Origin of the sequence: Gracilibacillus timonensis (assembly GCF_900086715.1) — a bacterium.
Classification (GTDB): domain Bacteria; phylum Bacillota; class Bacilli; order Bacillales; family Amphibacillaceae; genus Gracilibacillus; species Gracilibacillus timonensis.
Genome location: NZ_FLKH01000010.1, coordinates 115,343 through 173,013, shown reverse-complemented (window position 1 = coordinate 173,013; position 57,671 = coordinate 115,343). Strand labels below are relative to the sequence as shown.

The window sequence follows — 57,671 nt, the reverse complement described above, 5'->3', positions numbered from 1 at the left end:
AAATCATAATTTTCTTAAACATGAAAATGTCAGGTTGGTTCTAAAGCTGATTTCCGATCATGGACCAATTTCTCGGGCAGAAATCTCTAAGTATATGAAAATGAGTGCCACATCTGCTTCGCGTATCGTAGCATTGCTGAGTGAAAAACATTTGATTGAAGAAGTGGCACTGGATCGACAACAAGTTGGTCGAAAAGCAAATTACTTTACCTTAAATAAGAATGGTATCTACTTCATTGGGGTTGAATTAGATGTTTTTGGTTTGCGAATTGGTTTAATGAACTTTGATGAGGAGATGATCTTCAAAAAAACTGTAGCGTTAAAAGAACCACTGCCAGAATTGGTGATTCAGCAGATCAAAGAAGAAATTATGATGATCAAGAAGCAATTCCAGCTAGCAGATAATCATATTTTAGGATTATGTGTTGGGTTGCCGGGCATTATAGAACCTGAGGAAGGGATAGTGGAGTTTTCGGTTCAATTACAATGGAAGAACTATCCTCTGAAAGAAAAAATCCAAGAGCAGTTAGGTATTCCGGTACAAGTCGATAATGAATTAAAAATGAAGGCGATATCCGAATATAAACTAGCAGATGATGGTGTGGAGCATTTGGCAGTTATCGGTTTTGGCAGTGGTGTTGGTTCTGCCTTGATCAGTCATAATGAGATTAATCGTGGTAAATCTAATTTTGCCGGAGAAATTGGTCATACGATTGTAGATCCTAATGGTACATACTGCCCATGCGGTAACTTCGGTTGTTTGCAAACCTATATCGCAGAACCATTCCTGTTAAATGAAGCGGCAAAGGTAAAAAATGTAGCAACAATTACCGAACTGATCAATGAAATAGAAAAGGGAGAGGTTTGGGCGAAGAATTTAGTGGATAAGGCAATTAAGTATGCTGCGATTGCCATTAATAATACGGTTTGTTCTTATAATCCAGATGTAGTTATTTTATCGGGATCTCTTATTGAGAATCACCCCTATATTCAAAAGGAATTACTGAAAGAATACCCTTCCACGATTTGGAATCTTGCGCACGGCACTTTTGATGTACAGATAACCAACAGTAAAGATGAGGGAATTATACTAGGGGCGGCTATACATATGAAGAACTATTTTATCGATCATATTATTTTATAGAAGGTGAAACGAAATGAGTACAATAATTGCAGAAGAATATCGTGGAGGAACGCTAGAGAATAAGCATGAAGGTGCTATTTGTATTTTAAATCAGAATAAAGAGGTTATGTATGCCAAAGGAGAGGTCGAGCATACCCCTATTTTCTATCGCTCGGCAATGAAGCCGATTCAGGCAATCCCAGCGTTCGAGCTAGATATTGGCGACAAGTATCAATTAACAAGTGACGAAATGGCTCTCTTTTGTGCTTCACAACGAGGAGAGACTTACCATCAAAAAAGCTTGCAATCACTGATCCAAAAAGTAGGACTTAGCGAAGAGGCACTTATTTGTGGAGCGAGTTATCCTTTAAATGAAGAACCAAAAATCGATTACATTTGTAAAGGGAATGAAAAGCGTCGGTTACTGCACAACTGTGCAGGGAAGCATCTGGGATTCTTGGCTTATGCAAAGGAAAAAGGGCTTCCTTTAGAAGGATACGGGGAATTTGACCACCCACTGCAAGTTGCGATTAGGGCAGAAGTTGAGACACTCAGTGAATATCCACAGGAAAAAATGAGCGTCGGTAAAGATGGCTGTGGTGTTCCAGTATATGGCGTTCCGTTAAAAAACATGGCCTTATCCTATTTAAAATTTGTGCATCCTGCCTTGGTTGCAGATAAACAGAAAGAGCAAACCCTAGAAAAGATTCTTCTCACCATGCAGGCGAACCCAGAGATCATAGCGTCACATGATTTCATCTGTACTGCATTGTTACAAGATAAAAACATTATCGCGAAAGGGGGAGCACAAGGGGTCTACTGCTTGGCTTTGAAAGAGGAGAAAATCAGCATTGCCTTAAAGGTATTGAGTGGGACCGAGTTGCTTTGGCCTTTGCTTGTCGCTGAAATTTTGGAAAAGCTTGATTACCAAAACAAGCAAACGATCGATCGGCTTTATCAATTACGTTCCCCACAAGTACTTAGTGATGCTGGGGAAGTGGTAGGAGAGACGAAAATAACTTTATAAGAGGGGGACACTATGAAAAAGATAAAATGGATGTTTGGAATGCTGCTTTTAACTGTTGTATTAGGATTAGCAGCATGTAGTTCTAGTGAAGATGATGCAGAGTCAAGTAACGGAGAAAGTGGCGATATCAGCTCTGATCCAAGTAATATTAATATTGCGATCGAACAGGATTTCATTTCACTCGATCCGCACGATGTAGGAGATACTGTATCTATATTTGGTACAAGGTCAATGTATGAAGGTTTGTTAGGTTTTGATGAGAACATGGAACTTGAACCTGTTCTAGCCGAAGATTATCAAGTAAATGATGAATCTTCTAAATTTACCTTTCAACTGCGTGAAGATGTTACCTTTCATGATGGAGAGCCATTTAATGCGGAAGCAGTAAAGGCGAATTTTGACCGGATTATGAATGAGGATTTAAGAGCAGCTAATAATGCTCGTTATGTAGAGAATGTAGAAGTTTTAGGTGAATATGAAATCCAATTTACCTTATCAGAGCCATATAGTCCAATGTTAAATAAGTTTGCAATGATCTTAATGGCAAGCCCAAAAGCTTTTCAGGATGATCCAGATAATTTTCCTATGAATCCTGTTGGAACTGGAGCATTTCAATTTGAAGAATGGAATCAGGGTAGTTCTATGGTAGTTAGTAAATATGAAGATTACTGGGGAGAAACAGATTCTAATGTTGAGCAAGTAACCTTCCAACCTGTACCTGAAAATGGTTCCCGTGTGGCAATGCTGCAGACAGGTGAAGCCGATTTTATTTATCCTGTTCCACATAATAATGTGGAGGAACTAAAAAATAATAGCGAGCTAGTAATTGAAGAAACACCTTCTACCATTGCTAGATATGTATCTATTAATACGCAAAAAGAACCGTTTAATGATCCACAAGTGCGTGAAGCGATGAATCTTGCGGTGGATCAAGAGGCATTTCTTGCGGTAGTCAAAGACGGATATGGAGAACCATTAAGCTCTACGATGTCTTCACAAACACAATTTTACCAAGAACAAGAACTGTTTGAAACAGATATCGAAAAAGCGAAAGATTTATTAGCTGATGCGGGTTATCCAGATGGTTTTTCTGCTGAAATCTGGGGAAATACTGCTTCTGAGACCAGTACAGGAATGCAATTTGTTCAACAACAGTTAGAACAAGTAGGAATTGATTTAGAAATACGTTCCATGGAAGAAGCAACCTTATCGGATGCGATCTATACACCAGAAACAGCTGAGGATACTGACTTGCAAATGTGGTATGTCAGTTGGTCTCCTTCTTCTGGTGATGCAGATGGAGCAACTCGTTCCTTATTCCATAATGAATTTTTCCCACCAAACGGGGCTAACACTGCATACTATGATAATCAACAAGTGTCTGAGTGGATAGATGAGGCCGTACAGGAAAGTGATCCTGACGCTCAAGCAGATATCTATGCAGACATTCAAGAAACCATCTATAGTGAAGTACCTTGGATTTATTTAGGGACAGATACAATTCTCTCAGGCCATACTTCTTCACTTGAAGGTGTTTATGTATTGCCAGATGGTTCAGTTAGTATTAGAAATGCAAATGTAAATTAATCTGTTGTGGGGCTGGAGACGGCCTCACTCCTTTATAGGTAGGTGTTCAACATGCTGCAATATACCATAAAACGACTATTGACGATGATCCCTTTGTTGTTAGTGGTTTCTTTTGTTGTTTTTATGTTTATTCACTTTATTCCCGGTGATCCGGCTAGACTGATGGCTGGTCAGGATGCCAGTATAGAAGAGATTGAAAATGCACGAGACGCATTAGGCTTAAATGATCCCATCCTTGTCCAATACACTACATATTTATCTTCTTTATTGCAATTGGATTTAGGAGAGTCTTATCGCTCAGGTATACCAGTAATCGATCTGATTTCGGACAGGCTTGGACCGACATTAATATTAACCTTATTAAGTATTTTATGGGCGCTAGTAATCGGGATAGCCTTAGGGATTATTTCTGCCGTGTTCAGAGATCGTTTCCCTGATCGTCTAGGTATGCTGACGGCCGTTTCAGGAATCTCATTACCAAATTTTTGGTTGGGTCTCGTATGTATTCAATTGTTTTCGGTTCAATTGGGGTGGTTACCCACAGGAGGCGTTAATGATGGCTTGAAAAGTTATATCCTTCCTTCTTTTGCGCTAGGTGCTGGAATTATGGCGATGATAGCTAGGTTTACCCGCTCCTCGCTAGTTAATACATTGAAGCAGGATTATATCAGAACAGCTAGATCAAAAGGTTTAAAAAATGATAGTATCATCTATGGCCATGCCTTGAAGAATTCACTAATCCCTGTTATTACGGTGGCAGGTTTACAGTTTGGCTTTTTGTTGGGAGGATCCGTTGTGGTAGAAACCGTTTTTAGCTTTCCTGGTCTGGGACAGCTGTTAATCGATTCTATTAACTACCGGGATTATCCAGTGATACAATCACTTATTTTGTTTTTTTCGGTTCAATTCATTATGGTGAATCTGCTTGTAGACCTTTTGTATGGCTTGTTTAACCCGAAAATTCGATATGAATAATGCTTGCTAATAAGGAGGTAAGGGCATTGCAACATAATGAAGTGGAAATAGAAGAAAAAGATTTAGGAAAGATAGAGCAGGGCGAAAATCGATATAAAGAGTTTTGGAAGCTATTGAGGAAAAAGAAACCTGCACTTTTTTCGTTATGTTTCATTTTAATACTCCTAATATTGGTGGTGATAGGTCCGTATATTACACCTTTTGATCATACAGAGCCCGATTATAATAATCTATTAAGTGCACCATCTTGGTCCCATTTATTTGGTACAGATGAGTATGGCAGGGATGTATTATCAAGGATTATTGCTGGTACGAGGATTGCGTTGACAGTTAGTGTTTCAGCTGTTTTAATAGGTGCGGTTGTAGGTACTGTGCTTGGTCTAGCCAGTGGTTTCTTTGGTAAATGGGTAGATAAACTGATTATGAGATTTTGTGATATTTTATTTGCCTTTCCTGATTTAATTCTTGCGATTGGCATTGTAGCTATCTTGGGTCCTGGTTTACAAAATGTGATTATTGCGATTGCCTTTTTTAGTGTGCCTTCTTTTGCACGAATTGTAAGAAGTTCAACGCTTGAGGTAAAGGAAATGTTATTTGTAGAATCGGCGAAATCGATGGGATCTAGTAAAATTAGAATGATTTTCAAGCACATTTTCCCTGAAACAATCCCTGTTATTATCGTATATTTTACGATGACAGTAGGGACTGCTATTCTTTCTGCCGCCAGTTTAAGCTTCCTTGGATTGGGTGCAGAATTGTCTTCGCCTGACTGGGGAGCGATGCTTAGTATGGGGAGAGATTATATTGGAACTTCATTTCATATTGTTTTCTTTCCTGGATTGATGATTTTCTTAACGGTTCTTGCCTTTAATATTTTGGGAGACGGACTTAGAGATATAATGGATCCAAAAACGAGAGACTAGAAGGAAGGTATCGAAATGGAACAATTATTAAAGGTATCTAATCTACAGACAGGGTTTAGTAAAGATGGACAAGTGCAAAAGATCCTGCATGGCATAGATTTGCAAGTGAATAAAGGTGAGATAGTGGGGCTTGTGGGAGAATCGGGTAGTGGTAAGAGTGTGACATCTTTGTCTATTATGCAACTCTTACAAGGGACTTCTGGGAAAATAATCGACGGTGATGTGAATTATAAAGGTGTAGACTTACTTTCCTTGAAAGAGTCTGCAATGCGTAAGTATCGTGGAAAGGAATTATCCATGATATTTCAAGAGCCGATGACCTCATTGAACCCAGTGGTTAAGGTGGGTAAGCAAATGAGGGAGATTATTATGCTACATTTGAATTATTCGAAGGATCAAGCGCATAAACATGCGATATCGATGTTAGAGTCTGTTGGTATTCCGCGTGCTGCAGATATTATGAAAGGATACCCACATGAACTATCTGGTGGAATGTTACAACGGGTGATGATTGCTATGCAAATCTCTTGCCATCCTTCTTTATTAATCGCGGATGAACCGACTACCGCACTTGATGTAACAATTCAAGCACAAATTTTGCAATTACTGAAAGATATTCAGCAATCAACAGATATGGGTGTGCTGTTTATCACCCATGATTTAGGGGTAGTTTCCGAGATTTGTGATCGAGTGGTCGTTATGTATGCTGGTAGAGTGGTTGAAGAGCTGCCAGTGGACAGGCTGTTTGAAGATGCAAGACATCCTTATACCAAAGGATTGATTCAATCAATTCCAAAAATAGGAGCAAATAAGCGAAAACTATTCTCCATTGCTGGAACAGTACCGAGCCCTCGCAATATGCCAACAGGCTGTAAATTTGCCCCGCGTTGTGAATATGCCATGGATATTTGTCGACAGAAGGAACCAGACCTTCTTCCATCTAAGTATGGAAAATCAAGATGCTGGCTCGAGTCAACAGGAGAGGAGGAGGCTTATGAGCGAGAACTCTCTTATAGAGATTAAACAATTAACCAAGCAATTCCCAATCGGAAAAAAGTGGTTCAAGCCGACAGGATTTGTCCGTGCAGTAGATGGCTTAGACTTCTCGATTAATAAGGGGGAAACTTTTGGTCTGGTAGGTGAATCTGGTTGTGGAAAGTCTACCACAGGAAGATTGATCAATGGTTTAATCAAGGCCAATCAAGGGGAGATTATTTTTGACGGGCAAGATCTGACGGAATTGTCAGAGAAACAATGGAAATCCTATCGTAAACGCATGCAGATGATTTTTCAAGATCCATTTGCTTCTCTAAGCCCAAGAATGAAAGTGAAGGATATTGTTATGGAACCATTAGATGTGCACTATCCACAGATGCCTAAGGCCGAGAAACAGGAAAAAGCCAAAAGGTTATTAGAAATCTGTGGACTGAGTCCTTACCATTTGAACAAATATCCCCACGAGTTTAGCGGTGGCCAACGTCAACGTATTAGTATTGCACGGGCATTGATATTAAATCCGGAGTTAATTATCGCTGATGAAGCCGTATCTGCCTTGGATGTGTCGATTCAATCACAGGTGCTTAATTTGTTAGTCGATCTCCAGGAGGAATTCCAGTTAACATATTTATTTATTTCACATGACTTAAGTGTAGTAGAACATATCAGTGATCGAATAGGGGTTATGTACTTAGGGAATCTAGTGGAGGTAGCAACCAAAGAACAATTATTCAAAAATCCGAAGCACCCATATACGCAGTCGTTGCTTTCTTCTGTACCACAATTAGGAGAATCAAAAAAAGAAAGGATTACGATTAAAGGAGAAATACCAAGTGCTTCGAATCCGCCTAAAGGTTGTAAATTCCATACGCGTTGTCCGTTTGCAATGGACATATGCAAAGAAAAAGTACCACAAAATACAAGTATAGAAGATGGGCATAAGGTTGCTTGTCATCTATATTAAATAGGAGGATGACATGAAAGCCAAATTACTATTTTATCAAAACAAGCAGGAATTACCAAATAAACTTCAGAAACGTGATATTGACGAGTTTGGTACATTATTTCATTGTTACCATGAAGCCATCGATGAACTATTTGTCCGTATTACGTCTTCACACGAGATATCTAATCAAGATTGGGTAGGGCTTGGCGAGTCTTGTTATGCATTTTGTGAAAAACAGCAAGTCGAGCTACTTCAATTAGATCAGGAGAACAGTGAAAAAATGAATGTTACCCCTTTTCTAGAGGGTTTTTATAAAGCAGATTACCACTTTGATCGCTATCTTTCTGATAAACGCCAAGAAACGGTCGTAATGGAGTTACCGGACCAGTACAAGGAGCATGCTTCCGAGGCGAAGAGGATTGCCAACGCGGTTCATGTGGCACGTGATATTTGTAATGAACCAGCCAATATGCTTTATCCGGAAAGCTATGCTGATTACCTAAAAAAATTGTTTGCTGATACAAATGTCGAAGTGAACATTGTTTCACAACAAGAATTGGGACAAGCAGGATTTTATGCCGTGGAGACGGTAGGTAAGGGAAGTGTGTATCAACCTTGTGTTGCCATTCTCACCTTGAAAAATGCGGAACAGGATGCCATGGCATTAGTAGGTAAGGGCGTCACCTTTGACTCTGGTGGAGTGAATGTAAAAACAGGCAGTGCCATAGGGGAAATGAAAATGGATCTAGGTGGTGCTGCGGCAGTGACTGGAGCGATGAAATTATTGGCCGATAGTCAGGTGCCGTGTCATGTTCAAGCTATTTTACCACTGGTTACCAATGTTAGCGGTGCGAATGCTTATCTGCCATCAGATGTAATTCAATATAAAGACGGACCAAGTGTGGAAGTAGGTAATACTGATGCAGAAGGGAGGCTGATTCTTGCGGATGGCATTTTATATGCGCAGCGTCAAGGAATTCGGCAAATTGTTGATATTGCTACCTTGACTGGGAATGTGGGTCAGGCACTAGGGTTAAAGATGGCTGGTATTTATAGTAATGATCTAAAGATTGTAACCAAGTTGTATCAATATGGCCAGATTAGTGGAGATTTTGTATGGCCGCTTCCACTTGAAAAGGATTATAAGCGTTATTTGGCCAGTCAAGTTGCGGACATTTCCAATATGAGCAGCACTCCTTTTGGTGGTTCTATTACAGCTGCCTTATTCATTGAACACTTTGTCGAAGCCGCGACCAATTGGATTCATATTGATATGGCCAACACCTCCAAGTTCTTTCCTGACGGGAATAAAGGTGCCTCTGGGTTTGGAACGAAACTGCTTTATGAACTAGTGAGGAACAGTGAGGAGCTTTGGGGAGAATAGGGAATGACATGGGACTGCAGAATGATAGAATTCTGTGGTCTTTTTTATAAATGGAAGCAATCATTAGTAAAATGTATTTGACAATAAATTGATGGCATTTTATCATGGATATGTAAAAAGTTTTTTACTTTAAGGGTGAACCTATTTTATGAAAAATTCGATACGAACGATAAGAAAAGAAATGAAAATATCTCAAGAAGAACTTGCCGATCGATGTGGCGTTACAAGGCAAACGATTAACGCTATTGAGAATAATAAGTATGATCCCACTCTTAGTCTGGCGTTTAAATTATCAAAGAATCTTCATACTACAGTAGATCATTTATTTGTTTTTGTGGAGGAGGACGTCAAATGAAATTAAGTAAACCGGACGAAATGGAATACAGTCATCATTTGAAATCTTCAAGGAATGGATTTATGGTTTATACTGTAGCACTAGCTATATGGGTGATCTATGATATCATTGCCGCTAATGAATTTGGTCTGGCATTTATCATTCTCATCCTTGGGAATCTTGTCTTTTTGTGGTCAAAGGTCTTTCTAAATGCACAAACGAAAACAAAGGAAGATAAAATAAAAATACCAACGAAAACAATCTTATGGACAATTATTATTGCTCTCCTATTTCTTGCTATCATTTTCATTATTGATTATTATTTCTAGGCTAACGGAGGTTTTACTACGTTTGTTGCAAAACTTAGGTTCTATATTTTAAATCGAATATAAAAGTTGCTGGGTACTTATGTGTCCAGCAACTTTTTATTGGAAACCATGTAGCAGGTTACAACAGACAAGCTGACCCCGCCTATCATCATAAATTCGTTAGGGAAAACAGATGATCATTTAGTATCCCTTTTTGTAATCCACCACATTTTTTTGAGGTATGCCATTAAGAAGGTAATACCGCAAGTTAGGAATGAATATTTCTTTTACTACACGTTCGGTGTAATGTTCAGTGGCTCCTGCTGTGTGTGGAGTGACGATCACATTATCCATCTCCCAAAGTGGATTGTCAGCCGGTAAGGGTTCCGTTTCAAAGACGTCCAGTCCTGCACCAGCTAGTTCCTTATTTCGGAGTGCCTGAATTAATGCCTCTTCATCTACGATTTCCCCTCTGCCAATATTAATCAAAAAAGCCGTATCCTTCATTTGTCGAAATTGCTCCTTGCCAAACAGATGGGTAGTTTCCTTGGTAAGTGGAAGTGTAATCACGACAAAGTCTGATTGGCTGAGAACCTGTTCCAATTGCTCCGTTTGATACATGCCGTCAAAATCGTTGACCAGCTTGCCGGAGTGTCTGACTCCTAATGTTTTCATGCCAAACGCCTTGGCGATTTTGGCGGTTTCCTGTCCGATTGCACCTGTTCCGATAATACCGATTGTTTTTTGATGAATTTCTAATTCAAGTCCGCCGTTATGCCAGTTTTTCTCTTGTTGTTGACGCACATATGTATGAATTTTTCTCGTCAATCCCAGTATCATTGCAAAGATGGTCTCCGAGATAGGAAAGGCATGAACGCCATTAGCGCTTGTAAGCATGACATCTTTTTGCTGCAATCCGGAAAGTGGCAAACTATCGACACCGGCACTCCATGCTTGCACCCATTTAAGTTGGTTATTATTTTGAAGGAGCGTATTTGCTGCCGCGCTTTTCCAATGCAATACGATTTCTGCCTGTTCCAGATCTTCCTGGATACTCTTGCTGTCTTTACTTGCGACAACCTTCCAATCAGGTGCCGCTGACCGGATTGCGGATAAAAGGTGGTGCGATAAATCAGTATTGACAACTAATGTTTTGCTGGTCATAGGATATCCCCTCTCATTTCATTACTGGTTTGTCTTCATTTTATCATCTTTTGGATGGAATGCTGTAGCAAGATGACTTTTGATTATGAAGAACCCCTTCTAACAGAAAAAACTTGGAATTATGTCCGTAAGAATGAATCTAACAGACAAAAAAACGCCGGATCGCAAAACTTTGTCCGTAAGAATGAATCTAATAGACAAAAAATCGCCGAATCGCAAAACTTTGTCCGTAAGAATGAATCTAACAGACAAAAAAACGCCGGATCGCAAAACTTTGTCCGTAAGAATGAATCTAACAGACAAAAAATCGCCGAATCGCAAAACTATGTCCGTGAGAATGAATCTAACAGACAAAAAATCGCCGGATCGCAAAATTATGTCCGTAAGAATGAATCTAACAGACAAAAAACCGCCGGATCGCAAAATTATGTCCGTAAAAATGAATCTAATAGACAAATTACTAAACTTTGTCCGTAAGAACACTTCTAGTCGATGAAAGCCAGAGGCATAATGAAAGGGTGCGAATAAAACAGCTAAACAGAATGAAGATTTCTCCTATTTAGCTGTTGACAATTGGCCATTTTCATTATATGATTGTCGTAACAGAAAAATAGTTTCTTAAAGGAAAAAGGATGAATTTTATGAACGATGATTTGCTTTAAATTCGGCCTCTAATATCTCTGGCTCTCCATAAGATGGACTTCCAGCTGTTTGCTACAAAAGCTTAAAAAGCGCCGATGATGTAGTTCGTGGGGATAGAATCTCCTCTGTTAACATGGGAGGCAGGAATTTTAAGCAGATGAAACACAGAAGCGAATAGTTAAATGAGCCTGCTGATTCGTGGTGGCATCAGCAAGTCGTTTAACATGTATCATATATTCGTGATAAACAGGTAAAGTAAAGTGAAAAAAGAGGTAACAACAGCTACAGTGGTGTGTGGCATGTTGTTACCTCTTTTGTGATTAAGCTTTGTTTCTAGTCGAACTTCGCGGAAATCCTGTTAATATCGCTACGATACCGCATACCCCAAGCAATATAGGATAAAAAGAATAAGGAATCACCTGTAAGGGTGAGATAGAGGCCAGGCTGGCGATGGCAAGCATTTGGCCTCCATATGGTACAATTCCCTGCCAGCAGGCGGCGAATATATCCAGTAAACTGGCTGCCCTTCTTGGCTGAATGCGATATTCTTGTGCAATATTTTTGGCAAGTGGTCCGGTCATAATAATCGAAATCGTGTTATTGGCTGTGCTAATATCGGCAACACTTACCAGGCTGGCAATGCCGAACTCGGCTCCTTTTTTGGAATGTATTCTGTTGGAAACGAAATTCAGCAGGAAGGTAATCCCGCCATTGTGTTGAATAATTCCAATCATTCCGCCGATTAATAAGGCAACGATCGCAATGTCTTCCATATTGATGATTCCCTGCGAAGCGGCTTGGATCAGGGTTGTTCCCGTATAGGAGCCGTCAATTAAGCCAATCACCCCGGCAAAAATAATTCCGCCTATCAGGACAATCAATACATTGACACCGAGTATAGCAACAATCAATACGGTGAGATAAGGAAGCACTTTAACAAAATTATACGAGTAATCCTCCAGGTTATTGACATGACTTCCAGAAGTAATTACCCATAAAATAACGGCGGTGACGATTGCACCAGGCAATACAATAAAAAAATTGGTTTTAAATTTGTCGCTCATAGCCGAATTTTGTGTTCGCGAAGCAGCAATGGTTGTGTCTGAGATCATCGACAGGTTATCACCAAACATCGCCCCGCCCAGAACGGTAGCCATTGCTAGTGCCATCGGAATATCGGTCTGTTCGGCAATTCCGATACCAATTGGTACAAGCGCCACAACGGTTCCCATCGAAGTTCCCATCGTAACGGAGATAAAACAACCGATGATGAACAAACCAATCATTAATAGGTTAGCTGGCAGTAAAGATAATCCAAGATTTACTGTGGCATCAACGGCTCCCATGCCGCTTGCCACTTCTGAGAATGCTCCGGCAAGCACGAAGATAATGACCATTAAGACAATGTTCTCGTGTCCGGCTCCTTTTGTAAATACTTCTATTTTCTTGCTTAATTTTTCCTTGCGGTTCATGGCCAGTGCTACCGCTGAAGCAATGATGATCGCGACATTAATCGGCATACTGGAAAAGTCTCTAGTAACGATACCTGTCCCAATAAATAACATGATAAAGATAAGTAACGGTAATAGTGCATATGCGTTCCCTTTTGCTTGCTGTGTCATTTGAATGACCTCCTGTGCTGTTAATTCATCGTCATGCCGCCTGTAATGTTGAGTGCCTGCCCTGTCATATAATCGGAAAATGGGGAGGCAAGAAACATCACGACATAAGCGACATCTTCGGGAGTTCCGGTTCGTCCGAGTGGTACTTGTGAAGCGTCTTCTTGACGAATTGCTTCCTCATCTAATCCTCGAAGCTTTCCACCAAGGACACGTTCCCGGTGTTTCATGCTGGTTTCAATGATCCCGGGACAGACAGCATTTACGTTGATTTGATCCTGAGCAAGTTCTAAGGCCATCACCTTTGTCAAGCCAATTACAGCATGTTTGGAAGCGACGTAAGAGCCCATTAAGCGATAGCCGTTCTTACCTGCTTGTGAGGCAATATGTATCATTTTGCCGCTGGTTCCTTGTTTTTTCATTTGCTGGGCAATGACCTGACTGCATAACTGGACTCCTTTTGCATTGACGTCCATCGTTTTGTCCCAATCTTCTTCTTTGATATCGACCAGATAATCCATCGTTGAGATGCCAGCATTATTAACAAGAATATCTACTTTACCAAAACGGTTGATGACCTGTTCCATCATTTTTTCTACATTCTCTTTATTGGAGACATCTGCTTGGATATAAAATAAGTCTCTTTCTGTATTTCTGCCGCTGGGGTGTAGATCGACAACGGCCACCTTTGCATGAGAATGACGCAGGGCGTCGACGATGGCTTTTCCAATTCCATTTGCTCCGCCTGTGACAACGGCCACTTTATCTGTAAGGTCTATCGTGAACATAAAAAATCCTCCCTTGCATTAGAAAAGGGCCTTTTCTGCATAAGAAGAGGCCCTTAAGTGTTTATTCACTGCTCCTCTTATCTGTTAGCATAATCGCTACTGGAATTGGCACATTACTCCTTGGAGCTGTTGCCGAGGCTTCCAAGGGCCAGTCCCTCCACCTCTCTAGATAAGAATTGTCTATTAATGATGTTTCTAAATATAACGTTTTTGCTAGGTAAAATCAAGTGTTTTGTTTTGCTAATAGAGCCTCTTGAACAAAAGTTTGCACTGAAACCTTTCTATATAAGTTGAAGGTATAAATGTGACAAAACGTGTGATAAGCAAGTCTCTGCTCGCTTTATTGCCTAATAATATCTAGGTTGATCCAGGAGAAATTACTTCATTCCACTTATATAGTGCAATTCTCCTGTTATACGACACACCCCATTGCTTTTATTATATTTTATATTATAATAGTAAACACAATGTAATGGATTACATTGTTAATAGAAAGGCAATAAAGCAAACAAAATTCAGAAAAAAATGAAAGGAGGTAACAAAATGCCAACGATTCAAGATGTAGCCAAGAAGGCAGGAGTATCCGTGGCTACGGTGTCCCGAGTACTAAATAAACCATCATCCGTAGCAGAAAAAACCCGAGAGAAAGTGAATAAGGCGATGAAGGTGTTAGATTATTCACCCAGTATCTTAGGGAGAAATTTGCGAAATTCGGAAAGTCGCATGTTGTTAGTTTTATTGCCAAAGATATCGAATCCTTTCTATTTGAGAATAGTTGAGGGAATTGAAGAAACCGCTTTAAATTATGGTTATCATATATTAGTATGTCAAACGCACACCACTTCAGAGCGAGAAGATGTTTATTTCAATTTGTTGAAAAACCAGCAGGCGGCTGGGGCCATTACTATGGATCCGCTGATTAATCGTCAGACCATTTCTAGTTTGGCAGAGCAATTTCCGATTGTGCAATGCAGTGAATATGATAAGGAACAAAGCCTGTCTTATGTCACCATCGATAGTGAATTAGCGGCTTATCAAATGACAAAATTTTTATTGAAGCAAGGGCATCAGCGTATTGCATTTGTAAATGTTGGAGAGCATTACTTATATGCAAGGGATCGAAAAAAAGGATTTATTCGTGCATTAGAAGAATTTCACATAACAGTTGAGGAAGATTGGTTCTACTACGCAGATAGTGTGACCTTTGAAGCTGGGCAACAAGCGATGCGTTCTCTATTGAATAGAGAGAAAGCGTTTTCTGCTGTGTTTGCCGTATCCGATATTTTGGCGATTGGTGCTTTAAAAGAATTAAATATGCAAGAGATTAGTGTGCCGGATGAGGTAGCGATTGCAGGATTTGATAAGATTGATTTTACCAACATGACATATCCAACATTGACAACTGTTTCACAGCCAATGTACAAAATGGGGTGTGCCTCCGTAGATATGTTAATCAAGAAGATTCAAGGAAAACAAGTGGAAGATATTATTTTAGAACATGAGTTGATTATACGTGAGTCCACATGACAGAGAGTGACAGTAGCTCACATCATCCGTTCCTTCCAAACCGACTTCATTAATTAAATTTATTTTTTAGGAAATGGGTGAAGGTACTGCGTGTTTCTGTTATAATTTTAATGAAATCGTTTACAAATGGTGGCGATTATCTAAACAAAAGGGGTGTGTAACGATGTTATCAACTAAAAAAGGCTTGTTATCCGTTTTACTTATTTTGTTAGCACTATTTATTGCTGCTTGTAGCGGAGACAGTGGTTCGGAAAATGGCGCAAGTGGCGATGATGAAGGAAATAATGCTGCAGAAAATGAAGGCGCTTCAGAAGAAAATGAAGAGGAAGTTACCATCGTTTATGCAACCGGTGTGGATACGACAGGTGCTACCCAAAGACAGATTGAGGTATTTGAGGAGGAGCACCCTCACATTAACGTGGAGTATCGCGAAATGCCTGCCGATACGGGACAACAGCATGATCAATATGTCACCATGTTTAGTTCACAAAGTGATGAAGTGGATGTGTTCAATGGTGATGTCATTTGGTCGGCAGAATTTGCCCAAGCCAATTATGCGATGGAGCTAGATCGTTTTATTGAAGCTGATGGCATAGATTTGGAGGCTCATTTTAATGGTCCGATTCAAGCGGGGAATTATGATGGTAAACAATGGTCATTGCCGGTGTATGTCAATGCCTCTTTCCTTTATTACCGAACGGATATCACCGATACACCGCCAGAGACCTGGGATGAATTAATAGAACAATCGGAGCAGCTGCAAGGAGAAGGAGGTACAGAATTTGGTTATTTAATGCAGGGTTCACAATATGAAGGTCTTGTCACCAATTTTGTTGAAATAATTGCTTCTTATGGTGGTAATGTGATCGATGAAAATAACAATGTCGTGGTCAATAGTCCGGAGACAATCAAAGGTATTGAAAAATTAGCGGAGATTGTCCAATCGGATTTTGTTCCTGGGAATATATTGAATTTTAAAGAAATCGAAACGGAAAATGCTTGGATTGCTGGCGATTCGGTGTTTGCCCGTAACTGGACATATATGCAATCCTCTTCTAATGATGAGGAACGTTCTGATGTGGCAGGTAATGTAGAAATTGCACCAATTCCTGCTGGTGATGAAGGTACTGCCTCTGCGTTAGGTGGATGGATGGCGATGATTAATCGTTATTCTGAGCATCCAGAGGAATCATGGGAGTTAGTTAAATTTTTAAGTAGTGCAGAAGGTCAAAAAATTGGCGCTGTCGAAGGGGCGAGGGCACCGACTGTGGAATCAATATATGATGATCCAGAGGTTCAAGAGGCTGGCCCATTGTTTTCAAATCCAAGTTTTATTGAGGGACTAAGAACAGCTGTACCTCGCCCGGTATCACCGATCTATCCAGAAATCTCTGAAATTATTCAAATTGAAGTTTCACGGGTTTTTACAGATGAACAGACAGCCGAGGAAGCAGCAGAGAATATGCAGTCGAAAATTGAAGAAGCTATGATGGAGTAAGATAGATGGAGGCAGAGGGCTACCTATGTGCCTCCATTTTTCTGCAAAAACGGTTCATTACAGACAAATTTCAAAAAATGTTTGACTTATAAAGGAAGTTTGATATAATAAATGTAATCGATTACAAAAACAAGACAATCGATTGCATTATAACAAGTTATAGGAGGGTCTGTTATGATACAGATGAAAAGGTTGCTTTTATTAGGTTTATTAGTATTGTTTGCTGTATTCGTTGTTGCGTGTGGCGGAGACAGCGGTTCGGAATCAGACAATGCCGGTTCTGATGAAAATGAAAGCGGTTCAGAAGAAGGTGGAGATGCTGAAGAAGGGGAAGAAGTAACCATTGTTTATGCAACAGGGGTGGATACAACAGGTAAAGTAGAAGCTCAAATTGAAGAATTTGAGGAATTAAACCCAAACATCACGGTTGATTATCGCGAAATGCCATCAGACACAGGGCAACAACATGATCAATATGTAACGATGTTTAGCTCACAAAGTTCGGAGATAGACGTGTTTAATGGCGATTCAATTTGGCCAGCAGAATTTGCTCAAGCAAACTATGCGTTAGAATTAGATCGTTTTATTGAAGCAGACGGCTATGACTTAGACGCTCACTTTGATGGTCCGATACAAGCAGGTAATTTTGATGGGAAACAATGGGCGTTACCGTTATTCATTGACGCTTCCTTCCTTTACTATCGTACAGATGTAACCGATACACCACCAACGACTTGGGATGAATTAATTGAACAAGCTGGTGAGTTACAAGGAGAAGGTGGAACAGAATTTGGTTATATCACACAAGCCAATCAATATGAAGGTTTAGTAACGAATTTCGTCGAAATCATTGCTTCGTATGGTGGAGCTGTACTTGATGAAAATGATGAGGTAGTAGTAGATAGTCCAGAGACTGTGAAGGGCTTAGAGAAATTAGCAGAGATTGTTCAATCCGATTTTGTTCCAGGAAATATTCTTAACTTCCAAGAAATCGAAACAGAGAATGCTTGGATTGCTGGTGATTCCGTATTTGCTCGTAACTGGCCATATATGCAATCTTCTTCTAGTGATGAAGAGCGTTCGGAAGTAGTTGATAATGTAGATATTGCACCTCTTCCTGCGGGAGATGAAGGAAGCGCTTCCGCTTTAGGTGGTTGGATGGCCATGATTAATCGTTATACAGAACATCCAGAAGAGTCTTGGGAATTAGTAAAATATTTAGCTGGTGAACCAGGTCAGAAAACAGGTGCTATCGTCGGTAACCATGCACCAACGATTGAATCACTGTATGATGATCCAGAAGTACAAGAGGCGGCTCCATTATTCCAAAACCCTGAGTTCGTGGAAGGGCTAAGTCAAGCTGTACCACGTCCGGTATCACCAATTTATCCAGAGATTTCTGATATTATTCAGATTGAAGTTTCTCTCGTGTTAACAGGCGAACAAACAGCCGAGCAAGCAGCACAGAATATGCAGACAAAAATAGAAGACGCTATGGCAGAATAACGCTTGATACCGGAGACGAGCAAGATGAGTACGTTCGGTCTCATCTTGCTTTTTCTTTTAAGTATACATTGGATGGTGTACTTAGCAGAAAGGGAGGGAAAGAAACGTGAAAAATTTTCAGCTGAACGAAAAGCAGCTAGGTTATATGATGATATTACCATCAATTATTTTGGTGGTGCTCGTTACCTTATGGCCTGTTGCTCAGTCCTTTTATAATAGTTTATTCGATTATCGATTGAATGATCCCAGCAGATCACAACGTATGCTGGATGCCAACATGGATTTAGAGAGTTATGTGGATAATTATTTTTATATTGATGGTCAACTGAGTGATCTGGAAGGTAGTGTAGATGGTGAGGCTTTGGCGACGATCCAAGAGGCGAGAGAAACCATTGAAAGTTATCACGGAGAATTAGCTTCAGATGACGAAATCAATACTAAAATGGAAGAAATTGATGAGAAATTAATGAATTACGAACCGATTTCAGATCAGGATTTGAAATATGCTGAGATCGATAGTGATTTTGCCACCGATTATCGAACCGCTTTAGAAGGTATTTCAGAAGACTTGCAAGCGATGTCAGAAAATGCAAGTGATGAAGAATCGGCGCAAAGTTTAGAACAGGCGAGTTCTTTGATATCGGCTACTAGTGGCGATATTTTAGAGTCCAACTTTATTGGTGTGTCGAATTACATTAAGTATTTCAAAGATGCACGAATGTGGCAATCTCTCTGGAACACAGTACTATTTACGGTTGTTTCCGTTGGGTTTGAGCTTGTCTTAGGCTTGGGAATTGCTTTGTTAATCAATCGTGCCTTTACAGGGCGAGGGATTGTCAGGGCGTCTGTACTTATACCTTGGGCGATTCCAACGGCGGTTGCAGCCATGATGTGGGGCTTTCTCTATGATGGACAAACAGGTATCGTTGCCCATTACTTTGAACAGCTCCATTTGATACCAAATACGTCCTGGCTGTTATCGACTTCAAGTGGTGGAATGTTCTCGATCATCTTTGCCGATGTGTGGAAAACCACTCCGTATATGGCGCTGCTCTTGTTAGCAGGTTTACAGACGATTCCGAAGTCACTATATGAAGCAAGTGATGTAGATGGTGCGAATAAACTGCAACAATTTTTTAAGATTACGTTACCTTTATTAAAATCATCTATTTTGGTTGCGTTGTTGTTTAGAACATTAGATGCCTTCCGTGTGTTCGACCTTATCTACGTACTGACTGGTGGTGGACCAGCAAATGCTACCGAATCCATTTCGATATACGCATATGTTACCTTGTTCTCCCAACAAAACTTTGGTGAAGGTTCCGTATTATCGGTTATTGTGTTCTTGTCTGTAGCATTAATTAGCTTTATTTATGTCCGCTTAATCGGTTCAGATCTATTCGCAGGACGTACGAAATAAGGAGGAGAAAGCATATGAATAAACGTGCAGGTATAGGATTTTATATATTCCTTGTCATATTTGTATTTCTGGTAATGTTCCCTTTTATCTGGGTATTCTTAACGTCGATAAAACCAGTTGGCGAAATATTCACATCATTTAAATGGTTTACAAGCAATCCGACGTTAGATTCTTATCAGGCGGCGTTAACCAATCGGCCGTTATTACGCTACATGTTAAACAGTTTTGTTGTATCCAGTTTAACCACGCTTTTGGCAGTGTGTTTTGCGGCATTTGCTGCGTATGCGGTGACTAGATTGCCGATTAAAGGAAAGGGAATCTTTTTAGGGGTTGTATTAGCTGCCTCTATGTTTCCGCAAGTTGCGATTATTTCACCAATCTTTAATTTGGTGACGGATTTGGGACTTCGTAACAGTTATATCGGTTTGATTATCCCATATTTAACGATCAGTTTACCGTTATCGATTTGGATTTTATCCACTTTCTTTCAGAAGATTCCTTTCGAATTGGAAGAATCGGCAAAACTGGATGGGGCAAGCCCGTTTCAAACGTTTCGCAAAATCATTTTTCCATTGGCAACACCAGGTATTTTCACAACGGCGATTCTGGTATTTATCGCGGCTTGGAATGAGTATCTATTTGCCTTAACTATCAATAGTGATGATAATTGGAGAACGATTCCAGTTGGGATTTCCATGTATCAAAGTGAATACTCGGTACCGTGGGGAGACATTTCCGCAGCAACGGTTATTGTAACCATCCCAATTGTCATCTTAGTATTAATGTTCCAGAAACGAATTGTATCTGGTTTAACATCAGGTTCAGTAAAAGAATAATTTGATAAAAAAAGTGCGGCAGTAGGTTTTTATAAGCTTTCTGTCGTACTTTTTGTGTGATGATGGACAGTGTTTTTAGAGGTGGATGGTCGTTGTTTTCTATGAATTGTGCGGACTGAGGAACGGGAAGTGCGTTCTCCAATCCGTAAGAATGCCACTGGAGAGTCACTACTGATTTTTTTCTCTGGTAATAGCAAGTGCAGTCCTTGCTTCATTCCATCTCACAGCAGCGAATCTTCGCTATGATTATTCCGAGACAATCTAGTAAAATAGGTTTAAGGTTACCATTTTTAGATAATAAATAATAATAAGAGAGGTGGATCAAATGCAAAATTATATAGATAAGATCAACGAAATGACGTTAGAGGAGAAGGCAAGCCTTTGTTCAGGGTTTGACTTTTGGCACTTGCAGGAAATTGAACGTTTGGGAATTCCATCTGTGATGGTCACGGATGGACCTCATGGTTTGCGGAAACAAGCGCAAGGATCCGATCATTTGGGATTACATAATAGTGTGCCTGCTACTTGTTTCCCCTCTGCTGCAGGGCTCGCTAGTACGTGGGATAAAGAGCTAATCTATCAAGTAGGAGAGGCGCTTGGAAAAGAGGCACAAGCAGAAGATGTAGCAGTGTTATTAGGACCTGGTGCGAATATTAAAAGATCCCCATTATGCGGACGGAATTTTGAATATTTTTCAGAAGATCCGTATCTTTCTTCTGCGATGGCAACATTCCACATTAAAGGTGTGCAAAGTCAAGGTGTGGGCACTTCGCTCAAGCATTTTGCCGTCAATAACCAAGAGCATCGTCGGATGTCTGTGGATGCTATCGTTGATGAACGAACACTACGAGAAATCTATCTAGCCAGTTTTGAACGAGCGGTAAAAGAAGCTGAGCCGTGGACGGTAATGTGTGCTTATAACAAAGTGAATGGCGAATACGCAGGAGAAAACAAGCGGTTGTTAACCGATATATTGCGTGAAGAGTGGGGTTATCAAGGATATGTTGTTTCCGATTGGGGAGCAGTCAATGAACGGGTACAGGCATTGGAAGCAGGTCTGGATTTAGAAATGCCTGCCAATAATGGAGTGAATGATCGCCAAATAGTAACAGCCGTTCAAGAGGGCAGATTGGCAGAACAAACATTGGATATGGCACTTGAGCGTATGTTGCATATACTAGATCAAGCGGTCAGCAATCGAAAAGAAAGTGCCAGTTATGATAAGGAACGGCATCATCAATTAGCACGACAGGTAGCTGCCGAGGCGGCAATTTTATTGAAAAATGAAGGAAGTATCTTACCTTTAGTGGGAAATACGAAGGTAGCTGTTATCGGTAATTTCGCTGAAGAACCACGTATCCAAGGGGGCGGAAGTTCCCATATCAATCCAACTCAGGTAGATAGGGCGATCGACGAACTGCAAGCATACACCTCCGATATCACCTATACAGCAGGTTATCCATTAGCAACGGATCGAGTAGATGAAGAAGAAGTAATCAAGGCACAGCAGCAAGCACAAGAAGCAGAAGTAGCTATCTTGTTTGTGGGACTTCCAGATCGTTATGAATCAGAAGGTTATGACCGAAAGCACCTGCAGATTCCAGAGAATCACCGTTTGCTGATTGAAGCCGTTGCAGAAGTACAACCCAATACCGTGATTGTGTTGAGTAATGGTGCACCGATCGAGATGCCTTGGCTGGATCGTGTGAAGGCTGTGGTGGAAGGATATTTAGGTGGACAAGCATCAGGTGGTGCGATTGCTGATGTCTTATTTGGTAAAACCAATCCAAGTGGTCGATTGGCAGAAACTTTTCCAGCAAAATTGAGTGATAATCCGTCATTTCTTAATTTTCCAGGTGAAGGAGATAGAGTGGAGTATCGAGAAGGCATTTTCGTTGGTTATCGTTATTATGATACCAAAGAAGTAGAGCCGTTATTTCCTTTTGGTTATGGTTTAAGCTACACGAATTTTTCCTATCGAGATCTTCAGGTAGATGTGAAGGAGATCACCGATCAAGAATCATTACAAGTATCGGTCAAGGTGAAAAATACAGGTGCGTTAGCGGGGAAGGAAGTGGTTCAGTTATATGTAAAAGATGAAGAAAGTTTCGTGCAACGACCGGAAAAGGAATTAAAAGGGTTTGAAAAGGTATGCCTCGAGCCTAATGAAGAAACAACCGTGACGTTTATGTTGGATAAACGAGCTTTTGCTTATTACGATGTGGAGTTAGCCGATTGGCATGTGGAAACAGGTGATTTTCAATTGTTCATCGGCAGGTCATCGCAAGAAATGGTGCTTTCCGATCGTATTCATGTTACGAGCACGGTTGAGCGGCCATTTGTTGTGCATCCGAATACACTAATGGGTGATCTATTTGTCCAGCCAAGGTTAGCCCCTGTCGCCAAGCAATTATTAGTAGAAAACAGTCCTTTTGCCGGCAGTGATGATGACAATGAGATGATGGAGGCAATGGTTCAGAATATGCCATTACGCGCTTTGGTTAATTTTGGTGGCGGGGCCTTTACTCATGAGAAACTAGCGGAAATGATCAATGAATTGAATAAGCTATAGATAGGTCATTCATTGCTAAGCGCAGCCCTTGTAACTGACTTGCAGTGACCCAAAACAAAGCCCCCGAACGCCTCATCTGTTCGGGGGCTTTGGATATAAGGATTTGTAATTCTAATTTCTTAAAACATCATATAAGAAACGATAAAATAAATAATGATCGTCATTAGAGATGGAAAGGTATAAACAACCAACCTTTTAACGGAAGGACGGAGTAATGTGTATACCGTCAAGGCAATCATGATCATTCCTAACAATGCTGTCATGATGCTGGAAGGACTCACCATATTCAAGATAGCCCCTTTTCGATAGAAGACGTCTGTCACGACAAGTAGCTGTAAATTAAACAGATTACTGCCTAAAATAGCACCTACAGCAACAGAATATTTCGCCATTTGAAAGGCGGCCAGTACGGTAACAAGCTCCGGTAAGGACGTGGTGGCTGCAATCAGAAAGCTTCCGACAAAACTGGAATTCATTCCCGTCTGTTGTGCAATCTCATCCCCGGATATGGTTAATATACTCCCTGCTAGAAAGACAGTCAGTGCTGCCAAAATAAAGCGAATGATTCCCTGTTTTAATGTAAATGAAGAGGTGACCTCAATGTCTTCTTCGACATTATCCAATTTTCGCATGACAATAAGATAGATAAACACTAACAAATACATCTCTATACCAATATGAAGAAAACTAGGAGAGCTGTCCCAAAACATAGAAACTAGTAATATGGCTGTCATGACAAACCCGGTAATTGCGATGGGGAGATGTGGCTGCAGATCCAAGTTATTAAAGACGCGTCTTCGTCGATAAATCAAATCGAACGCCATGAGAATCAGAATATTAAATACATTGCTTCCCAGCATATTTCCTACTGCAATATCTGCGTTATCAATATAAACGGCCGTTAGACTGGTTGTCAGCTCCGGTAGACTGGTAGCTCCGCCTATTAGCAACGTTCCTATTACAGCTCCGCTTAATGAACTCTTTTGATTAATCACATCTCCATATTTGTTTAACTGGATAGCTGCGAGTACAACGATCAAGGCAGCAATGATAAAGATAATAAATGTCATGGTTGTCCCCCTATTTTTTCTATCACTCTATATCATTAAATAAAATAGATAGAAAGTCAATTAAATAAATGTTTAAAACGTATGTTCTTTTTGCTGGATTGATGTTATGCTAAGAAAGCGAATCTCATAATAAAGGAGTCAACAAACGATGACAGGAAAAACACATATCATGGCAGGCATTGCCGCTTCAACCGCAGTTGCTGCCATCAATAATGATTATGAAGCGTCATGGTTGATTGCAGCAGGTGCATTGGGAGGAATTATACCGGATATCTGTCATGGCGGGAGCAAGATTGGCCGGAGGTTTCCTGTGCTTTCTAAAGTGGTAAATACGGTATTTGGCCATCGAACATTTACCCATAGTCTGTTATTTCTAGCGCTGATGGCTTTCATTTTAACCAGATTCGTGGATAATAGCTCGATCATAACCGGCATATTAATTGGTATGGGAACACATTTGGTCTTGGATGCCTCGACGAAAAATGGGATTAAACTGTTGTACCCAGCCTCTATCACCATTCGACTGCCAATCACAACGAAGACAGGAGGAACTGTAGAAAATATCGTTTTACTTGTTTTAACAGTGGTTACGATTTATTATGCCAATCATCTATTAAACTTTTTCTAAATCGATATTTTTCGGGCAACGGCTTCCAATATATAGACAACCGGCACTTGTGTGGTAATATTGGCGAACTGAAACCATTCTTCGGTTACATAATATGCTAGATTCACATCAGACAGCTTGGCAATGGTGGATAATTTATTGTTGGTAATGCTAATAATATAGCTGCCATCCTGTTTTAATTGATGAACTTGAGTAATGGTAAAAGGAGTTTCCCCTGATACCGATAAAATGATGGCAACGCTGTTGTTGCGGAATTTCGCATGAATAGGGTAGTGTGGGTCTTTTACATACATCGAAAATTTCCCAATACTAGAGAAGTATCGAGCCCCGTATTCTGCCAAAATTCCTGAACTACCCATCCCGGCGAACAGAACATTCTCTGCTTCACTGATGAGATCAGCTGCTTCATTCATACGTTCTTCTAAGTCTCCGGTAAGGGTGCGCTCAAAGAATTCGGTAATCGAATGCTGCGGGCTTTTGATGATGGTTTTGGTTGGCTTGTCCAAGCTCATTTTTAATTTTACTTTAAACTCCGAGAATCCTTCACAGTCAATTTTTCGACAAAAGCGCAAGATGGTTGCCGTAGAAACATGGGTGGCATCGGCCAATTCTCTAATGCGCATATAGGCGACTTTCTCCCTATTGTGTGATATGTAATTGTATACAGCCAATTCCAGTTCGTTAAAAGAGGCGATCATTTCATGTGTAAATAACATACTCCTCTTCCTTTCAATCGGTATCTTTCACCATTATAGCACATAAAAGTAACAGGGTGTAACAAAGTAGAAACAAATAACCAAACGTGTTATAAGCAACAAAAAATGCCGAGTATATTTACTTTGAAAAGGGTAAAAATTTATAATTGATAGTAATAAAAGACACAGGAGGTTATCGCATGACAGCAAAATCCTATTCTTTCCCAGAAGGTTTTCTATGGGGAGGCGCAACTGCAGCTAATCAAATCGAAGGTGGATTTCATGAAGGCAATAAAGGCTTGAATATTGCTGATGTGTTACCAGGTGGCAAAGGTCGTTTGGATATTTTAAAAGAGCCCGGCTTTAACTTTGAAATTGATCAGGACAAGTATTCCTATCCTAATCATGAGGCGATTGATTTCTATCATCGCTATAAAGAGGATATCGCCTTGTTTGCGGAAATGGGTTTCAAAGTATTCCGTCTTTCTATTGCTTGGACAAGGATCTTTCCAAATGGGGACGAGACAGAGGCGAATGAAGAAGGTTTGGCCTTTTATGATCGCGTGTTGGACGAATTACTTAAGCATAACATTGAACCAGTTGTCACCATTTCTCACTATGAAATGCCTGTCAACCTTGTTAAGCATTATGGCGGTTGGAGAAGTCGCGAGGTTGTTAGCTTCTTTGAACGTTACGCAAAAACCATTTTGACACGCTATCAGGATAAAGTGAAATACTGGATGACTTTTAATGAGATCAACAGTGGCTTAGTGATGCCGATAATGGGTCTTGGTTTCTCTATTCAAACAGAAGAAGACAAATACCAACCTACATTCCAAGCATATCACCATCAATTTGTAGCGAGCAGTTTGGCAGTCAAGGCATGTCATGAGATTATTCCTGAGGCACAAATTGGTTGTATGATTATTTATACTCCCGTTTATGCATATGATTCCAATCCTCAGAACGTAATGCATGCCTTGCAGGAGGAGCGTTTGTTCAATAACTTCTGCGCCGATGTACAAGTGCGCGGGGAATATCCTGCCTTTATCAAACGCTATTTTAAAAAGTATGATATTGAGTTGGATATACATGATGGGGATTTGGAGCTAATTAAAGAACATACGGTAGATTATATCGCCTTTAGTTATTATATGAGTCGGACGGAAAAGGTAGAAAAAACACCGGAAGAACAAACACAAGGTAATATCATGGCCGGCGTCAACAATCCTTTCTTAGAAGCTAGTGATTGGGGTTGGGAAATTGATCCAATTGGTTTGCGTGTATCCTTAAATGAATTATATGATCGTTACCGCAAACCACTTTTCATAGTGGAAAACGGGCTCGGTGCAAAGGATAAGGTAGAAGCAGATGGTTCGGTGAATGACGATTATCGCATCGAATATCTCCGAGACCATATCGCAGCCATGGGTGAAGCGATAGAAGATGGTGTAGAGCTAATGGGTTATACCCCGTGGGGCTGTATCGACTTGGTAAGTGCTTCAACCGGTGAAATGTCGAAGCGTTATGGCTTTATCTATGTGGATAAAGACGATGAAGGCAATGGCACCTTAGCAAGAAGCAGGAAGAAATCCTTCTATTGGTATCAGCGTGTGATGGAAACGAATGGCAAGGAGTTATAAAAAAAGTGGTATTGTCAGAGCTGCTGCAACGTGGATGTTGCAGCAGCTTTTCTATTGTATGTCGGGAATGATCTGATAGGGGCAAACGCGTTCCTGAGTGAATTTAGAACGAATCTAACAGACAAAAAACGGTCGAATCGCAAAGTTTTGTCCATAAGAATGAATGAATCTCGCGGACTGAAAGCGAGCAAACCGTGATCTACAGTCCGTAAGAACGAATCTCGCGGACTGAAAACGAGCAAACCGTGATCTACAGTCCGTAAGAATGAATCTTGCGGACTGAAAACGAGCAAATCGTGATCTACAGTCCGTAAGAATGAATCTCGCGGACTGAAAACGAGCAAATCGTGATCTACAGTCCGTAAGAATGAGCACATGGATTGTGTAATCAAGAGAAAAAAGCTCCCATACGTTCCATACGAACAAGCTGTTCCTTCTCGCCTACAGTGTAGCACTATATGTCAGCGCAGACCAACCATGTAGACTCTCCAAAGGTTCGCAGACTAAGACCGCAACGTCCTGTGCATCGCAGGGCGAGCTGAAGATCCACTTGAAAAGCGGTTTTCTTTTCAAGTTAGCGGAAGCCGTCCCCATGGCAGACTAAGATCGCAACGTTCTGTTGCAACGTCTGCACTAGTACGTCCTATACGTCGAAAAGCGTAATGGTTGGCCGAAGCGCAGTTACGCGCAAGCAAGAGCTCAACGTAATGACAAAGAACGAAGGATTACTTAACCAAAAAGCAAGCACTATCATGATGAACCTGTTTATCCTAGAATGGCAAGATATTCACGTCTATTCTTAAGTGCGAAAGTTGAGTAAAAAAGTAAAAGATAATATCACTAAAAAAGGTATCGTCGCCCTTAATAGCCTTGCTTTTTCATTGCCCTCGGTAACCTGTATCCGATAAAATAAATAGCAGTAAGACAATTTTGGGGGAAGGGTGTCTCATATGTCCAAGCGTGAAGTTAGTGAAATACCAATAGAAGGAGCGATTAATTTTCGTGATTTGGGAGGTTATCCGACGGTAGATGGTCGCCAAGTGAAAAAAGGGTTGCTTTTCCGATCAGGCGATCTTTCACAGCTCACAGAAAAAGGGAAGCAGCAATTGTTTGATCTGGGTGTACGCTGCATTTGTGACTTTCGAGGAGAAACAGAACAGCAGAATCATCCAGATCCAACCATAACAAATGCCCAACATGTGGCCTTATCCTTGATTCGGGAAGAGCAAGTGGTGGACCCACGCCAGCAGCAAAAGCATGTGGATGAACTGGCAGAGAAGTCAACACCTGAAGAATTATTAAAGGGAGTTAATCGAATGATGGTCGATCAAGAACCGCTTCTTCGTCAGTTTCTAGATTTAGTCATCGACACAGAACAGGCACCACTAGTGCTGCATTGTACAGCTGGCAAGGATCGAACCGGGATTGGGAGTGCACTAATTCTGTTGAGTCTAGGAGTTTCAAAAGAGATAGTGATGGAAGACTACTTAAAAACGAATCAATATGCAGATCAATTAATGCTATTAAGTCCCCACCCTGCCATGGATAAAGGAATGGAAGACTTCTTGCAGGGAATGATGGAAGCACGGACAGAGTATCTGGATGCATTCTTGGACGGAATAGATCAGAAATATGGTTCATTTGATATCTTTTTAAAGGCAGGTTTAGGTATTACAGCAGAACAAAGAGAAGCAATGCAAGATTTCTATCTTGTCTAAAAAATGATTGGATCCTCTGTAATGGTAGACGAAACTGGAAAAGGGGGAAACTTGTTTGATTGAGATTATATACCTTATCATCCTCATTGCTTTTGTAGTGTTAATGATAGTAGGAATGATAAGGCTTGTTAAATTTTCCAAACGTCGTACACAAGAACTGCGACAATTACAAGAGCGGTTAGAGGAAGTCAAGCGCAAACAATCTTATTATCATAAACAAAACCGTTGATAACGAGATCAACGGTTTTGTCATGTTTCCTTATTTACCAATAAATTGTTGTGTCCATACATTGCCATTCTCTACATAACCAACACCGATGTGAGTAAAGTCGCCATTAAGAATATTGGCCCGGTGACCTTCACTATTCATCCATGCATTAACCACTTCTTCTGGAGAACGTTGTCCTTTGGCAATATTTTCTCCGGCAGTTTGATAATCAATACCAAATTGCTTCATCATATCAAACGGAGAACCATAAGTTGGACTGTTGTGGCTGAAGTAGCCATTATTCGCCATATCTTCTGATTTTGCTTTGGCTACCTTACTAAGCTCTGTATCTACTTCCAATGGAGCCAATCCTTGATTTTCACGTTCTTGGTTCGTTAAATCAACCACTTCTTGTTCAAATTGGCTTAACTCATCAGAAGCTTGCTGACTTTCTTGTTCAGGCTGTTCAGTAGCCTCTTGATTTTCTTGTTCAGGCTGTTCAGCGGTCTCTTGACTTTCTTGTTCAGGAGCTTCTGTTGTTGTTTCTTCCGCTTGTGGTTGTTCAGCAGTTGGCTGCTCAGGCGCAGGTTGTTCTTGCGCTTGTTCTTCAGCCGGTTGTTCCGTTGTTTCTTCTGCTGGCTGCTCCTCGTTCTTTGTTTCCTCTGGCGCTGCCTGTTCTTTTTGTGGGAGTTGAACCGCACATTTATCTAAGAACTTCTGAATATCAGATTCAGAGAGTTGTTGTATCGACATAAACGAATGAACGTTATGTGTTTGATGTTGCTGAGCAGAGACTGTATCAGTGGAGAATCCTGCTGCAATTGTTAATGCACCTGTAAGGGCAATTCCTGTTATAACTTTCTTTATCATGTTTAAACACACTCCTTTGTTTTTGTTTCGTCATTATCATAGCATGGATTTTTTGTAATAATAGTGGATATATTTTCATAAAAATAACCCTATCTCTATTTGCCTGGTTTTAAAGGAATAATAGAAAGCTAGATTTCCATATCATGGTCTCATTAGCAAAAACAATAGAAAAAATTCCTATTGACAGGTTATCAATAGGGAGTTTAATGTAACAATTTGTAACAAAATAGTGTCGAATGTAACGAAAAATGAAATAATACTCCCTGCGTCAATTGATAAGGATTAATGATAGGTTTTTTGGTTACAATCCTTTATAATGGATGCAGGTAAAATGTATGGCACAAGTTTTGTAAAGTGAAGGTAGGAATCGATCATGTCGGAGGAAAATATCACAAGGATCACATTAGATAATAAAGAATATATATTAATCGGTACGGCGCATGTATCGAAGCAAAGTGCAGAACAGGTAAAAGAAGTAATTGAGCAGGAACAACCAGATTCGGTTTGTGTAGAGCTGGATAAGCAGCGTTATGAGTCAGTGATGAATGATAATGGCTGGCGCGATATGGATATTTTTCAAGTCATTAAGCAAAAAAAGGCGACGCTCTTATTAATGAATCTTGCTATTTCTTCCTTTCAGAAACGGATGGCCAAGCAATTCGGTATTAAATCTGGTCAGGAGATGATTCAAGGGATTGAATCGGCAGAGGAAACGGGAGCGGAACTAGTGCTGGCGGATCGCAATATCCAGATTACTTTTTCCCGGATTTGGGGAAGCATGGGGCTCAAAGGGAAAATGGTGCTCTTGTCGCAAGTATTAGCTGGGGTTTTCTCACAAGAAACCATTTCTGAAGAAGATTTAGAGAAAATGAAATCCAAGGATGCGATTGATAGTGTTTTAAACGAGTTTTCGGAAAGCTTCCCCGCATTAAAGCGGCCGTTAATCGATGAGCGTGATCAGTACTTGGCACAAAAAATCAAGCATGCCCCTGGCGAGAAGGTGGTCGCCGTCTTAGGAGCGGCGCATGTCCCTGGAATTACAAAAGAAATCAATAAGGAGCAGGATTTAAAAAAATTGACAGCAAGACCGCCAAAATCAAAACTGCCTAAAATCATAGGCTGGTCGATCCCGCTTCTCGTCATTGCCTTAATCGTATATACCTTTATAACGAATCCAGATGCGGGCTGGCAGCAGTTGTTGAGCTGGTTAATCTGGAACGGAAGTTTATCAGCTATTGGTGCGATCATAGCATTAGGCCATCCTGTCGCCGTCCTTACGGCACTACTTGCTGCACCTATTACGTCCTTAAATCCATTGATGGCTGCTGGTTGGTTTGCTGGTTTTGTGCAGGCTTTGGTCAGAAAACCACACGTTGCTGACTTTGAATCGTTGTCGGATGATGTTCATACCGTGAAGGGGTTCTGGCATAACAAAGTAACCAGAATTTTACTCGTCATTGTGTTCGCAAATATCGGAAGTGCGCTGGGAACCTTTATTGCAGGTACCGATATTATTCGTGTGTTTATTCAACATTTATAAAATAAAAATCGGGCTTTTTAGTAAGAAAGTCCGATTTTTTAGATAAAACTAGAACATTAGTTCGTTATTTGTTATAATGTAGACAACCCTCTCGTGAGGAAGGGGGTGAGGATATGGAAGTGGTTGTAACCAATGTGGCGTTAGCAGTTGGGTTAGCTGTAGCATGTATTAACTTGATTACTGCTGTTATCAGCTATCGCAAACAGAAAAAAAGGGATCGCCGCTCTGCCAAGCGACGATCTGAGTAAAGCCACATGAGTGTGGGGGTTAACCTCACACTCACTCCATATTCTCCTTTTATTATACTAGAAGTATGCCTGTTTTGTAAATAAAATCTGTTTGTTTAATAGATAGCGTCGACCGCTTGACCAATTGTTGGATATTGGAAGGTATATCCTGCTTGCTGTAAGCGTTCCGGTAATACCCAACGACTTTTTAGGATCAGTTCCGTTTCTGTCTGCAGGAAGACAGCGCCTAACTCTAACAATGGAGCCGGTGCAGACAAGCCTAATGGACGGTGCAACTTGCTGCGTAAGGTTTGCATCAGCCGGTAATTGGGGACAGGGTGAGGGGAAGAACAGTTAAACACCCCTTCTAATTCCTCGTGTTCTTGCAAAAACAAGATAATCTGGAAAAGATCCTCGATATGAATCCAGCTAAACATCTGCTTCCCATCACCTTGTGAGCCGCCTAAGCCAAACATTACCAGATTTTTGTATGGAGTAGCTACTCCGCCATTTGGTCCTAATACGATGGCGGTTCGCAATGCTACTTGTCTGGTTTGCTTTAATGAAAAACGGAAAAAGCTTTTTTCCCATTTGGTAGCAACATCGACGGAAAAGCCTGTCCCTATTTCACCATCTGCTTCCGTCATGGGGCGATCTTCTGCATGACGATAAATGGTGGCCGTGCTTGCATTAATCCATAAGGGAGGTGGAGAGTCACATGCCTGAATCGCATCACCTAACAATTTGGTTGTTCCTAGTCGTGATTGAATGATTTCCTGTTTATTCTCTTCATTATAACGGCAGTTCACCGTTTTTCCAGCTAGGTTGATTACCATCTCAGCGTTTTCCAGTGCTTGCACCATGCCAGCATGATCATTCCATTTGATCGCAGGTGCCCGACGCGCGATGATTTCAACTTGGTAACCTCTCTTCTCCAATTGTTGCTGCACATATTTTCCGATAAAGCCAGTCCCGCCAGCTAGTACTGCTTTTTTCACGATACCTCCCCTTTCTGAGAAAACATGCCCCAAGCATAACAAAGTATTGATATTTGTAAAAGTTTTTCTGACAAGTGTTCTCTCTTTTGTTATAATACGATGTAAACAGAATCCGATAGAAAAGAGGGATCATACGTGACAAAGGCATTATTAAATATTGATTATACCGTTGATTTTGTTGCGGACGATGGTGCGTTAACTTGTGGCAAACCGGGGCAAGCTTTAGAGGATACGATTGTGGCGATTACGGATCAATTTGTGAAAGAGGGAGCATATACGGTCTTTGCTGTCGATGTCCATGAAAAAAACGATCCGAACCACCCAGAGTCTAAGTTGTTTCCACCGCATAATATACGTGGAACAGAGGGGAGACAGTTATTCGGTCGTTTACATGATCGCTTTCAGAGGTATCAGACAAAGGAAAATGTTTATTATATGGATAAAACAAGGTATTCGGCCTTTGCAGGTACGGACTTGGAATTAAAATTAAGAGAACGACAGATAGAGGAAGTGCATTTAGTGGGAGTTTGTACAGATATTTGTATTTTGCACACAGCCGTTGATGCTTATAATAAAGGATTTCGAATCGTTATTTATCAGGATGCTGTTGCTTCGTTTAATCAGGCGGGACATGAATGGGCGTTGGGTCATTTTGAACAAACGTTGGGGGCAGCTGTCCGAGAATTTGGAGGAGACCAACCATGACATATGAAGACGATAGCTTAATGCTGCATACCGATTTATATCAAGTCAATATGGCGGAAACCTATTGGCGAGATGGAAAGGCGGATAAAAAAGCGATTTTTGAGCTGTATTTTCGGAAGCTGCCTTTTGATAATGGTTATGCCGTATTTGCTGGATTGGAACGGGTACTGAATTTTATAGAGAACTTTGGCTTTACGGAGAGTGATCTGGCCTATCTCAAGGAGGTTGGCGGTTATCAGGAAGATTTTCTTGATTATTTACGCTATTTGCGTTTTACCGGTTCAATCCGTTCAATGAAAGAGGGAGAAGTGGTATTTGCCAATGAGCCACTTATGCGAATTGAGGCACCCTTGGCAGAGGCGCAGCTGATTGAAACCCCGTTACTTAATATTGTGAACTACCAAACATTAATTGCGACCAAGGCGGCCAGGATTAAATATGTGGTTGGTGCGAGCACGGTGATGGAGTTTGGTACAAGACGTGCCCATGAAATGGATGCAGCTATCTGGGGGACGAGAGCCGCTTATATTGGTGGGTTCTCTGCAACCAGTAATGTTCGGGCAGGTAAGATCTTTGGTATCCCCATTGCAGGTACCCATGCCCATGCCATGGTGCAAGCCTATCAGGATGACTATTTGGCCTTTAAAAAATATGCCAGTACCCATCGTAATTGTGTTTTTCTGGTGGATACCTATGATACATTGCGTTCTGGTGTTCCTAATGCGATTCGCGTGGCCAAAGAGTTTGGTGATCGTATTCATTTTGAAGGGATTCGTCTCGATAGTGGAGATATGGCCTATCTTTCGAAAAAAGCTCGTAAAATGCTTGATGATGCCGGTTTTCCTGAGGCGAAGATTATTGCTTCGAATGATCTGGATGAATATACGATTCTCAATCTACAAGCTCAGGGTGCTGAGATTGATACGTATGGTATCGGGACGAAATTAATTACCGCCTTTGATCAAGCGGCTCTTGGTGGGGTGTATAAGTTAGTGGCTATCGAGGAGGATGGTGCGATGCAAGATACGATTAAGATCTCGGCTAATCCAGAGAAGGTAACGACACCAGGGGTCAAGAAGGTTTATCGTATTCTTAATAATGAAGACGGCAGATCAGAAGGGGACTATATTGCCTTAGCTTCGGAAAATCCCCAAGCGGAAGTACCGTTAAAAATGTTCCATCCGATCCACACGTATATAAGCAAATTTGTCAGTGATTTTACGGCAGTTGATCTGCATCAAGATGTAGTAGTTGATGGAGTAATTCATTACCAGCACCCTTCATTAAAAGAGATTCAGCAGTATGCCATGGGTAATATGGCGTTGCTCTGGGAAGAATATAAACGTACGATGAATCCGGCAGAATATCCGGTCGATCTTAGTGAAGCGTGCTGGGAAAATAAAATGAGTCTGATTAGAGATGTCAAACAACGAATGAAAGATAATATGAAATCATAGAAAGGGGTAGTCTCATGCGAGCATTACAAAAAGAGATTATCGAAGCATTAAATGTACAACCGAATATTGGACCACAGGAAGCCTTTCGCCGCAGTGTGGATTTTGTAAAGGAATATTTTAAGAAATATTCCTTCCTGAAGAGTGCGGTGTTAGGTATATCTGGCGGGCAAGATTCGACATTAGCAGGTTATGTTTGTCAAACGGCGGTAAACGAGCTGAATGACGAAGCACAAGAAGAAACCTATACATTTATCGCAGTTCGGCTGCCATATGGGGAGCAGGCGGATGAATCAGATTGTATTGAGGCTTTGGCATTTATCCAGCCAAGCCGCATCGTTCGTGTGAATATTAAGGAGGCCGTCGATGCGAGTGAGCGTGCTGTAAAAGCAGAGTTTGGCAGTATTAGTGAATTCGTCAAGGGCAATACCAAAGCACGTGAACGAATGAAGATACAGTATGATATTGCGGCGGCAAGCAGTGGTATCGTCATTGGCACCGATCATGCAGCAGAAGCAGTGACTGGTTTTTATACGAAATATGGCGATGGTGCAGCGGATATTTTACCTTTGTCTGGTTTGACTAAACGTCAGGGCAAAGCTGTTTTGCAAATGTTAGATTGCCCGGCACATTTATATAATAAGGTACCAACCGCTGACTTAGAGAGTGATCGCCCGCAGCTTCCCGATGAAGAGGCGCTTGGTGTGACCTATGATGCGATTGATGATTACTTGGAAGGAAAGGAAGTGCCGGATCAAGACGCCACCACGATTGAAGGCTGGTACGTAAAAACCCGTCACAAACGTGAATTGCCAGCAACCGTTTTTGATAGTTGGTGGAGGTAACACGTCTCGATCCATAAGCAATGTTAGAAAAAACTTACAAACGACCCTTGCCATTGTCTATTTTTCATTTCAGATGATAGAAAAAGGCCCTTATAAAGGATATAATCATGGAAATGAAAGGCTAGAAGAAATATTGAAATCATGCTTTGTCTTTAAAATTACGGATATAATGGAATAAATATACAACCCCCCTGTGCTTCTAACGGAGCAGGGGGAGCATTGATTGGCTTACATTTAATCGAAACGCTTGTGAAAGCAGCAAAGAATCTAAGCAAATGGAGTACGCTTAAAAATATTCATTTGCACAAAAAAATCCAATAAAATGAGTTCATTACTTCTCACTTTACTGGCTCTGCGTCTTAGCGTCTGGCTCTTCCATTAGTATTACTTTTGATTTTTTAACTCTAATTAAAGTTTCTTGCTTACATTTAGGACAAAAGAGTGGAAAGTTTTCCAAAATGGTATCGTGCCTAATTTTATTTCGAGTTTTATGGTTGCATACAGGACATAGTATCCACTTCATAATGTGCCCTCCTTTTAAAACTTTTCAACACATGTTTACCTAATCCCCATCTTATTTCATTCGACTTGGTTTGTTATATATTCCTTAATTTTAAAGTTTGAACCGTCAAACATAAAAGTAGTACAAATGACAAGTGAAATTATATATGATTGTAATCACAAGAATGAATCGATCCATTTTCTCTAATCGGTTTTCAATTTCCATAATAGTGAAGATTATATACCCTACAAAAAAAGGCTGCTATCTTATTGTGTGATAGCAGCCTGAACTTTCTATTTATTTATTGCCAAAAAAGGCCTCTGCCTTATCCAAGTATGGTTCCTGTTCAGGGGTGAGCTCATACTCTTCGACAATGGCATCCACTGGACAAACAGCTACGCATGCCCCACAGTCGATACAAATATCTGGGTCGATATAAAAATGATCGCTACCCTCTTCGATACAATCGACTGGACAAACCGTTGTACATTCCCCTGATTTCTCTGTCTCACACGGGGAAGTGATTACAAACGCCATTACCTATACCTCCTTCTCTGCTCTATATCGTGATGTTAAACGCTCGTCCATTTCCTTGGTAAAAAGGAATCGACGGCTGTTGATGTCACTAATCATCCTCGGGAAGCCTTAATCGACCATTACCCAGAGGAGATTTGCCTAGTGTACTTTATTACAAGTACAAGAAAAGAAGTGGAAAGGATTAGCCATTTCCACTTTTTTTCTTAGTTCTATTATACAGCGGCTGCGTATTTCTCTGCAACCACTTCCCAATTAATAATGTCATAAAAATTGGCGATGTAGTCTGGTCGGCGATTTTGATAGTTTAAGTAATAAGCGTGCTCCCAGACATCAATACCAAGAATGGCTGTTTTTCCTTCTGAAATAGGATTATCCTGATTCGGTGTGCTGGTTACTTCCAACTTGCCGTCGCTATTAACGATAAGCCATGCCCAACCAGAACCGAAACGGGTGGTGGCTGCATTGGTGAAGGCTTCTTTAAATTGTTCAAAGCTTCCAAATGTCTCTTCGATTGCTTGTGCCAGTTTTCCTTCAGGTTTCGTCGCGTTGGATCCGGGGGCAATCACTTCCCAAAATAACGTATGGTTGAAGTGACCTCCACCATTATTTCGAACCGCCGTACGGATCGAAGTTGGTACACTGTCTAAATCGGCTAAGATTGCAGTTAAACCTTTATTCGCAATCTCATCATGCCCTTCTAATGCTGCATTTAGTTTATCCACGTAGGTTTGGTGGTGTTTACCATGGTGGATCTCCATTGTTTTTTGATCAATCTGTGGCTCCAATGCGTCTGTTGCATAGGATAAAGCAGGTAAAGTAAAGTTTGCCATTATGTAACGCCTCCATTTTTTATATATTTTAGTATAAAAAGTATAATTATATGCTATACTATATATTAGAATTTTTCAAGCATTTTGTTTAAAATAATACTAACGAGTTAGATTATAGAGGAGGAAAGGAATATGCCTCACACTACGAAAGATAAGATTCTGGAACTGTTAAAAAAAGAAATCTCGCTTACGGTTAATGAATTGATCGAACAATTGCAGATCACCCATATGGCGGTGCGAAAACATTTAGCTACTTTAGAAAAGGACGACTTAGTGAGCGCCGAGTATGAGAAGACAAGTGTTGGTCGGCCTCGTCAGAAATATAGTTTGACCGCAAAAGGGGACAGGTTGTTTCCTAATAACTATGAATCCATTAGCCTTGAATTTTTAAAAGATACGGAAGAACTATATGGCTCCAAAGCGATTAAGCAGCTATTTCATAAAAGGGAGGAGCGACAAGTCCATCAATATAAGGAACTGGTTTCCTCTCGATTGCCAGCAGAACGAGTTCAACAGATGGTGGATATCCAAAATCAAAAAGGATATATGGCCGAATGGTTGGAACATACGGATCAACAATATGAGATTATCGAATACAATTGCCCCATCTTTGCGGTGGCTTCTGAATTTCATACCGCTTGTCAATGTGAGACCAGTATGTTTCAACAGGTGCTGGAAACGGAGCAAATTGAAAGGGTGCAATGTAAAACGGCGGGGAATAATCATTGTCGTTTTCTGATTGATTTTTAACGATAAGCAGCTATTTGAGATAGCAGCTTTATTTGTAGTCCCCTTGGCACAATCAGGATGTGGAAGGGATTTGACCATGAACGAATCTAACAGACAAAAACTGCCGAATCACGAAATGTTGTCCGTAAGAACGAATCTAACGGACAAAAAACCGCCGAATGATGAAATTGTGTCCGTAAGAACGAATCTAACAGACAAAAAACCGCCGAATGATGAAATATTGTCCGTAAGAACGAATCTAACGGACAAAAAACTGCCGAATGATGAAATTGTGTCCGTAAGAACGAATCTAACAGACAAAAAACCGCCGAATCACGAAATGTTGTCCGTAAGAATCTAACAGACAAAAACTGCCGAATCACGAAATGTTGTCCGTAAGAATCTCGCGGACGGAAGCGAGCACATCTCCTTCCGCAGTCCGTAAGAACGTTCTGTTTTCTTTGCATTCGTAATACAGGGTGGCGCAGGGGTTGTCCGTTTTTGCATATCTATATCTGCTAACCTCCTTCTTTATTGTCATCGAATCAAAAAAGTGATACGGTAGCTATATCTGACAAAAAGAAGGTAATATAGAATGATGGAATTTTTTCAAGGACTACACCCTGTTACACAAGCACTGATTGCAACATTGTTCACCTGGGGCATGACCGCCTTAGGGGCAACCTTGGTATTTGCCACCAAAAAGGTAAATCAAAAACTACTAGACAGTATGTTGGGGTTTGCTGGCGGGGTAATGATCGCAGCCAGTTATTGGTCGCTTTTAGGCCCTGCCATCGAATCTTCAACGGATCATACGATTGGAGCTTGGTTCCCTGCTGCATTAGGCTTTTTGCTTGGTGGCTTTTTCATCTGGGTGATTGATAAGATATTGCCACACCTGCATCCAAACGCCAAAGCGCAAACAGCGGAAGGGGTGGCGCCTAACAAACGAAAACGAAGCACCTTACTGGTATTAGCGATTACCATTCATAACATCCCGGAAGGTCTGGCAGTAGGGATTGCCTTTGGTGCATTAGCCACACAAGGTACAGAAGCAGCCCTTGCTGGTGCAATCACCTTGGCGCTGGGAATTGGGATACAGAACTTCCCAGAGGGGGTAGCTGTGGCTATGCCGCTTCGAGGAGATGGGATGTCCCGAGGCAAGAGTTTTTTCTATGGACAGTTCTCTGGAATGGTCGAACCAATGGCTGCCGTCATCGGGGCGTTTGCTGTTGCCTATATCGAGCCATTACTTCCTTATGCCTTAAGTTTTGCGGCTGGTGCGATGATTTTTGTTGTAGCGGAAGAGGTGATTCCGAGTTCTCAAGAAAAAGGGAATCGGGACTTGGCAGCCATCAGCTTAATGATCGGTTTTGTCTTAATGATGGTATTAGATGTAGCATTAGGTTGATAGCTATCGACAAGAAAAGATTGACAGATGCTCCCTGCATTCGTTAAACTAGAGCTAACAAATATGAAAGGGTGAATCGAAGCCGATGAAGTTATAATCCTATTTTTTCGCCATGATGTCCATAAAGTAACAGCTTACGCTTGAAGAGGAGCGGTCTGTCTTTAGGACAATATGCAGAATAGGATTGTAACCTTCATTACTGTCATTTCTTTATTGGATGATATCAGTATACCCTTTTCGGTAAAGTAGTGCCTCCTATTCTGCAAACAAGAATATGGGGGCATTTTTTGTCCCTGGATAGACGGAGGGATTCGATGTTATTAGAGGCAAATAACCTCATTGTTTCTGTACAAGGCAGAACGCTAATAGAAATAGAGGAACTGGAAATACACGAAGGTGAACGGATTGGTTTAATTGGGAAAAACGGCAGTGGTAAAACCACCTTATTACGGATGCTTGCCAGCGAAAAGATACCGGAGGAAGGCGAAATACATGGCTATACATCGATTGATTTTCTCCCACAGCTTAAGGAACAAATCGCTGATAAAAGCGGTGGTGAAGTAACACAGCAATATATCCAAGATGCATTTGCGACCCAAGCGGAACTATTATTTGCCGATGAGCCGACGACACATTTGGACACGGCACATATCGAATGGGTGGAGAAGCACTTTTTACACTGGCAAGGCGCATTTATTGTGGTCTCTCATGATCGTGCCTTTCTTGATCGGGTGTGTAATCAGATTTGGGAGATCAATGACCAAAAGCTTAGGGTCTTTAACGGCAATTATCAAAACTATCGAGAACAAAAGGAAATCGAACAACGAGAACGCGAGGCAGAATATGAAAAATATCAAGAGAAGCGGCAGCAATTAACGAAGGCAATCGAACAAAAGGAAGTGCGGGCTCAACGTGCAACCAAGAAACCGCAACGAGTGAGTAACTCCGAAGCAGGCAGTATTGGGGCCAAACCATACTTTGCCAAAAAACAGAAGAAGTTGCGACAGACCGCCAAATCATTAGAAACAAGATTAGATAAATTGGAGAAGGTAGAAAAGCCTTTTGAAGAAAAGCCATTAAGAATGGAGCTGCCTCAACAGGAGAAGTTATCAGGCAAGACGCTGATTCAGGCAAATCATGTGGATGGTACCATCGGTCAGCGAACGCTTTGGCAAAATGGGACCTTCCAAGTCAAGGCAGGGATGAAGCTGGCGATTATTGGTGATAATGGCAGTGGCAAAACGACCTTGCTGCGTAAATTGTTATCACGAGAGGAAGGAGTCCAGGTTTCTCCGGCTTGCCAGATTGGCTACTTTAAACAAGACTTATCATTGCTTGAGACGGATCGTTCCATTTTGGCGAATGTGCAAGAAGATTCTGTACACGAGGAAACTTTGATACGTACGGTGTTAGCACGCCTCCATTTTTATGGCGATCAAGTCCATAAGAAAGTGGAGGTGTTAAGTGGCGGGGAGCGGGTGAAGGTAAGCCTCGCCAAAATACTGCTAGGTAATAGCAATACCTTGATCCTTGATGAGCCTACCAACTTTTTGGATATCGAGGCCATGGAGGCATTGGAAAAATTGCTGATCGAATATGAAGGAAGCCTCCTGTTTGTCTCTCATGATCGTCGTTTTGTCGAAAGAATAGCAACGGCCATACTGGAGATCAAGAATGAACATTTGCACTTTTTTGCTGGAGATTATCCTGCTTATTTAGAGCAACAGCAACAGCCTGACGAATCAAACGACGATCAAGAAGACTTATTGCTGATCGAGACAAGGATCACCGAGGTGTTAAGCAAGCTGAGTTTGGATCCTAGCCCAGAGCTGGAGGAAGAGTTCCAGCAATTAGTGAAGAGAAAAAGGGAATTAACGGACTAAGCAGAAGGAAGTGGAGACTAAATCCACTTCCTTTCCATTTTTGCTATTTTTCTAGCTCTTACAATGATGATATCAGGTGTTTCCTGCTGTCCATGGCTTTCTTCATAAAAACCATCAATAAGAAAGCCGTGTTGAAAGAAGGTGTGAAATAGATCCTGCAAAGAACGATGGTAGTAACAATGTGGCTGAGATTGTCCTTCAATGGCAATATCTTTATAACTGTGCGCTGTTAGGTATTGGTCGGTTAGGGTTATAAAACAAGGGTGCTGTGTGGCAAATACAAATACCCCGTTTTCTTCGATTAAGTGATAGACAGCTTGAAATAAATGCGTGATTTCCGCCATATCCATTATAGCCATATTAGACACTGCCTTCGTGTATGGACGGCTTCTTTCTAATGTCATTAATTCTTGTTTGTTGGTGGCATCGATAACGTGAAAACGGATCTTATCCTGGTATTTCCGTTGTCTTTTTTTCGCCAGTTTGATCATGGTACGACTATAATCAAAGGCGACTACCTCTGCCCCTTTTTCGGCAAGGTAAGCCGAGTAATTACCATTTCCACAGCCAATATCCAAAATAAAATCGTCTGCAGTAATGTGTAGAAGCTCACTTACTTTGGGGCGTACGGTTTCTCGGTGGAATCGATTAGAGGCATCTCCCATGTAATCATCCCAAAAAGCTGCATTGTTTTCCCAAGCTTTCCGACTTTCCTCAACAGAGTATTCCTTCATAGCTATTCCTCCCTCGTAATGGTTATACTTTACCTACCAAGATATCCAAATCTACGGTAATCTGAGAAAGTGGGCGGGCTTTGCTTTTCCCCCAGGTTAGTGGTGTCATACGCCATAAATGTTCGGCAGTGCCTGAAGGTATGTCCCATTTATATTGTATCGTCTTCTGTTTTACCATTTGCAGCTGCTTGCGAAAATGCGCGCTCGTATCGTCATTAACATATTGTCGATTTCCTTGGAGTTGTTCCCTGATCTCGATTAAATAATAGGCTCGCGGTATCACTTTGATAATCAAGCCACCTGGTACTGCTAAACGTCGGAATTCTTGGTAATTGGCTGGTGATAAAATATTTAATAAAACATCAAATGAATTTGCCTGAAACGGACTGTTAGCAAGGTCTGCCACTGTCCATAAGATACCGGGATGATATTTGGCTGCGGTTTGTATCCCGTCTTTACTGATATCGATGCCAACTCCTCTGCCTTGCTGCTGATAATGCTGCAGTATATTGGCGAGGTGGGAACCTTCCCCGCAACCGATGTCCAGTATAATCTCCCTGTCGATTAGTTCGGCGAGTTTCTGATGTAAAGGGTCATACATTCCGTTTTGAATAACCTGATATCTGGACTCGAAAAGCTCTCGGTCGTAATCAGTAGGGGAAGGTTTTCCGTAGAAATTAATGTAGCCTTTTTTGGCGATATCAAACAGGTGCTGGGAGGAACATCGAACGACGGTACCGTTTACTGTGAGATTGCCGTGACATATCGGACAGCGAAATAATGACTGACTATCACGCAATAGCTGTGCCGTCCATTCTTTTTTGTTCATGTCGTTTTCCCTCCATTTTTTAGTAAGCTATAATTAGCATACCATGTTCCACCTATAAAAAAAATGAGCAAAACTTGCCCTGTCCTTTCTTCTTTTATAAAAAAATGACCAAGCCTATCAGCTTGATCATTGTTCCTATTCTTTTTCAAATGTCTTCGTACTTCTAACGGTGTCAATATGACGGACCATGCCTTCAATCTCTTCTCGTTTGTTCTCTAAAAATGGTGGCAAGGATAGCTTTTCTCCAAGGGTTTCGTATGGTTCGTCCCCCATAAAGCCAGGACCATCTGTAGCCAATTCGAATAGAATCTGTGGTGCGACTCTGGTATATAAGGAATGAAAGAAGAAACGATCGACATAGCCAGATGTTTGCAAACCAAATTTACGGTAGTGCTGATCCCAATCGTGTAATGTTTCAATATCCTCAATCCGAAAAGCGGCGTGATGGACGGTGCCATATCCTTGCTGTGCAACCGGCATTTCCTGATTTTCTTCTACAATGACCTGAGCGCCATTTCCACCTTCTCCTACCTCAAACAAGTGATTATTGCCTTCCTGCCCGATTTCGGTGAACATTAAGACCTTTTCCATCATTTGTTTAAAATAGTTAAAATCATGAATACGGACAGAGATTGGTCCAAGGCCTGTAATTGCATATTCTAACGGGATCGGGCCATTTTTCCATGGAGTGCCGCTTGCAACACCTTCATTGCCTTCGTCCGAGATAAGTTGATACTGTTGATCATCAAAATCAACGAAAGATAGTGTCTGTTTGCCGAATTGTTGTTGGATTCCGTCATTCTTGATCTCCAAGCGATTTAGTCGTTGCAACCAGTAATCGATGGCGTCATCGGATGGAACACGAAATGCCGACCGAAAGATCTCATTGGTGCCATGTATGCCTTTTGGAATACCAGGAAAATCAAAGAATGTCATATCCGTCCCTGGGCTTCCTTTATCATCGGCAAAAAATAGGTGATAGGTTTGGATATCATCTTGGTTAACAGTTTTCTTCACTAATCGCATGCCCAGTACTTCGGTAAAGAAACGGTAATTTGCTTCTGCGCTGCTAGTAATGGCTGTGACGTGGTGCATCCCTTTTAAACCATTCATATATATTCAACTCCTCATTGGATTATAAATATTTCGAATTCGAGATAAATATAACAAATGATTCACTATAATGCAATGTAGAAGGCTTGTTCCGAGACACAATCGATATTTTACAGGCAAGGGTTGAAGATGTTTGTTACAATAGAAGAGCGAGTTTAGACAAGAAAGGAAGTTGAACGATGGTATCTGTAAACCAAATAAAACCAACAATCACGTCATCCTATGACCCATGGGAAGCCTATCTCGATGTCGAAGAGTATGGCGAGATGACGTTGACTAATATAGAATTTACAACGACCCATCTTTGTAATATGCGTTGTGCCCATTGTGCAGTGGGTTATACGTTGAGAGACAAGGATCCTGACGCCTTACCTTTTTCCTTATTGAAACAACGATTAGATGAAATTCCGCATCTCCGTACATTGAGCATTACTGGTGGAGAACCGATGATGTCGAAAAAGTCTGTTCGTGAATATGTTGTCCCTTTGCTTCGTTATGCCCATGAACGAGGGGTGCGAACACAGATTAACTCCAATTTGACCTTGCCTTACAGTCGTTATGAAGCAATTATTCCTTATTTAGATGTGTTACATATTTCGCATAATTGGGGCACGCCAGAAGAATTCGCTGAAACAGGTTTTGCGAATATGGAACGAAAACCAAATGAAGAAAATCGCAAAAAGTATTTTGAGCGAATGGTGGAAAATTCACAAAATCTGGCAGCTGAAGGGGTGATGGTCTCCGCCGAAACGATGTTAAACAAGCGGACATTCCCTTATCTGGAATCGATTCATGATCATGTGGTGGAAATGGGTTGCGTGCGCCATGAGATCCATCCGATGTACCCCGTGGACTTTGCTAGTGATCTGCAGACATTGAGTTTAACAGAAATGCAAGAAGGGCTGGAACGATTGCTAAACCATCGCCAGCAAGGTATCTGGATGTTGTTTGGCACCCTTCCTTTTTATCCATGCAGTCAGAATGAAGAGGAACTTGCGTTGCTGCAGCGATTATATCGAGAGAAGAATGTCACCGTGAGAAATGATCCAGATGGTCGTTCTCGGTTGAATGTGAATATTTTTTCCGGGGAAGTGATTGTTACTGACTTCGGCGATGAGGAAGAACCGTCATTAGGAAACATTCAGAACACCCCGCTGCAGACTTCTTTTCAACGATGGATGGATTCAAAAACGGCGCAGTCATTAAATTGCCATTGCCCAGCTGTAAAATGTTTGGGACCAAATATTCTGGTGAAAAATACGTACTATCAAGGAGTAGACTTCACGAAACGATTTGCTAATATTTCGAGGTAGGCGAGTTTTATTCAGGATGAATTGGCGGCTTTGCATTCTTATGGACTCGGGAGCGGGGTTTGCTTTCTCCAGTCCACGATAATGATTCTTACGGACTGAGGAATGGGAAAAATTCTCTCCAGTCCGTAAATCTCTATCTCATCACCTTAGATGAATAAAAACACAGGAAATCCACACCACATTATCCAATATCAACAAGCTCTAATAAATAATATGACATTTGTCATGATAAATTCCTGACAAGTGTGTCTAAACAGATAGCAGTCCCTGCTTTATACTTATGAACACAGTAAGTTTTTCGAAAGTAGGGATGCAAAATGAGTAAACAAAAGCAGGCACAACTGAGGAAAGATGTGATGCCATATGCAACCTCTAAAACAAAAACAAGTCTCATCCAATTATTAAATACAATACCTCCCTTTTTTATTTTATGGCTTTTGGCCTATCAAAGCTTATCCTTCTCGATTTGGTTAAGTTTGCTATTTAGCATCGGGGCAGCAGGCTTTATGGTACGAATGTTTATTATTTTTCATGATTGTGCCCATCAATCTTTTTTCAAAAACCCAAAATTAAATCGAGTGCTGGGAACGATTACTGGCGTTATTACGCATTTTGCCTTTGAAAAATGGAAAAGGGAACATGCGATTCATCATGCCACCAGTGGTAACTTGGATCAGCGCGGGATTGGTGATATTTGGATCATGACGGCAGCAGAATATGAAAATGCCGGAAAGTGGGAAAGGCTGCAATATCGCTTATATCGAAATCCGTTGATCATGTTTGGTCTGGGGCCGCTTTCCCTATTCCTCTATAGCAATCGATTCAATCGAAAAGCCGCTAAGAAAAAGGAGAGACGTAACACCTACCTTATCAATGTATTATTAGTTTTGCTTTACGCATTGATTACATTCACCTTAGGCTGGCAGGCATTGGTATTTGTGCAATTGCCTATCGTTTATATAGCTGGTGTACTAGGCATTTGGTTGTTTTATGTACAGCATCAGTTTGAAGATTCTTATTTTGAAAATGAGTCCGAATGGGATTATGTCAAGGCAGCTGTAGATGGAAGTTCTTATTATAAATTGCCAAAATGGCTGGAATGGATGACGGGCAGCATTGGCTATCACCATGTCCATCATTTAGCGCCCAAAGTGCCCAACTATCATTTAGAACAGGCGCATCGGGAAACACCGCCATTACAAAAGGCAACAACGATTACCTTAAAAACCAGTTTAGAATCGATTAAGTTCCGTCTGTATGACGAAGATCAAAAGACGTTTATTAGTTTTCGTGAAATGAAAAAGCGATTGAAGCAAAAACAATCGCATTCTCTCTCTGCTGCGAAACCACCACATACGATTCGATCATAAACGTAATCCCCCTGCTGTTTAGGGGGATTATTTGATGCAGGGATATGATGAAAAATATATTTCTGTATAAGAGTATAGAATAATGAATAATTCTGATAAAATAACATCAAGCAGGATGAAAGAGGAGGTAATGCTGTGCGCCACTGGTATCATATTTTCCCTCGTAATACGGGATTGAGTTTATATATATGGATTATTTTCTGTGTGCTTCCCTTCTACTTTATCTTCCGTTCGACGTCTTTGTGGGAGATTGGTTTTGGAGTGGCAGTGACCTTACTATTTTTTGCCGTCTATTGGTTTACATTCACCTCGCACGGACCACTTGTTTATATCGGATTGAGTATCGAATTTCTAATTAACGTGGTCATGACGATCTTATTTGGCTATGTGTATTATGCGTTGTTCACCGCCTTTTTTGTTGGAAACATCCGTAGTAAATCTGGTTTTATTACCATGTATGTGCTTCATTTGGTGACGACAGTAGGGGCGATTACAGCGGGCTTTTTCCTGGATTATACATTGTTTTTAAATCAGCTGCCCTTTTTAATTATGACGGTGCTTGGGGTGATTTTACTCCCCATTAATCGTTATAACCGTCTCAAGCAAGAAGAATTAGAAGTGAAGTTAGAGGATGCTAATCGTAAAATCGCGGAGTTGGCTATTGTAGAGGAGCGGAACCGCATTGCCCGTGATTTACATGATACATTAGGCCAGCGATTATCGATGATTGGATTGAAGAGTGAGCTTGCGGCAAAGCTGATTGAGAAAGATGGCAATGCCGCTAGAAAAGAACTAGAGGATATTCAGAGTACATCCAGACAAGCGTTAAAAGAAGTGAGAGAGATGGTCTCCAATATGAAGAATATTCGTCTTGCGGAAGAATTAGATCATGTGAAGCAGTTAATGGAGGCTGCCCAGATAAAGCATGATATGCGAGTGGAGATAGATGTAACCCATATGCCCATTTTGATTGAAAGTGTGTTAAGCATGTGTCTGAAAGAGGCGGTTACTAATGTGGTCAAGCATAGTCAGGCAGAGCGGTGTACAGTGCAGCTAACCGAAACGGCGCAAGAAATCAGCTTATTGGTGGAGGATAATGGTTTTGGGGTGTCAGGGATGCTGGAGGCAGGCAATGGATTGCAAGGTATGCGTGAACGTCTTTCTTTCATTAATGGCACCTTAGATATATCCGATAGTCCGGAGGGGTTTAAAGTGGAGATTACCGTTCCGATCGTACTGAGGCAGATAGAGGAGGGATAATATGATTCGAATGGTGATTGCGGAAGATCAACAATTATTATTAGGTGCATTAGGTGCATTGCTGGATTTGGAAGATGATATGACGGTAGTGGGTAAGGCAAGCAATGGTACAGAGGTATTGCAATTAGTAGAAAAAGAACAGCCTGACATCTGTTTGCTGGATATTGAAATGCCTGTTATGACAGGTCTTGAAGCAGCAGAACGCCTGAAGGATCAGTCATGCAAGGTCATTATCTTAACTACTTTTGCCCGCCCTGGTTATTTTGAACGTGCAAGAAAGGCGGACGTCAGTGGCTATTTGCTAAAAGATAGTCCAAGCGAAGATTTAATGCAATCGATCCGGCAGATTATCAAGGGAAAGCGAATCTACTCTCCTGAATTAATTGACCTTGCCTTTGCAGAAAAAAACCCACTAACAACACGGGAAGTGGAGGTAATGGAGTTATTGATAGAAGGGAAGTCAACGAAGGCAATTGCCAAGGAACTATATCTGTCCCATGGCACCATTCGAAATTACATCTCCATTATTTTGGATAAGCTGGAAGTAGCTAACCGTATGGAAGCAATTGCGAAAGTACAAGAAAAGGGTTGGTTAAAATAGTAGCTGGCCAGTAGTTACTATTTTTTGCTTTTTTGCTTAAAAAAACATACAATATCTTTCGTGACTATATTATTTTTAATTGAACGGGAGTGAACATATGTCTGTATCTGTTGAAAAAAGAGGGACCATCGTTGCGCTGTTATTAGCAGGGGCGTTTATTGCGATTTTGAATCAAACATTGATGATAACGGCCATTCCGCCGATCATGAATGAGATGAGTATTACGGCTAATTCAGCACAATGGCTGACAACGATTTTTATGATGATAAATGGAATTATGATTCCTGTTACTGCCTTTTTAATGGATCGTTTTACGACGAGGCAATTATTTCTCACGGCGATGAGTATATTTGCTGTAGGTACATTAGTCGCTGCCGTGGCACCGAATTTTTCATTTTTATTAGCGGGGCGAATTATTCAATCGGCGGGTGCTGGGGTGATGCTGCCATTAATGCAAACCGTGTTTTTATTGATATTTCCTGTGAATAAGCGAGGAAGCGTAATGGGGCTGGTCGGTTTGGTTATTTCTTTTGCACCTGCGATTGGGCCATCACTGTCTGGTTGGGTAACAGAACACTATTCGTGGCGGGTTTTATTCTATATCATTCTACCGATCGCGATTATTGATATTATTATTGCTTATTTTGTAATGAAAAATGTAACAGAAGTAGCTAAACCAAAACTGGATGTACTATCGGTCATTCTCTCTTCGTTTGGTTTTGGTGGATTATTATATGGATTTACAAGTGCCGGTAATAATGGCTGGGCGGCGCCTGTCACGATTATTGTATTGATCATCGGTGTCTTGTCGTTACTCTGGTTTATTTTGCGCCAGTTTAAATTAACTCATCCGATGTTGGAATTTCGCGTGTTTACTTACTCGATCTTTCCATTTACGGTGGCCTTAGGGATGATTGCTTTTATGGGGTTGATTGCAGTGGAGACCTTGATTCCGCTATATATGCAAGAAGCCCGGGATTTTAGTGCGATGCAGTCTGGTCTGGTTATTTTACCAGGTGCATTAATTACTGGTTTAATGTCGCCGATTACAGGCAGGATTTTTGATAGAATTGGTGGCAGATGGCTCGCGATTATTGGTTTCTCCTTAATGGTAATTGGTTCTCTTCTGTATACCATATTAGATGATAAAACGTCGATGACTTATTTAACCGTTGTGTTTATGATTCGTATGCTGGGCATTTCCATGGTAATGATGCCAGTAGCAACGGCAGGGTTGAATCAACTTCCGAAGCGGCTGATTGCCCATGGAGCTGCTATGGATAACACGTTGCGTAATGTTTCGGCTTCAGTTGGAACGGCTATCATGGTAACGGTCATGACTCAAACAGAAGCAATCGCAGAGCAAGCAGAGAAAGCATTCCCAGCGATTGTAGGCGCCAATACAGCATTTTTGGTGCTGTCTATTATTACCTTGATTGGATTAGGGCTGTCGTTCTTTGTCAAAAATAGCAGGCCAACGGATATTGATGAAGAAGGCTAGATTAGATGAAAAAACTTGGTGCACAGCGGCCAAGTTTTTTTCATGGGTAAGAAAATGAGTGTTAGCTTTATGTCACCGTTCTGTTTTTTGTTGTGAATAAGCCCGGCGGAAACCAGTGAAAATCTCACGGACAAAAAACCGAGGGATCGAGGAATTCTGTCCGTAAGAATAGATCTCACGGACAAAAAACCGAGGAATCGTAAAGTTTTGTCCGTAAGAATATGATATTGTATTAGTAGAGTAGACAAGTTCGAGACATGTCCACTATAATAGGGAATTTAATCAACAGGAGAGTGGGCGGAACAGATGAGAACTTATAGTTATGAATTGAAGAAAGAAGTAGTGGGGAAATATTTTGAAGGACATGCCATTCGAGACTTAGTACAAACATATGATATTAGTGATGGAAGAGTGGCTAGACGTTGGGTACAAAGAGTTCGAGAGGGAGGTTATGAAGCGCTTACAAACAAGAAGCAACCTAGTGACAAACAAAGGAAAAACCTGGAGACAAAAGCGAAAAAGAAAGAGCTAACTAAAGACGAAAAACTCGAGCGTCAGGCGCTCCAGATTGAATTATTAAAAAAGCTTTTGGAGTTGGAAAGGGGGTGAGAGAACAGAAAGAGCTACAGTTTGCTTTTATTGAAGCCAATGCCAAGGATTATCCGGTGACGGACTTAGTGGAGCTAACCGATGTATCGAGGGCAGGTTATTATAAGTGGAAAAACCGTGGAGGCGGCAGTATGCAAGCGAATCAAGATGAACAATTGTATAGCTACTTATGGAAGTTGCATCAGGAGCATCGTGGGACACTGGGGAGAAAACGAATGAAAATAGCTCTGAAGGAAACCTATGATATTCAGGCGGGAGAAATGCGTGTAGCTCGTATCATGCGACAATATGGCTTGCGTTGTAAGATTCGACAAAAGCGCTATGTGAAACGTCATGACAGCCATCATAAAGTAGCGAATATCTTGGATCGTAACTTTCATGCGGAAAAGCCAGGATGCAAATTTGCCATTGACATCACCTACTTGCCTGTCCAACAAGGGGTTAATAAATTTCTTTATTTATGCGCCATTAAGGACCTGTTTCATGATGAGGTGGTAGCTCATGCCGTGGGACCTCGTCAAGACATGGCATTGGTCTATGAGGCTTTAGAGGGCTTAAAAGAAAAAACGTTTGTGAAAGGCGCCATCCTACATAGTGATCAAGGCACACAATTCACAAACGCTGGTTATCAAATGCGTGTCCAAGAGATGGGTCTCACACCATCCATGTCCCGCAGAGGCAACTGCTGGGATAACGCATGTATTGAAAACTTCTTCAGTCACGCAAAATGTGAAATGGCCTGTTTCTTTGAAGACGCAAAGACAGCATCTGAAGTGCAATACGCGATAACCGAGTACATTCACTATTACAATCATAAACGAATCCACACCAAATTACAAACAAATCCTGTGCACTTTATCGAGCGATGGGAGGGTCAATGGGGCACAAGAGGAACAGCGAAAGCCACAGCGTAGCTGCTTGTCCTTGCCAGCTATGCCTCTTCTTAGCGATTCGCTGTGTTGGGACCCGGGACCCGACCAGCGAGAGCTTAGAAGAGATGGGTCATGGTACGCTGCATGCGCGAATCGACAGCCCTTAAAGGCTTTATTTTTCCCGATTCGACATGCCTACCTCACCACGACCCCAAATAGCTGGCAAGGATGGCGGATAAACGGCCTACGTATCATCAGGGTAAGAAAAAATGACGGACAATTTCGTTTGTCTACTTGACAGATGCATGTGCAATAGATCTCACGGACAAAAAACCGAGGAATCGTAAAGTTTTGTCCGTAAGAATAGATCTCACGGACAAAAAACCGAGGAATCGTAAAGTTTTGTCCGTAAGAATGAATCTCACGGACAAAAAACCAAGGGATCGCAAAATTCTGTCCGTAAGAACCAAATCTCACGGAACCAATACTATTCAAGGCAACTTCCCTCTTTGCGTTTAATGCCGCTTATGTTTCGGTACGGCTTGTTGTGCAAAGTGGTCGGCTAATTGTTGGAGCTCTTCTTTCATGAATTCTCCCTGCATGGGCAGGCCGTGTCCTGCGATGATAGTATCTGGCTGTAAGGCGGCTAATCGTTTCACGGATTCCTCTGCTAGATACCAATCCTCTGTAAAATAGGCTGGGGGTCCATGTAGACGTTGAAAGGGAAAGAAAATGGATAAAGAGGACTCTGACTTTTCCGTTGCAATTGCATCCCCGGCGACCAACAACTTATCTTTTTCACGAAAAAAACTGATATGACCTACCGTATGCCCAGGTGTTTCAATATAACGCCACTCTGGGAGGCACGGGATCGTACCATCAGAAGGCAAAGCAGTCACGAGATCCCCTAGGTGTTCTGGCTTTGTCGGAAAAAAGACAGACATTAAGGAAACTCCACCGCCAACAGTAGGGTCACAAGGCATATAAGCTGCCTTGCCAGTTGCATAAGGTAACTCCTTTTCATGCATAAAGATAGGTACATTCCAGTATTTGGCCAGTGTTTTCGCTGAACCAATATGATCAAAATGCCCGTGAGTAAGTAGAATGGCAAGAGGTGGTTTCTCGCCATAGCGCTCTTTGCAGGCATGCAGAATACGATCTCGGTATTTTTTTAACCCTGTATCAATTAAAACCCAATCCTCTGTGGGTGAGCCAACCATAATTACGTTCGCAAATAGTGTGCGGTAATATGCGATATCTGATTGTATTTCTTCCGTTATGGCATTGTCAAAATCACGCAGACGTTCTATCTCTTTCCAGGCTTCCTCTTTATCCATGTCTTGTACTCTCCTTTGTTATTCGTGAATTATGTATGGAAAATATCAAATATATGGTTGATTCCTATTTTATAGTTTGTCTGGTAAATCCATATCTATACGAAAACAAAAAAACTTAGGAATTTTTGTGTAATCCAAGGAATGGTATAGACAAATAAACAAAACATGATAAACTTTTAGTAAGGAGATATAAAGGAGTTTGGTCCAGATGAAGAAGTGGTTGAAGAAAAGTACCGTCTTATTAGTAACAATCTTGACATTGGGCTTATACGTCCCTCCTATCTCGATAGATGCGGATGTAGACAAGAGCACGTGGGAGCCTAAGGAAGATCAGGCGAAGCCGGTTGAAACTCAAACACAAGAAGATGCGATATCTCAAGAAGACTTGGTGTTTGAAGAAGATTCGGACCAGCTTTATTTGCAAGCCCTTAATCAAGCGGCAAAAGAGAAGCTAACCATGAAATTAGGATCTAAAATAGGTAGTAAGGTGAATGAAGAAGTGGAACAAGTGATTTTACCTAACCTTGATGAGGTATTGGATACGATTTATGAAGAAAAGGGTAAAGCAGCAAGTCAATATCTGATGATTGCTGAAGATCCTTCTGGTGGATACGGCGAACGAATCTTTAACCTCTATGATGCCAATGCAAAAGAAAATATTGCTAAATTTCATGTGAATCGCTTGAGGAAGCCGCAAGACGGTTATTATTTTCAATTTCACTATCATCTGAAAAAGGATCAATTCGAAGAGCATTTACCCATTGGTGAAGTCTATTGGGGAAAGGATACCCCGCCTAAATGGATGTCTACTTAGATAAAAATGCCTAAGCTACAGGATAGCTTAGGCATTTTTAATACCATTATAAAGTGAATTGCAGACGTTGTTACAAAAGAGTCGCAATGGTACTAGCTAGTTGACATAATGCGAAACTGACCGGAATCCGAGCGAAACCGTCCGGAAAGAGCCCGCAACCGTCTGGAATCCGAGCGAAACCGTCCGGAAAGAGCCCACAACCGTCTGGAATCTGAGCGGAACCGTCCAGAAAGAGCTCACAACCGTCCGGAATCTGAGCGGAACCGTCCAGAAAAGCAGCATACCATCTTAAAAAGCAACGAACCGTTAGGAAATGGCACAACCAGCTCTATTGCACTATATTACAATTTCCATTCTAAACATTTTCCTTTATTTCTGGGGCTGAAATCGTTATAATGGATGATATCAGCTTTTTTAATGGAGTTCGTGTGTTGATTAAAGATGAAAGGAGCAACCCAACATGCCTATTAAAGTGCCGGATTTACTACCAGCAAAAAGTAAACTACAAGAAGAGAACATATTTGTCATGGATGAAACCCGTGCCTTTACACAAGATATTCGGCCGCTGAAGATTCTAATTTTGAATTTAATGCCGTTGAAGCAGCAGACAGAGACGCATTTACTGCGCTTGTTGGGGAACAGCCCCTTGCAGTTGGAAGTGAGTCTGTTGCATACGAGTACGCATCAGTCCAAGAATACTTCTCCCGAACACTTGCAACAATTTTATAAATCGATAGAGGATATTAAAACAAATCGTTATGACGGTTTAATTATAACAGGTGCCCCGATTGAATTGTTACCCTTTGAAGATGTGAATTACTGGGATGAATTGGCGCAAATTATGGAGTGGAGTAAAGAGAATGTAACCTCTACACTGCATATTTGCTGGGGAGCGATGGCAGGTTTGTATTATCATTTCGGAATTGATAAATATATTATGCCAGAGAAACTATCCGGTGTATACAGTCATACCGTAAATAACCCTAAGGAAAAACTAGTCAGCGGATTTGATGATGAATTTTTAATCCCGCATTCCCGGAATGCCGATATTCGCAGGGAAGATATTGAGAAGGATCCCCGATTAACGATTCTTAGTGAATCCGAACTTGCGGGTGTCTATTTGGTCGCTTCCAAGGATGGGAAACAGATTTTTGCAACGGGTCATCCAGAATATGACGCCTTTACTTTGAAGAAGGAATATGATCGAGATACAGCAGCTGGTTTGGAGCCGGTATTACCGAGGAATTATTTTCCGAATGATGATCCGACGCAGATACCGAAACTACGTTGGCGTACTAATTCTAGTATGTTAATCACCAATTGGCTCAATTATTATGTTTATCAGGAAACACCATATGAGCTATAAGACATCTCGCCCGATGCGAGATGTTTTTTTGTGTCAGAAAATCTTGCTCTATTCTGGAAGTTGGTTTTTTTAGGGAAAATAACTATCACAAAGTAGAACCTGTTACCTTCTTCTTGCTGTTGCTCCAAATTTTCTCCGTCACGCCGCATGGTCATTGTCTTTCAAAAAACACTGTCAGATTATCTAACAAGTTAATGGTGGGGGAGTCTGCTGTTGGTTTACACTATGTTTAACGTAAGATGTTAAATAAACTGACAAGGAGAGGGAAGTTCATGGACACAGTATTGATGGATAATTTATGGGTCATCATTGGAACCTTTTTAGTTCTATTGATGATTGGAGGATTTATACTATTGGAGGCAGGTTCCACTCGAATGAAAAATGCTGGCCATATCGCCGGTAAAACAATATTTACGATTGGGATTGGTTCTTTAGTATTCTGGGCAATAGGTTGGGGCTTCATCTATGGTGAAGGAAACTGGTTTATTGGATTATCGGACTTTTTCTATGGTAGTACAGAATTTAGTGAAGAAGGTTTATCCCCAGCAGTTGATTTTATTTTTCAAATGATGTTTGCGTTAATTGCACTTACTATTGCATTTGGGGGATTTGCTGAACGGGCGAAACTTTCTGCTTACGTTATCTTCGCCGTTCTATTCTCGGCACTGGTTTATCCGGTTGTTGCTCACTGGATCTGGGGTGGAGGCTGGTTAGCTGATCATGGGAAGCAGGATTTTGCAGGATCGACTGTAGTACACTTAACCGGTGCTATGGCAGCTATGGCAGCGACTATTATCTTAAAACCACGAATCGGTAAATATAATAAAGATGGATCATCTAATGATATAGCTGGTCACAACCAAGTATTTACTGCCTTGGCTGTATTGCTTCTATGGGTAGGCTGGTTTGGATTTAACGGTGCAAGTACATTTGGTGTATCAGAGGCATTCTTTGGTTATGTGATTTTAAATACACAACTAGCTGCAGCTGCAGGTGCCATTGCCGCTATGTTAGTAGTTTGGGCACTTACAGGTAAAGCAGACGTGCCAACAACATTAAATGGTGCATTAGCTGGTTTAGTAGCAATCACAGCTTCTTGTGGCTTTGTAGAACCGTGGGCAGCCGTACTAATAGGTGCTATTGGCGGTATCATTGTTTACTTCAGTATGAAATTCTTTGACAGAGCACGTATTGATGATCCGATTTTTGCCTTATCGGTACACGGTACAGTAGGTGTTTGGGGAACGATTTCGACTGGTTTCTTCGCAACAGAGCCTTTATCCGTTGGCGCGGATTGGGGACTGCCAGGATTATTCTATGGCGGTGGATTTGAGCAATTAGGTGTACAGGTGTTAGGTGTTGTGGCCAGTGGTATCTATGCCTTTGTTGTGTCTTTCATTATTCTAAAAGTGATGGATAAAATAATGGGCTTGAGAGTATCGGAAGAAGAAGAGATTATCGGACTTGACATGAGTGAGCATGGCAGCTATGGTTACCCTGAAAACATTCCGCAGCCAACCCAAGCAAAAAATAGCACTTCTAACGCTAAAATAAAGTCTAATGAAGAGCTGATGGATCATTAACGAATAGATAGAGCAATGCCCCCGGTACCTTATCCAACTGGGTAAGGTGCCGGGGTTTATACAGTGTGACGAAGACCTAAAAGGAGAGAATCTCCATGAAGAAATGGGAAGAAATGATGACGTGGCGGATGGAGAATATGCCTTATGCCAAAACATTTGCCGATCTCAATCGAATGCATGAACAATTAATGACGATGGTAGTGGAACAAGCGATAGCGTGGATGAATGAGAAAGAGGGAGCGCCGCCTGTTCCTTTTGCTTTTTTCGTGATGGGTAGTGCGGGAAGGCAGGAACAAGCGATTTGGAGTGATCAAGATCATGGAATTGTTTTTGATGGAGAGCAGAAGGAGCAGGCTTATTTTCAAAGCTTAGGTGAAAAAATTGTGAAAGGCATGTCTGCTGTTGGTTATCAAGAATGTGACGGAAAAGTAATGGCATCAGAGTCAATGTGGACGAAATCTGTACAATCATGGCAGCAGCAGGTGTTAGATTGGTTAACAGAAGAAAGCTGGCAATCATTGCGTCATGCCTCTACTTTTTTTGATTCACGTGTCTTAACCGGGGAAAAATTGTTGTTAGAGGAAGTAAAGCAGACCTTTTTTTCTTATGTGACACAGCATCCTCAGGTTATGCTACGGCTCAAGGATAATGTCGACTTTACTCCAAAAGGACTTGGGCTGTTTAGTCAATTATTGCCTAAA

At 41.2% G+C, this 57,671-nt stretch carries 55 protein-coding genes and 1 riboswitch (2 of these 56 running past the window's edge); of the genes, 41 read left to right on the top strand and 14 right to left on the bottom strand.

Annotation, left to right across the window (positions count from 1 at the left end; all coding sequences use genetic code 11):
* From BN6556_RS04720 to BN6556_RS04675, 10 genes are all read left to right on the top strand, one after another.
* Positions 1-1,144, top strand: the 3' portion of a protein-coding gene (locus BN6556_RS04720; RefSeq protein WP_066187881.1) for an ROK family transcriptional regulator. It extends 11 nt beyond the left edge of the window; only the last 1,144 of its 1,155 coding nucleotides appear in the window; its start codon lies off the left edge, out of view; it ends in the stop codon at positions 1,142-1,144.
* A 13-nt stretch (positions 1,145-1,157) separates the two neighbouring features.
* A complete protein-coding gene (locus BN6556_RS04715; protein WP_066187880.1) occupies positions 1,158-2,150 on the top strand; it encodes an asparaginase in 993 nt (330 codons plus the stop codon).
* Positions 2,151-2,162: 12 nt separating this feature from the next.
* A complete protein-coding gene (locus BN6556_RS04710) occupies positions 2,163-3,737 on the top strand; it encodes a glutathione ABC transporter substrate-binding protein (protein ID WP_066187876.1) in 1,575 nt (524 codons plus the stop codon).
* A gap of 51 nt (positions 3,738-3,788) precedes the next feature.
* Entirely contained in the window at positions 3,789-4,712 is a 924-nt protein-coding gene (gene nikB / locus BN6556_RS04705; RefSeq protein ID WP_066187874.1) for a nickel ABC transporter permease, read from the top strand.
* On the top strand, positions 4,712-5,635 hold the full coding sequence (locus tag BN6556_RS04700) for an ABC transporter permease (protein WP_078059925.1): 924 nt from the start codon (positions 4,712-4,714) through the stop codon (positions 5,633-5,635). Before nikB ends, BN6556_RS04700 begins: the two co-directional genes overlap by 1 nt.
* 15 nt (positions 5,636-5,650) lie before the next feature.
* Positions 5,651-6,658 (top strand): ABC transporter ATP-binding protein, encoded by a 1,008-nt coding sequence (locus BN6556_RS04695; protein ID WP_066187872.1) that lies wholly within the window; start codon positions 5,651-5,653, stop codon positions 6,656-6,658.
* Positions 6,630-7,595 carry an ABC transporter ATP-binding protein gene (locus BN6556_RS04690; RefSeq protein WP_066187869.1) on the top strand — a complete coding sequence of 322 codons (966 nt, stop codon included), beginning with the start codon at positions 6,630-6,632 and terminating at the stop codon, positions 7,593-7,595. Before BN6556_RS04695 ends, BN6556_RS04690 begins: the two co-directional genes overlap by 29 nt.
* A gap of 13 nt (positions 7,596-7,608) precedes the next feature.
* Entirely contained in the window at positions 7,609-8,961 is a 1,353-nt protein-coding gene (locus BN6556_RS04685; protein ID WP_066187867.1) for a M17 family metallopeptidase, read from the top strand.
* Between the two features lie 148 nt (positions 8,962-9,109).
* A complete protein-coding gene (locus tag BN6556_RS04680; protein WP_066187865.1) occupies positions 9,110-9,316 on the top strand; it encodes a helix-turn-helix transcriptional regulator in 207 nt (68 codons plus the stop codon).
* Entirely contained in the window at positions 9,313-9,624 is a 312-nt protein-coding gene (locus BN6556_RS04675; RefSeq protein WP_066187864.1) for a hypothetical protein, read from the top strand. Before BN6556_RS04680 ends, BN6556_RS04675 begins: the two co-directional genes overlap by 4 nt.
* A 180-nt stretch (positions 9,625-9,804) precedes the next feature.
* Here BN6556_RS04675 and BN6556_RS04670 read toward each other — a convergent pair whose 3' ends face one another.
* Positions 9,805-10,767: a D-2-hydroxyacid dehydrogenase gene (locus BN6556_RS04670; protein WP_066187862.1), complete on the bottom strand. Its 963-nt coding sequence runs from the start codon at positions 10,765-10,767 to the stop codon at positions 9,805-9,807.
* A gap of 72 nt (positions 10,768-10,839) precedes the next feature.
* Between BN6556_RS04670 and BN6556_RS04665 the strand changes: the two genes are divergently transcribed.
* Positions 10,840-11,244 carry a hypothetical protein gene (locus BN6556_RS04665; RefSeq protein WP_066187861.1) on the top strand — a complete coding sequence of 135 codons (405 nt, stop codon included), beginning with the start codon at positions 10,840-10,842 and terminating at the stop codon, positions 11,242-11,244.
* Positions 11,245-11,729: 485 nt separating this feature from the next.
* Here the strand turns inward: BN6556_RS04665 and BN6556_RS04660 are convergent, their stop codons facing one another.
* Positions 11,730-13,031, bottom strand: coding sequence for a Na+/H+ antiporter NhaC family protein (locus BN6556_RS04660; protein ID WP_066187859.1), 1,302 nt, complete (start codon positions 13,029-13,031; stop codon positions 11,730-11,732).
* A 20-nt stretch (positions 13,032-13,051) separates the two neighbouring features.
* Positions 13,052-13,816: an SDR family NAD(P)-dependent oxidoreductase gene (locus BN6556_RS04655; protein WP_066187858.1), complete on the bottom strand. Its 765-nt coding sequence runs from the start codon at positions 13,814-13,816 to the stop codon at positions 13,052-13,054.
* 74 nt (positions 13,817-13,890) lie between these two features.
* Positions 13,891-13,992: riboswitch (SAM riboswitch) on the bottom strand.
* Between the two features lie 367 nt (positions 13,993-14,359).
* Between BN6556_RS04655 and BN6556_RS04650 the strand changes: the two genes are divergently transcribed.
* The 6 genes from BN6556_RS04650 (at position 14,360) to BN6556_RS04625 (ending at position 23,175) form a co-directional block, all read left to right on the top strand.
* A complete protein-coding gene (locus BN6556_RS04650; RefSeq protein ID WP_066187857.1) occupies positions 14,360-15,343 on the top strand; it encodes a LacI family DNA-binding transcriptional regulator in 984 nt (327 codons plus the stop codon).
* Between the two features lie 163 nt (positions 15,344-15,506).
* Positions 15,507-16,841 carry an ABC transporter substrate-binding protein gene (locus BN6556_RS04645; protein ID WP_066187855.1) on the top strand — a complete coding sequence of 445 codons (1,335 nt, stop codon included), beginning with the start codon at positions 15,507-15,509 and terminating at the stop codon, positions 16,839-16,841.
* Between the two features lie 174 nt (positions 16,842-17,015).
* Positions 17,016-18,347 (top strand): ABC transporter substrate-binding protein, encoded by a 1,332-nt coding sequence (locus tag BN6556_RS04640; protein ID WP_066187852.1) that lies wholly within the window; start codon positions 17,016-17,018, stop codon positions 18,345-18,347.
* A gap of 106 nt (positions 18,348-18,453) precedes the next feature.
* A complete protein-coding gene (locus BN6556_RS04635) occupies positions 18,454-19,767 on the top strand; it encodes a carbohydrate ABC transporter permease (protein WP_066187850.1) in 1,314 nt (437 codons plus the stop codon).
* 14 nt (positions 19,768-19,781) lie between these two features.
* A complete protein-coding gene (locus BN6556_RS04630) occupies positions 19,782-20,603 on the top strand; it encodes a carbohydrate ABC transporter permease (RefSeq protein ID WP_066187847.1) in 822 nt (273 codons plus the stop codon).
* Positions 20,604-20,928: 325 nt separating this feature from the next.
* Positions 20,929-23,175, top strand: coding sequence for a glycoside hydrolase family 3 C-terminal domain-containing protein (locus BN6556_RS04625; RefSeq protein WP_066187846.1), 2,247 nt, complete (start codon positions 20,929-20,931; stop codon positions 23,173-23,175).
* 119 nt (positions 23,176-23,294) lie between these two features.
* Here BN6556_RS04625 and BN6556_RS04620 read toward each other — a convergent pair whose 3' ends face one another.
* On the bottom strand, positions 23,295-24,245 hold the full coding sequence (locus tag BN6556_RS04620) for a sodium:calcium antiporter (protein WP_066187845.1): 951 nt from the start codon (positions 24,243-24,245) through the stop codon (positions 23,295-23,297).
* 148 nt (positions 24,246-24,393) lie between these two features.
* On the opposite strand from BN6556_RS04620, the gene BN6556_RS04615 reads away from it, so the two are divergent.
* On the top strand, positions 24,394-24,873 hold the full coding sequence (locus BN6556_RS04615; protein WP_066187844.1) for a metal-dependent hydrolase: 480 nt from the start codon (positions 24,394-24,396) through the stop codon (positions 24,871-24,873).
* Here the strand turns inward: BN6556_RS04615 and BN6556_RS04610 are convergent.
* On the bottom strand, positions 24,870-25,589 hold the full coding sequence (locus BN6556_RS04610) for a MurR/RpiR family transcriptional regulator (protein WP_066187842.1): 720 nt from the start codon (positions 25,587-25,589) through the stop codon (positions 24,870-24,872). The two genes, BN6556_RS04615 and BN6556_RS04610, sit on opposite strands and share 4 nt — an antisense overlap.
* 179 nt (positions 25,590-25,768) lie before the next feature.
* Between BN6556_RS04610 and BN6556_RS04605 the strand changes: the two genes are divergently transcribed.
* The 3 genes from BN6556_RS04605 (at position 25,769) to BN6556_RS22045 (ending at position 29,158) form a co-directional block, all read left to right on the top strand.
* Entirely contained in the window at positions 25,769-27,211 is a 1,443-nt protein-coding gene (locus BN6556_RS04605; RefSeq protein WP_066187840.1) for a glycoside hydrolase family 1 protein, read from the top strand.
* A 950-nt stretch (positions 27,212-28,161) separates the two neighbouring features.
* Positions 28,162-28,929 (top strand): tyrosine-protein phosphatase, encoded by a 768-nt coding sequence (locus tag BN6556_RS04600; protein WP_066187838.1) that lies wholly within the window; start codon positions 28,162-28,164, stop codon positions 28,927-28,929.
* 55 nt (positions 28,930-28,984) lie between these two features.
* Positions 28,985-29,158: a hypothetical protein gene (locus BN6556_RS22045; protein WP_161485672.1), complete on the top strand. Its 174-nt coding sequence runs from the start codon at positions 28,985-28,987 to the stop codon at positions 29,156-29,158.
* Positions 29,159-29,188: 30 nt separating this feature from the next.
* Here the strand turns inward: BN6556_RS22045 and BN6556_RS04595 are convergent, their stop codons facing one another.
* Positions 29,189-30,007 (bottom strand): CAP domain-containing protein, encoded by an 819-nt coding sequence (locus BN6556_RS04595; protein ID WP_066187836.1) that lies wholly within the window; start codon positions 30,005-30,007, stop codon positions 29,189-29,191.
* Between the two features lie 373 nt (positions 30,008-30,380).
* Here BN6556_RS04595 and BN6556_RS04590 point away from each other — a divergent pair, with 373 nt between their 5' ends.
* Together BN6556_RS04590 and BN6556_RS22605 are read left to right on the top strand one after the other, a co-directional pair.
* Positions 30,381-31,547 (top strand): TraB/GumN family protein, encoded by a 1,167-nt coding sequence (locus BN6556_RS04590; RefSeq protein ID WP_066187833.1) that lies wholly within the window; start codon positions 30,381-30,383, stop codon positions 31,545-31,547.
* Between the two features lie 113 nt (positions 31,548-31,660).
* Positions 31,661-31,795 carry a hypothetical protein gene (locus BN6556_RS22605; RefSeq protein ID WP_262361277.1) on the top strand — a complete coding sequence of 45 codons (135 nt, stop codon included), beginning with the start codon at positions 31,661-31,663 and terminating at the stop codon, positions 31,793-31,795.
* Positions 31,796-31,890: 95 nt separating this feature from the next.
* On the opposite strand, the gene BN6556_RS04585 is transcribed toward BN6556_RS22605, so the two are convergent.
* Positions 31,891-32,775 carry a TIGR01777 family oxidoreductase gene (locus BN6556_RS04585; RefSeq protein ID WP_066188973.1) on the bottom strand — a complete coding sequence of 295 codons (885 nt, stop codon included), beginning with the start codon at positions 32,773-32,775 and terminating at the stop codon, positions 31,891-31,893.
* Between the two features lie 132 nt (positions 32,776-32,907).
* Between BN6556_RS04585 and BN6556_RS04580 the strand changes: the two genes are divergently transcribed.
* Genes BN6556_RS04580 through nadE form a run of 3 tightly spaced genes read left to right on the top strand, consistent with a single transcriptional unit; the run spans position 32,908 to position 35,776 of the window.
* Positions 32,908-33,477 carry a cysteine hydrolase family protein gene (locus BN6556_RS04580; protein WP_066187831.1) on the top strand — a complete coding sequence of 190 codons (570 nt, stop codon included), beginning with the start codon at positions 32,908-32,910 and terminating at the stop codon, positions 33,475-33,477.
* Positions 33,474-34,934, top strand: a complete 1,461-nt coding sequence (locus BN6556_RS04575) for a nicotinate phosphoribosyltransferase (RefSeq protein WP_066187829.1) — start codon at positions 33,474-33,476, stop codon at positions 34,932-34,934. Before BN6556_RS04580 ends, BN6556_RS04575 begins: the two co-directional genes overlap by 4 nt.
* Before the next feature lie 14 nt (positions 34,935-34,948).
* On the top strand, positions 34,949-35,776 hold the full coding sequence (gene nadE, locus BN6556_RS04570) for an ammonia-dependent NAD(+) synthetase (RefSeq protein ID WP_066187828.1): 828 nt from the start codon (positions 34,949-34,951) through the stop codon (positions 35,774-35,776).
* Between the two features lie 343 nt (positions 35,777-36,119).
* On the opposite strand, the gene BN6556_RS04565 is transcribed toward nadE, so the two are convergent.
* The 3 genes from BN6556_RS04565 to BN6556_RS04555 form a co-directional block, all read right to left on the bottom strand.
* The gene (locus BN6556_RS04565) at positions 36,120-36,299 is read right to left on the bottom strand and encodes a cysteine-rich KTR domain-containing protein (RefSeq protein WP_066187826.1); all 180 of its coding nucleotides are present in this window, start codon (positions 36,297-36,299) and stop codon (positions 36,120-36,122) included.
* A gap of 276 nt (positions 36,300-36,575) precedes the next feature.
* Complete coding sequence (locus tag BN6556_RS04560) at positions 36,576-36,815, bottom strand: DUF362 domain-containing protein (RefSeq protein WP_066187824.1); 240 nt, start codon at positions 36,813-36,815, stop codon at positions 36,576-36,578.
* Positions 36,816-37,027: 212 nt separating this feature from the next.
* Entirely contained in the window at positions 37,028-37,645 is a 618-nt protein-coding gene (locus tag BN6556_RS04555) for a superoxide dismutase (protein ID WP_066187822.1), read from the bottom strand.
* Positions 37,646-37,777: 132 nt separating this feature from the next.
* On the opposite strand from BN6556_RS04555, the gene BN6556_RS04550 reads away from it, so the two are divergent.
* From BN6556_RS04550 to BN6556_RS04535, 4 genes are all read left to right on the top strand, one after another.
* On the top strand, positions 37,778-38,395 hold the full coding sequence (locus BN6556_RS04550; protein ID WP_066187820.1) for a helix-turn-helix transcriptional regulator: 618 nt from the start codon (positions 37,778-37,780) through the stop codon (positions 38,393-38,395).
* 76 nt (positions 38,396-38,471) lie between these two features.
* Positions 38,472-38,735: a hypothetical protein gene (locus BN6556_RS04545; RefSeq protein WP_148436666.1), complete on the top strand. Its 264-nt coding sequence runs from the start codon at positions 38,472-38,474 to the stop codon at positions 38,733-38,735.
* A 234-nt stretch (positions 38,736-38,969) separates the two neighbouring features.
* Positions 38,970-39,785 carry a ZIP family metal transporter gene (locus BN6556_RS04540; protein ID WP_066187815.1) on the top strand — a complete coding sequence of 272 codons (816 nt, stop codon included), beginning with the start codon at positions 38,970-38,972 and terminating at the stop codon, positions 39,783-39,785.
* Positions 39,786-40,099: 314 nt separating this feature from the next.
* Positions 40,100-41,668: a Vga family ABC-F type ribosomal protection protein gene (locus tag BN6556_RS04535; protein WP_066187813.1), complete on the top strand. Its 1,569-nt coding sequence runs from the start codon at positions 40,100-40,102 to the stop codon at positions 41,666-41,668.
* Between the two features lie 17 nt (positions 41,669-41,685).
* Here BN6556_RS04535 and BN6556_RS04530 read toward each other — a convergent pair whose 3' ends face one another.
* The 3 genes from BN6556_RS04530 to BN6556_RS04520 form a co-directional block, all read right to left on the bottom strand.
* On the bottom strand, positions 41,686-42,402 hold the full coding sequence (locus tag BN6556_RS04530) for a class I SAM-dependent methyltransferase (protein WP_066187810.1): 717 nt from the start codon (positions 42,400-42,402) through the stop codon (positions 41,686-41,688).
* Positions 42,403-42,424: 22 nt separating this feature from the next.
* Positions 42,425-43,231, bottom strand: a complete 807-nt coding sequence (locus BN6556_RS04525; RefSeq protein ID WP_066187808.1) for a methyltransferase domain-containing protein — start codon at positions 43,229-43,231, stop codon at positions 42,425-42,427.
* Positions 43,232-43,366: 135 nt separating this feature from the next.
* Positions 43,367-44,344 (bottom strand): ring-cleaving dioxygenase, encoded by a 978-nt coding sequence (locus BN6556_RS04520; protein ID WP_066187805.1) that lies wholly within the window; start codon positions 44,342-44,344, stop codon positions 43,367-43,369.
* Between the two features lie 179 nt (positions 44,345-44,523).
* On the opposite strand from BN6556_RS04520, the gene yfkAB reads away from it, so the two are divergent.
* From yfkAB to BN6556_RS04485, 7 genes are all read left to right on the top strand, one after another.
* Complete coding sequence (gene yfkAB, locus BN6556_RS04515; RefSeq protein ID WP_066187802.1) at positions 44,524-45,657, top strand: radical SAM/CxCxxxxC motif protein YfkAB; 1,134 nt, start codon at positions 44,524-44,526, stop codon at positions 45,655-45,657.
* A 317-nt stretch (positions 45,658-45,974) separates the two neighbouring features.
* Complete coding sequence (locus BN6556_RS04510) at positions 45,975-47,027, top strand: fatty acid desaturase (RefSeq protein ID WP_066187799.1); 1,053 nt, start codon at positions 45,975-45,977, stop codon at positions 47,025-47,027.
* A 135-nt stretch (positions 47,028-47,162) separates the two neighbouring features.
* Positions 47,163-48,287, top strand: a complete 1,125-nt coding sequence (locus BN6556_RS04505; protein ID WP_066187796.1) for a sensor histidine kinase — start codon at positions 47,163-47,165, stop codon at positions 48,285-48,287.
* A gap of 1 nt (position 48,288) precedes the next feature.
* Positions 48,289-48,888, top strand: a complete 600-nt coding sequence (locus BN6556_RS04500; protein ID WP_066187794.1) for a DNA-binding response regulator — start codon at positions 48,289-48,291, stop codon at positions 48,886-48,888.
* A 97-nt stretch (positions 48,889-48,985) separates the two neighbouring features.
* Positions 48,986-50,389, top strand: coding sequence for a DHA2 family efflux MFS transporter permease subunit (locus BN6556_RS04495; protein ID WP_066187791.1), 1,404 nt, complete (start codon positions 48,986-48,988; stop codon positions 50,387-50,389).
* A gap of 306 nt (positions 50,390-50,695) precedes the next feature.
* Positions 50,696-50,998, top strand: a complete 303-nt coding sequence (locus BN6556_RS04490) for a helix-turn-helix domain-containing protein (RefSeq protein WP_066187788.1) — start codon at positions 50,696-50,698, stop codon at positions 50,996-50,998.
* Complete coding sequence (locus tag BN6556_RS04485; protein ID WP_066187785.1) at positions 50,995-51,912, top strand: IS3 family transposase; 918 nt, start codon at positions 50,995-50,997, stop codon at positions 51,910-51,912. Before BN6556_RS04490 ends, BN6556_RS04485 begins: the two co-directional genes overlap by 4 nt.
* Positions 51,913-52,385: 473 nt before the next feature.
* Here BN6556_RS04485 and BN6556_RS04480 read toward each other — a convergent pair whose 3' ends face one another.
* Positions 52,386-53,207, bottom strand: a complete 822-nt coding sequence (locus tag BN6556_RS04480; RefSeq protein ID WP_066187783.1) for an MBL fold metallo-hydrolase — start codon at positions 53,205-53,207, stop codon at positions 52,386-52,388.
* Between the two features lie 208 nt (positions 53,208-53,415).
* Here BN6556_RS04480 and BN6556_RS04475 point away from each other — a divergent pair, with 208 nt between their 5' ends.
* The 4 genes from BN6556_RS04475 to BN6556_RS04460 all read left to right on the top strand — a co-directional run.
* Positions 53,416-54,021, top strand: coding sequence for a YpjP family protein (locus tag BN6556_RS04475; protein WP_066187779.1), 606 nt, complete (start codon positions 53,416-53,418; stop codon positions 54,019-54,021).
* Positions 54,022-54,481: 460 nt separating this feature from the next.
* The gene (gene metA / locus BN6556_RS04470) at positions 54,482-55,387 is read left to right on the top strand and encodes a homoserine O-acetyltransferase MetA (protein ID WP_066187776.1); all 906 of its coding nucleotides are present in this window, start codon (positions 54,482-54,484) and stop codon (positions 55,385-55,387) included.
* 272 nt (positions 55,388-55,659) lie between these two features.
* Complete coding sequence (locus BN6556_RS04465; RefSeq protein WP_066187773.1) at positions 55,660-56,970, top strand: ammonium transporter; 1,311 nt, start codon at positions 55,660-55,662, stop codon at positions 56,968-56,970.
* A gap of 95 nt (positions 56,971-57,065) precedes the next feature.
* On the top strand, positions 57,066-57,671 hold the 5' portion of the coding sequence (locus BN6556_RS04460) for a DUF294 nucleotidyltransferase-like domain-containing protein (protein ID WP_066187771.1). The gene runs 357 nt beyond the window's last position; 606 of the gene's 963 nt are visible here — the first part of the coding sequence; it begins with the start codon at positions 57,066-57,068; the stop codon falls past the right edge of the window.

Excerpts from the sequence above, each read along its gene's own strand:
- BN6556_RS04660 (WP_066187859.1), bottom strand. The coding sequence starts at position 13,031 with ATGACACAGCAAGCAAAAGGGAACGCATATGCACTATTACCGTTACTT.
- BN6556_RS04605 (WP_066187840.1), top strand. The coding sequence starts at position 25,769 with ATGACAGCAAAATCCTATTCTTTCCCAGAAGGTTTTCTATGGGGAGGC.
- BN6556_RS04500 (WP_066187794.1), top strand. The coding sequence starts at position 48,289 with ATGATTCGAATGGTGATTGCGGAAGATCAACAATTATTATTAGGTGCA.
- BN6556_RS04545 (WP_148436666.1), top strand. The coding sequence starts at position 38,472 with ATGAACGAATCTAACAGACAAAAACTGCCGAATCACGAAATGTTGTCC.
- BN6556_RS04670 (WP_066187862.1), bottom strand. The coding sequence starts at position 10,767 with ATGACCAGCAAAACATTAGTTGTCAATACTGATTTATCGCACCACCTT.
- BN6556_RS04630 (WP_066187847.1), top strand. The coding sequence starts at position 19,782 with ATGAATAAACGTGCAGGTATAGGATTTTATATATTCCTTGTCATATTT.
- BN6556_RS22605 (WP_262361277.1), top strand. The coding sequence starts at position 31,661 with ATGGAAGTGGTTGTAACCAATGTGGCGTTAGCAGTTGGGTTAGCTGTA.
- BN6556_RS04615 (WP_066187844.1), top strand. The coding sequence starts at position 24,394 with ATGACAGGAAAAACACATATCATGGCAGGCATTGCCGCTTCAACCGCA.
- BN6556_RS04595 (WP_066187836.1), bottom strand. The coding sequence starts at position 30,007 with ATGATAAAGAAAGTTATAACAGGAATTGCCCTTACAGGTGCATTAACA.
- BN6556_RS04495 (WP_066187791.1), top strand. The coding sequence starts at position 48,986 with ATGTCTGTATCTGTTGAAAAAAGAGGGACCATCGTTGCGCTGTTATTA.
- BN6556_RS04465 (WP_066187773.1), top strand. The coding sequence starts at position 55,660 with ATGGACACAGTATTGATGGATAATTTATGGGTCATCATTGGAACCTTT.
- BN6556_RS04690 (WP_066187869.1), top strand. The coding sequence starts at position 6,630 with ATGAGCGAGAACTCTCTTATAGAGATTAAACAATTAACCAAGCAATTC.
- BN6556_RS04590 (WP_066187833.1), top strand. The coding sequence starts at position 30,381 with ATGTCGGAGGAAAATATCACAAGGATCACATTAGATAATAAAGAATAT.
- BN6556_RS04555 (WP_066187822.1), bottom strand. The coding sequence starts at position 37,645 with ATGGCAAACTTTACTTTACCTGCTTTATCCTATGCAACAGACGCATTG.
- BN6556_RS04675 (WP_066187864.1), top strand. The coding sequence starts at position 9,313 with ATGAAATTAAGTAAACCGGACGAAATGGAATACAGTCATCATTTGAAA.
- BN6556_RS04685 (WP_066187867.1), top strand. The coding sequence starts at position 7,609 with ATGAAAGCCAAATTACTATTTTATCAAAACAAGCAGGAATTACCAAAT.
- nikB (WP_066187874.1), top strand. The coding sequence starts at position 3,789 with ATGCTGCAATATACCATAAAACGACTATTGACGATGATCCCTTTGTTG.
- BN6556_RS04540 (WP_066187815.1), top strand. The coding sequence starts at position 38,970 with ATGATGGAATTTTTTCAAGGACTACACCCTGTTACACAAGCACTGATT.
- BN6556_RS04715 (WP_066187880.1), top strand. The coding sequence starts at position 1,158 with ATGAGTACAATAATTGCAGAAGAATATCGTGGAGGAACGCTAGAGAAT.
- BN6556_RS04645 (WP_066187855.1), top strand. The coding sequence starts at position 15,507 with ATGTTATCAACTAAAAAAGGCTTGTTATCCGTTTTACTTATTTTGTTA.
- BN6556_RS04640 (WP_066187852.1), top strand. The coding sequence starts at position 17,016 with ATGATACAGATGAAAAGGTTGCTTTTATTAGGTTTATTAGTATTGTTT.
- BN6556_RS04680 (WP_066187865.1), top strand. The coding sequence starts at position 9,110 with ATGAAAAATTCGATACGAACGATAAGAAAAGAAATGAAAATATCTCAA.
- BN6556_RS04475 (WP_066187779.1), top strand. The coding sequence starts at position 53,416 with ATGAAGAAGTGGTTGAAGAAAAGTACCGTCTTATTAGTAACAATCTTG.
- BN6556_RS04620 (WP_066187845.1), bottom strand. The coding sequence starts at position 24,245 with ATGACATTTATTATCTTTATCATTGCTGCCTTGATCGTTGTACTCGCA.
- BN6556_RS04710 (WP_066187876.1), top strand. The coding sequence starts at position 2,163 with ATGAAAAAGATAAAATGGATGTTTGGAATGCTGCTTTTAACTGTTGTA.
- BN6556_RS04600 (WP_066187838.1), top strand. The coding sequence starts at position 28,162 with ATGTCCAAGCGTGAAGTTAGTGAAATACCAATAGAAGGAGCGATTAAT.
- BN6556_RS04565 (WP_066187826.1), bottom strand. The coding sequence starts at position 36,299 with ATGAAGTGGATACTATGTCCTGTATGCAACCATAAAACTCGAAATAAA.
- BN6556_RS04650 (WP_066187857.1), top strand. The coding sequence starts at position 14,360 with ATGCCAACGATTCAAGATGTAGCCAAGAAGGCAGGAGTATCCGTGGCT.
- BN6556_RS04665 (WP_066187861.1), top strand. The coding sequence starts at position 10,840 with ATGACTTTTGATTATGAAGAACCCCTTCTAACAGAAAAAACTTGGAAT.
- metA (WP_066187776.1), top strand. The coding sequence starts at position 54,482 with ATGCCTATTAAAGTGCCGGATTTACTACCAGCAAAAAGTAAACTACAA.
- BN6556_RS04655 (WP_066187858.1), bottom strand. The coding sequence starts at position 13,816 with ATGTTCACGATAGACCTTACAGATAAAGTGGCCGTTGTCACAGGCGGA.
- BN6556_RS04520 (WP_066187805.1), bottom strand. The coding sequence starts at position 44,344 with ATGAATGGTTTAAAAGGGATGCACCACGTCACAGCCATTACTAGCAGC.
- BN6556_RS04530 (WP_066187810.1), bottom strand. The coding sequence starts at position 42,402 with ATGAAGGAATACTCTGTTGAGGAAAGTCGGAAAGCTTGGGAAAACAAT.
- yfkAB (WP_066187802.1), top strand. The coding sequence starts at position 44,524 with ATGGTATCTGTAAACCAAATAAAACCAACAATCACGTCATCCTATGAC.
- BN6556_RS04695 (WP_066187872.1), top strand. The coding sequence starts at position 5,651 with ATGGAACAATTATTAAAGGTATCTAATCTACAGACAGGGTTTAGTAAA.
- BN6556_RS04560 (WP_066187824.1), bottom strand. The coding sequence starts at position 36,815 with ATGGCGTTTGTAATCACTTCCCCGTGTGAGACAGAGAAATCAGGGGAA.
- BN6556_RS04535 (WP_066187813.1), top strand. The coding sequence starts at position 40,100 with ATGTTATTAGAGGCAAATAACCTCATTGTTTCTGTACAAGGCAGAACG.
- BN6556_RS04575 (WP_066187829.1), top strand. The coding sequence starts at position 33,474 with ATGACATATGAAGACGATAGCTTAATGCTGCATACCGATTTATATCAA.
- BN6556_RS04510 (WP_066187799.1), top strand. The coding sequence starts at position 45,975 with ATGAGTAAACAAAAGCAGGCACAACTGAGGAAAGATGTGATGCCATAT.
- nadE (WP_066187828.1), top strand. The coding sequence starts at position 34,949 with ATGCGAGCATTACAAAAAGAGATTATCGAAGCATTAAATGTACAACCG.
- BN6556_RS04625 (WP_066187846.1), top strand. The coding sequence starts at position 20,929 with ATGCAAAATTATATAGATAAGATCAACGAAATGACGTTAGAGGAGAAG.
- BN6556_RS04550 (WP_066187820.1), top strand. The coding sequence starts at position 37,778 with ATGCCTCACACTACGAAAGATAAGATTCTGGAACTGTTAAAAAAAGAA.
- BN6556_RS04700 (WP_078059925.1), top strand. The coding sequence starts at position 4,712 with ATGCTTGCTAATAAGGAGGTAAGGGCATTGCAACATAATGAAGTGGAA.
- BN6556_RS04490 (WP_066187788.1), top strand. The coding sequence starts at position 50,696 with ATGAGAACTTATAGTTATGAATTGAAGAAAGAAGTAGTGGGGAAATAT.
- BN6556_RS04610 (WP_066187842.1), bottom strand. The coding sequence starts at position 25,589 with ATGTTATTTACACATGAAATGATCGCCTCTTTTAACGAACTGGAATTG.
- BN6556_RS04525 (WP_066187808.1), bottom strand. The coding sequence starts at position 43,231 with ATGAACAAAAAAGAATGGACGGCACAGCTATTGCGTGATAGTCAGTCA.
- BN6556_RS04480 (WP_066187783.1), bottom strand. The coding sequence starts at position 53,207 with ATGGATAAAGAGGAAGCCTGGAAAGAGATAGAACGTCTGCGTGATTTT.